General features: G+C 63.1%; 50 protein-coding genes, 1 tRNA gene, 3 pseudogenes and 1 riboswitch (1 of these 55 running past the window's edge). Of the genes and pseudogenes, 34 read left to right on the top strand and 20 right to left on the bottom strand.

All coding sequences use genetic code 11. The features are described from left to right. The 7 genes and pseudogenes from O7A61_RS06350 to O7A61_RS06320 all read left to right on the top strand — a co-directional run. On the top strand, positions 1 to 146 hold the end of the coding sequence (locus tag O7A61_RS06350; RefSeq protein WP_337129025.1) for a DeoR/GlpR family DNA-binding transcription regulator. 658 nt of this gene lie to the left of the window's left edge; only the last 146 of its 804 coding nucleotides appear in the window; the start codon falls outside the window, past its left edge; the stop codon is at positions 144 to 146. Between the two features lie 54 nt (positions 147 to 200). Then, positions 201 to 1,196 carry a rhamnose ABC transporter substrate-binding protein gene (rhaS, locus tag O7A61_RS06345; protein WP_337129024.1) on the top strand — a complete coding sequence of 332 codons (996 nt, stop codon included), beginning with the start codon at positions 201 to 203 and terminating at the stop codon, positions 1,194 to 1,196. 82 nt (positions 1,197 to 1,278) lie between these two features. Beyond that, on the top strand, positions 1,279 to 2,820 hold the full coding sequence (locus O7A61_RS06340; RefSeq protein WP_337129023.1) for a sugar ABC transporter ATP-binding protein: 1,542 nt from the start codon (positions 1,279 to 1,281) through the stop codon (positions 2,818 to 2,820). Continuing rightward, on the top strand, positions 2,817 to 3,794 hold the full coding sequence (locus tag O7A61_RS06335; RefSeq protein ID WP_337129022.1) for an ABC transporter permease: 978 nt from the start codon (positions 2,817 to 2,819) through the stop codon (positions 3,792 to 3,794). The genes O7A61_RS06340 and O7A61_RS06335 overlap by 4 nt, the downstream gene beginning before the upstream one ends. Further along, the gene (locus O7A61_RS06330) at positions 3,791 to 4,792 is read left to right on the top strand and encodes an ABC transporter permease (protein ID WP_337129021.1); all 1,002 of its coding nucleotides are present in this window, start codon (positions 3,791 to 3,793) and stop codon (positions 4,790 to 4,792) included. Before O7A61_RS06335 ends, O7A61_RS06330 begins: the two co-directional genes overlap by 4 nt. Continuing rightward, positions 4,792 to 5,078 (top strand): annotated as a pseudogene (locus O7A61_RS06325) (L-rhamnose mutarotase). The gene O7A61_RS06330 and the pseudogene O7A61_RS06325 overlap by 1 nt, the downstream one beginning before the upstream one ends. Next, entirely contained in the window at positions 5,075 to 6,451 is a 1,377-nt protein-coding gene (locus O7A61_RS06320; protein WP_337129020.1) for an FGGY-family carbohydrate kinase, read from the top strand. The pseudogene O7A61_RS06325 and the gene O7A61_RS06320 overlap by 4 nt, the downstream one beginning before the upstream one ends. On the opposite strand, the gene O7A61_RS06315 is transcribed toward O7A61_RS06320, so the two are convergent. Continuing rightward, positions 6,452 to 8,278 carry an alanine racemase gene (locus O7A61_RS06315; protein ID WP_337129019.1) on the bottom strand — a complete coding sequence of 609 codons (1,827 nt, stop codon included), beginning with the start codon at positions 8,276 to 8,278 and terminating at the stop codon, positions 6,452 to 6,454. A 115-nt stretch (positions 8,279 to 8,393) separates the two neighbouring features. Between O7A61_RS06315 and O7A61_RS06310 the strand changes: the two genes are divergently transcribed. Continuing rightward, entirely contained in the window at positions 8,394 to 8,603 is a 210-nt protein-coding gene (locus O7A61_RS06310) for a hypothetical protein (protein WP_337129018.1), read from the top strand. A gap of 8 nt (positions 8,604 to 8,611) precedes the next feature. Here O7A61_RS06310 and O7A61_RS06305 read toward each other — a convergent pair whose 3' ends face one another. Together O7A61_RS06305 and galE are read right to left on the bottom strand one after the other, a co-directional pair. Further along, the gene (locus O7A61_RS06305; protein WP_337129017.1) at positions 8,612 to 9,862 is read right to left on the bottom strand and encodes a D-amino acid dehydrogenase; all 1,251 of its coding nucleotides are present in this window, start codon (positions 9,860 to 9,862) and stop codon (positions 8,612 to 8,614) included. A gap of 118 nt (positions 9,863 to 9,980) precedes the next feature. Further along, complete coding sequence (gene galE, locus O7A61_RS06300; RefSeq protein WP_337129016.1) at positions 9,981 to 10,976, bottom strand: UDP-glucose 4-epimerase GalE; 996 nt, start codon at positions 10,974 to 10,976, stop codon at positions 9,981 to 9,983. A 278-nt stretch (positions 10,977 to 11,254) separates the two neighbouring features. On the opposite strand from galE, the gene hemA reads away from it, so the two are divergent. Next, positions 11,255 to 12,532: a 5-aminolevulinate synthase gene (hemA, locus tag O7A61_RS06295; RefSeq protein ID WP_337129015.1), complete on the top strand. Its 1,278-nt coding sequence runs from the start codon at positions 11,255 to 11,257 to the stop codon at positions 12,530 to 12,532. Between the two features lie 13 nt (positions 12,533 to 12,545). Here hemA and O7A61_RS06290 read toward each other — a convergent pair whose 3' ends face one another. After that, positions 12,546 to 13,712, bottom strand: a complete 1,167-nt coding sequence (locus O7A61_RS06290) for a pyridoxal phosphate-dependent aminotransferase (RefSeq protein WP_337129014.1) — start codon at positions 13,710 to 13,712, stop codon at positions 12,546 to 12,548. A gap of 109 nt (positions 13,713 to 13,821) precedes the next feature. After that, positions 13,822 to 14,244 carry a large conductance mechanosensitive channel protein MscL gene (gene mscL / locus O7A61_RS06285; protein ID WP_337129013.1) on the bottom strand — a complete coding sequence of 141 codons (423 nt, stop codon included), beginning with the start codon at positions 14,242 to 14,244 and terminating at the stop codon, positions 13,822 to 13,824. 247 nt (positions 14,245 to 14,491) lie between these two features. On the opposite strand from mscL, the gene O7A61_RS06280 reads away from it, so the two are divergent. Next, positions 14,492 to 18,001 carry a PAS domain-containing hybrid sensor histidine kinase/response regulator gene (locus O7A61_RS06280; RefSeq protein WP_337129012.1) on the top strand — a complete coding sequence of 1,170 codons (3,510 nt, stop codon included), beginning with the start codon at positions 14,492 to 14,494 and terminating at the stop codon, positions 17,999 to 18,001. Between the two features lie 16 nt (positions 18,002 to 18,017). On the opposite strand, the gene O7A61_RS06275 is transcribed toward O7A61_RS06280, so the two are convergent. Continuing rightward, a complete protein-coding gene (locus O7A61_RS06275) occupies positions 18,018 to 18,653 on the bottom strand; it encodes a TetR family transcriptional regulator (protein WP_337129031.1) in 636 nt (211 codons plus the stop codon). Between the two features lie 94 nt (positions 18,654 to 18,747). On the opposite strand from O7A61_RS06275, the gene O7A61_RS06270 reads away from it, so the two are divergent. Both O7A61_RS06270 and O7A61_RS06265 read left to right on the top strand, forming a co-directional pair. Further along, entirely contained in the window at positions 18,748 to 19,404 is a 657-nt protein-coding gene (locus O7A61_RS06270; RefSeq protein ID WP_337129011.1) for an O-methyltransferase, read from the top strand. 118 nt (positions 19,405 to 19,522) lie between these two features. After that, the gene (locus tag O7A61_RS06265) at positions 19,523 to 20,821 is read left to right on the top strand and encodes an MDR family MFS transporter (RefSeq protein ID WP_337129010.1); all 1,299 of its coding nucleotides are present in this window, start codon (positions 19,523 to 19,525) and stop codon (positions 20,819 to 20,821) included. 23 nt (positions 20,822 to 20,844) lie between these two features. Here O7A61_RS06265 and O7A61_RS06260 read toward each other — a convergent pair whose 3' ends face one another. Further along, positions 20,845 to 21,504 (bottom strand): response regulator transcription factor, encoded by a 660-nt coding sequence (locus O7A61_RS06260; protein ID WP_027145680.1) that lies wholly within the window; start codon positions 21,502 to 21,504, stop codon positions 20,845 to 20,847. 123 nt (positions 21,505 to 21,627) lie between these two features. Then, on the bottom strand, positions 21,628 to 22,062 hold the full coding sequence (locus O7A61_RS06255) for a hypothetical protein (RefSeq protein ID WP_027145679.1): 435 nt from the start codon (positions 22,060 to 22,062) through the stop codon (positions 21,628 to 21,630). A 106-nt stretch (positions 22,063 to 22,168) separates the two neighbouring features. Between O7A61_RS06255 and O7A61_RS06250 the strand changes: the two genes are divergently transcribed. Next, complete coding sequence (locus tag O7A61_RS06250; RefSeq protein ID WP_337129009.1) at positions 22,169 to 22,519, top strand: DUF952 domain-containing protein; 351 nt, start codon at positions 22,169 to 22,171, stop codon at positions 22,517 to 22,519. After that, positions 22,516 to 23,595: a quinone-dependent dihydroorotate dehydrogenase gene (locus O7A61_RS06245; RefSeq protein ID WP_337129008.1), complete on the top strand. Its 1,080-nt coding sequence runs from the start codon at positions 22,516 to 22,518 to the stop codon at positions 23,593 to 23,595. The genes O7A61_RS06250 and O7A61_RS06245 overlap by 4 nt, the downstream gene beginning before the upstream one ends. On the opposite strand, the gene O7A61_RS06240 is transcribed toward O7A61_RS06245, so the two are convergent. Continuing rightward, complete coding sequence (locus O7A61_RS06240; RefSeq protein WP_337129007.1) at positions 23,588 to 24,928, bottom strand: MATE family efflux transporter; 1,341 nt, start codon at positions 24,926 to 24,928, stop codon at positions 23,588 to 23,590. The two genes, O7A61_RS06245 and O7A61_RS06240, sit on opposite strands and share 8 nt — an antisense overlap. Positions 24,929 to 25,060: 132 nt before the next feature. Between O7A61_RS06240 and O7A61_RS06235 the strand changes: the two genes are divergently transcribed. Then, the gene (locus O7A61_RS06235; RefSeq protein ID WP_337129006.1) at positions 25,061 to 25,963 is read left to right on the top strand and encodes a histone deacetylase family protein; all 903 of its coding nucleotides are present in this window, start codon (positions 25,061 to 25,063) and stop codon (positions 25,961 to 25,963) included. A gap of 3 nt (positions 25,964 to 25,966) precedes the next feature. Here O7A61_RS06235 and O7A61_RS06230 read toward each other — a convergent pair whose 3' ends face one another. Continuing rightward, on the bottom strand, positions 25,967 to 26,230 hold the full coding sequence (locus O7A61_RS06230; RefSeq protein WP_337129005.1) for a DUF6460 domain-containing protein: 264 nt from the start codon (positions 26,228 to 26,230) through the stop codon (positions 25,967 to 25,969). 473 nt (positions 26,231 to 26,703) lie between these two features. Here O7A61_RS06230 and O7A61_RS06225 point away from each other — a divergent pair, with 473 nt between their 5' ends. The 9 genes and pseudogenes from O7A61_RS06225 to O7A61_RS06185 all read left to right on the top strand — a co-directional run bounded on the left by O7A61_RS06225 (position 26,704) and on the right by O7A61_RS06185 (position 35,016). Beyond that, positions 26,704 to 27,321, top strand: a complete 618-nt coding sequence (locus O7A61_RS06225) for an outer membrane protein (protein WP_337129004.1) — start codon at positions 26,704 to 26,706, stop codon at positions 27,319 to 27,321. Positions 27,322 to 27,511: 190 nt separating this feature from the next. Further along, positions 27,512 to 27,898 (top strand): hypothetical protein, encoded by a 387-nt coding sequence (locus O7A61_RS06220; RefSeq protein WP_337129003.1) that lies wholly within the window; start codon positions 27,512 to 27,514, stop codon positions 27,896 to 27,898. Positions 27,899 to 27,944: 46 nt separating this feature from the next. Beyond that, entirely contained in the window at positions 27,945 to 28,619 is a 675-nt protein-coding gene (locus O7A61_RS06215; protein ID WP_337129002.1) for a response regulator transcription factor, read from the top strand. A gap of 377 nt (positions 28,620 to 28,996) precedes the next feature. After that, positions 28,997 to 29,515, top strand: a pseudogene (locus tag O7A61_RS06210) (histidine kinase dimerization/phospho-acceptor domain-containing protein); the annotation flags it as partial. Between the two features lie 248 nt (positions 29,516 to 29,763). Continuing rightward, the gene (locus O7A61_RS06205) at positions 29,764 to 30,045 is read left to right on the top strand and encodes a sensor histidine kinase (RefSeq protein ID WP_337129001.1); all 282 of its coding nucleotides are present in this window, start codon (positions 29,764 to 29,766) and stop codon (positions 30,043 to 30,045) included. A 120-nt stretch (positions 30,046 to 30,165) separates the two neighbouring features. Continuing rightward, the gene (locus O7A61_RS06200) at positions 30,166 to 31,194 is read left to right on the top strand and encodes a glycosyltransferase family 2 protein (RefSeq protein WP_027145669.1); all 1,029 of its coding nucleotides are present in this window, start codon (positions 30,166 to 30,168) and stop codon (positions 31,192 to 31,194) included. Positions 31,195 to 31,257: 63 nt separating this feature from the next. After that, positions 31,258 to 32,748, top strand: a complete 1,491-nt coding sequence (locus O7A61_RS06195) for a hypothetical protein (protein ID WP_337129000.1) — start codon at positions 31,258 to 31,260, stop codon at positions 32,746 to 32,748. A gap of 210 nt (positions 32,749 to 32,958) precedes the next feature. Then, positions 32,959 to 34,890 (top strand): acyltransferase family protein, encoded by a 1,932-nt coding sequence (locus O7A61_RS06190; RefSeq protein WP_337128999.1) that lies wholly within the window; start codon positions 32,959 to 32,961, stop codon positions 34,888 to 34,890. A gap of 52 nt (positions 34,891 to 34,942) precedes the next feature. Then, positions 34,943 to 35,016 (top strand) — tRNA-Gly (locus O7A61_RS06185). A gap of 64 nt (positions 35,017 to 35,080) precedes the next feature. Here O7A61_RS06185 and O7A61_RS06180 read toward each other — a convergent pair. Next, on the bottom strand, positions 35,081 to 35,842 hold the full coding sequence (locus O7A61_RS06180; RefSeq protein WP_337128998.1) for a Stf0 family sulfotransferase: 762 nt from the start codon (positions 35,840 to 35,842) through the stop codon (positions 35,081 to 35,083). Positions 35,843 to 36,222: 380 nt separating this feature from the next. On the opposite strand from O7A61_RS06180, the gene O7A61_RS06175 reads away from it, so the two are divergent. Beyond that, positions 36,223 to 36,549 (top strand): hypothetical protein, encoded by a 327-nt coding sequence (locus O7A61_RS06175; RefSeq protein WP_337128997.1) that lies wholly within the window; start codon positions 36,223 to 36,225, stop codon positions 36,547 to 36,549. A 25-nt stretch (positions 36,550 to 36,574) separates the two neighbouring features. Here the strand turns inward: O7A61_RS06175 and O7A61_RS06170 are convergent, their stop codons facing one another. Beyond that, positions 36,575 to 37,564, bottom strand: coding sequence for a LysR family transcriptional regulator (locus O7A61_RS06170; RefSeq protein WP_140507545.1), 990 nt, complete (start codon positions 37,562 to 37,564; stop codon positions 36,575 to 36,577). 291 nt (positions 37,565 to 37,855) lie between these two features. Between O7A61_RS06170 and chvE the strand changes: the two genes are divergently transcribed. The 5 genes from chvE (at position 37,856) to O7A61_RS06145 (ending at position 43,546) form a co-directional block, all read left to right on the top strand. Further along, positions 37,856 to 38,926 (top strand): multiple monosaccharide ABC transporter substrate-binding protein, encoded by a 1,071-nt coding sequence (gene chvE, locus O7A61_RS06165; protein WP_027145663.1) that lies wholly within the window; start codon positions 37,856 to 37,858, stop codon positions 38,924 to 38,926. Positions 38,927 to 39,025: 99 nt separating this feature from the next. Next, complete coding sequence (gene mmsA, locus O7A61_RS06160) at positions 39,026 to 40,558, top strand: multiple monosaccharide ABC transporter ATP-binding protein (protein WP_337128996.1); 1,533 nt, start codon at positions 39,026 to 39,028, stop codon at positions 40,556 to 40,558. Beyond that, complete coding sequence (gene mmsB, locus O7A61_RS06155; protein ID WP_027145661.1) at positions 40,555 to 41,847, top strand: multiple monosaccharide ABC transporter permease; 1,293 nt, start codon at positions 40,555 to 40,557, stop codon at positions 41,845 to 41,847. Before mmsA ends, mmsB begins: the two co-directional genes overlap by 4 nt. Before the next feature lie 203 nt (positions 41,848 to 42,050). Beyond that, positions 42,051 to 43,043, top strand: a complete 993-nt coding sequence (araD1, locus tag O7A61_RS06150; protein ID WP_027145660.1) for an AraD1 family protein — start codon at positions 42,051 to 42,053, stop codon at positions 43,041 to 43,043. Positions 43,044 to 43,222: 179 nt separating this feature from the next. Continuing rightward, on the top strand, positions 43,223 to 43,546 hold the full coding sequence (locus O7A61_RS06145) for a hypothetical protein (RefSeq protein ID WP_337128995.1): 324 nt from the start codon (positions 43,223 to 43,225) through the stop codon (positions 43,544 to 43,546). A gap of 71 nt (positions 43,547 to 43,617) precedes the next feature. On the opposite strand, the gene O7A61_RS06140 is transcribed toward O7A61_RS06145, so the two are convergent. Continuing rightward, a complete protein-coding gene (locus O7A61_RS06140) occupies positions 43,618 to 44,709 on the bottom strand; it encodes a 2'-deoxycytidine 5'-triphosphate deaminase (RefSeq protein WP_337128994.1) in 1,092 nt (363 codons plus the stop codon). A 140-nt stretch (positions 44,710 to 44,849) separates the two neighbouring features. Further along, a riboswitch (SAM riboswitch) is annotated at positions 44,850 to 44,927 on the top strand. Positions 44,928 to 44,983: 56 nt separating this feature from the next. Here O7A61_RS06140 and O7A61_RS06135 point away from each other — a divergent pair. Next, on the top strand, positions 44,984 to 46,174 hold the full coding sequence (locus tag O7A61_RS06135) for an O-succinylhomoserine sulfhydrylase (RefSeq protein ID WP_140507551.1): 1,191 nt from the start codon (positions 44,984 to 44,986) through the stop codon (positions 46,172 to 46,174). 27 nt (positions 46,175 to 46,201) lie between these two features. On the opposite strand, the gene O7A61_RS06130 is transcribed toward O7A61_RS06135, so the two are convergent. Then, complete coding sequence (locus tag O7A61_RS06130; RefSeq protein WP_337128993.1) at positions 46,202 to 47,353, bottom strand: ceramide glucosyltransferase; 1,152 nt, start codon at positions 47,351 to 47,353, stop codon at positions 46,202 to 46,204. A 219-nt stretch (positions 47,354 to 47,572) separates the two neighbouring features. Here O7A61_RS06130 and apaG point away from each other — a divergent pair, with 219 nt between their 5' ends. Then, positions 47,573 to 47,965 (top strand): Co2+/Mg2+ efflux protein ApaG, encoded by a 393-nt coding sequence (gene apaG / locus O7A61_RS06125; protein WP_027146773.1) that lies wholly within the window; start codon positions 47,573 to 47,575, stop codon positions 47,963 to 47,965. A 75-nt stretch (positions 47,966 to 48,040) separates the two neighbouring features. Here apaG and O7A61_RS06120 read toward each other — a convergent pair whose 3' ends face one another. The 3 genes from O7A61_RS06120 to O7A61_RS06110 all read right to left on the bottom strand — a co-directional run bounded on the left by O7A61_RS06120 (position 48,041) and on the right by O7A61_RS06110 (position 51,382). Further along, entirely contained in the window at positions 48,041 to 49,072 is a 1,032-nt protein-coding gene (locus tag O7A61_RS06120) for an Hsp33 family molecular chaperone (protein ID WP_027141963.1), read from the bottom strand. A gap of 182 nt (positions 49,073 to 49,254) precedes the next feature. Continuing rightward, entirely contained in the window at positions 49,255 to 50,166 is a 912-nt protein-coding gene (gene argF / locus O7A61_RS06115; protein ID WP_140507557.1) for an ornithine carbamoyltransferase, read from the bottom strand. Positions 50,167 to 50,182: 16 nt separating this feature from the next. Further along, on the bottom strand, positions 50,183 to 51,382 hold the full coding sequence (locus O7A61_RS06110) for an aspartate aminotransferase family protein (RefSeq protein WP_337128992.1): 1,200 nt from the start codon (positions 51,380 to 51,382) through the stop codon (positions 50,183 to 50,185). A gap of 356 nt (positions 51,383 to 51,738) precedes the next feature. Here O7A61_RS06110 and O7A61_RS06105 point away from each other — a divergent pair, with 356 nt between their 5' ends. Beyond that, entirely contained in the window at positions 51,739 to 52,257 is a 519-nt protein-coding gene (locus tag O7A61_RS06105; protein WP_027141966.1) for a GcrA family cell cycle regulator, read from the top strand. A 73-nt stretch (positions 52,258 to 52,330) separates the two neighbouring features. On the opposite strand, the pseudogene O7A61_RS06100 reads toward O7A61_RS06105, so the two are convergent. The 3 genes and pseudogenes from O7A61_RS06100 to O7A61_RS06090 form a co-directional block, all read right to left on the bottom strand. Next, positions 52,331 to 53,331 (bottom strand): annotated as a pseudogene (locus O7A61_RS06100) (magnesium and cobalt transport protein CorA). A 97-nt stretch (positions 53,332 to 53,428) separates the two neighbouring features. Then, on the bottom strand, positions 53,429 to 54,154 hold the full coding sequence (gene phoU / locus O7A61_RS06095) for a phosphate signaling complex protein PhoU (RefSeq protein ID WP_140507564.1): 726 nt from the start codon (positions 54,152 to 54,154) through the stop codon (positions 53,429 to 53,431). A gap of 116 nt (positions 54,155 to 54,270) precedes the next feature. Then, positions 54,271 to 55,536 (bottom strand): ATP-binding protein, encoded by a 1,266-nt coding sequence (locus tag O7A61_RS06090; RefSeq protein ID WP_337128991.1) that lies wholly within the window; start codon positions 55,534 to 55,536, stop codon positions 54,271 to 54,273. A gap of 156 nt (positions 55,537 to 55,692) precedes the next feature. Between O7A61_RS06090 and ppk2 the strand changes: the two genes are divergently transcribed. Continuing rightward, the gene (ppk2, locus tag O7A61_RS06085; RefSeq protein WP_337128990.1) at positions 55,693 to 56,601 is read left to right on the top strand and encodes a polyphosphate kinase 2; all 909 of its coding nucleotides are present in this window, start codon (positions 55,693 to 55,695) and stop codon (positions 56,599 to 56,601) included. Positions 56,602 to 56,900 lie beyond the last annotated feature (299 nt).

Here is a 56,900-nt window from a genome sequence, read left to right as displayed (position 1 = left end):
TGATCCTGTGTGGCCTTTCGCGCATCGCAATCGTCATCACCGATGACGGCATCGAGGATCGTGAGGCAAAGATGCTGGAAACCGCGGGGGTGACGCTGATCGTCGCCCGCAAGTCGACAAAGGAAGAATCTTCACTGCAGGCCTGAGACACCCTCACGCCGCAGCGGCGATGGAATGCAACGCTCAAGGGAGGAAAAACGATGAGCTTTCTGAAGAAATTGATGGTGACGGCGGCCTTGTCGGCCGCCATGTTCGTGAATGCCGCCTACGCCGAGAACGTCAAGATCGCGCTGGTGGTGAAGTCGCTCGGCAACGGCTTCTTCGATGCCGCCAACAAGGGCGCGCAAGAGGCGGCCAAGGAACTCGGCGACGTCGACATCATCTACACCGGCCCGACCAAGGCGACCGCCGAGGCGCAGATCGAAGTGGTCAATTCGCTGATCGCGCAGAAGGTCAACGCCATCGCGATTTCCGCCAATGATGCCGACGCGCTGGTGCCGGTGCTGAAGAAGGCCATGGAGCGCGGCATCACCGTCATCTCCTGGGATTCGGGCGTCGCCAAGGAAGGCCGCCAGCTTCACCTCAACCCGTCCGACACCGGGCTGATCGGCGAGACCATCATCAAGCTTGCCGCCGACTATCTGCCGGAAGGCGGCGATGTCGCCATCCTGTCGGCCTCCTCGACCGCGACCAACCAGAACTCCTGGATCGAAGCGGCCAAGAAGGTGCTGCCGGAGAAGTTCCCCAAGATCAAGCTGGTCGCCACCGTCTATGGCGATGACGACTCGGCCAAGAGCACCGATGAGGCCAAGGGCCTCTTGAAGTCCTATCCGAACCTGAAGGCGATCATCGCGCCGACCACCGTCGGCGTCGTCGCCGCCGCCCAGGTCGTCACCGACGAGAACCTGATCGGCAAGGTCAACGTCACCGGCCTGGCGCTGCCGTCGGAGTTCAAGAAGTTCATCGACAACGGCGCCAGCCAGGCCGTTGCGCTGTGGAACCCGATCGACCTCGGCTACTCCGCCGTCTACCTCGCCCATGACCTGGCGGTGAAGAAGGAAGAGGCCAAGCCGGGCGCGACGCTGTCGATCGGCCGCGTCGGCAAGGTCACGCTCGACGACACCAATTCGGCCGCGATGGCTCCGCCCTTCCAGTTCGACAAGAGCAACATCGAGAAGTTCTCCAAGATCTATTGATCCTGGCGCCCTTCAATGGCGCGGCGGGGCCTTGGTCCCGCCGCGACTTCAAACGGACCTGGTTTCAGGGCTTGATACGGATATGGACACGACAGCCCAACGCAGCGAGACAAAGGAGCGGCCTGCAGCCTCGGCTCCACGCCTGACGCTGTCCGGCATCTCCAAGAGTTTTCCCGGTGTGCGGGCGCTGCACAATGTCAGCCTTTCGCTTTATCCAGGCCAGGTGACCGCGCTGATCGGTGAAAACGGCGCCGGCAAGTCGACGCTGGTCAAGATCATGACCGGCATCTACCAGCCCGACGCGGGGACCATCAGCATTGACGGCCAGCCCGTCACCTTGCCCAGCGCGCATGCGGCCTTCGGCCACGGCGTCACCGCCATCCATCAGGAGACGGTTCTGTTCGACGATCTCAGCGTCGCCGAAAACATTTTCCTCGGCCATGCGCCGCGCAGCCGCTTCGGCAACATCGACTGGCGCACGATGCGCAAGAATGCGCGAGAAGTGCTCGACACGATGCATGCCGGCCATATCGACGCCGATGCGCGGCTCAGGGATCTCGGCATCGCCAACAAGCATCTGGTCGCTGTCGCGCGCGCCATGTCGATCGATTCTCAGATCGTCATCATGGACGAGCCGACCGCCGCCCTTTCGATGAAGGAGATCGAGGAGCTTTTCCTGCTCATCGAGTTCCTCAAGGAACAGGGCAAGGCGATCCTGTTCATCAGCCACAAGTTCGACGAGATCTATCGCATTGCCGACCGCTACACGGTATTCCGCGACGGCGAGATGGTCGGCGAAGGCCTGATCAGGGATGCCGGCCAGAGCCAGATCGTGCGCATGATGGTGGGCCGCGCGGTCGATCACATCTTTCCGCAGCGCAAGGCCGAGATCGGCGCGCCGGTGCTCTCCGTTTCCGGCCTGTCGCATCCGACCGAATTCAACGATATCGGCTTCGAACTGCGCAAGGGTGAGATCCTCGGCTTCTACGGCCTGGTCGGTGCCGGGCGCAGCGAGGTCATGCAGGCGATTTCAGGCATCACGCGCACCAGCAGCGGCACGATCACGCTGGAAGGCAGGGCGATCGCGCCGAAATCGGCGGCGGATTCGATCGAGGCCGGCATCGTCTACGTGCCGGAGGAACGCGGCAAGCAGGGCGTGGTGATCGGCCTGCCGATCTTCCAGAATGTTTCTCTCCCTTCGCTCGCCCGCACCTCCAAATCCGGCATGCTTCGGCTGGCGGAGGAATTTTCGCTGGCCCGTTCCTTTACAGAGAGACTTGACCTCAGGGCCTCCTCGCTCAGCCAGGATGTCGGAACGCTTTCGGGGGGAAACCAGCAGAAGGTGGTCATCGCCAAATGGCTGGCGACGACACCCAAAGTGATCATCCTGGACGAACCGACCAAGGGCATCGACATCGGCTCCAAGGCGGCCGTGCACGGCTTCATGGCGGAGCTTGTGGCGCAGGGCCTGTCGGTGATCATGGTGTCGTCGGAGCTGCCCGAAATCCTCGGCATGTCCGACCGCGTCGTCGTCATGCGCGAGGGTCTCGTCGCGGCGGTCTACGACAACAAGGGACTGGACGCCGAGACGCTGGTCAGGACGGCAGCAGGGATCGCGGCATGAAAGCTTTCCTCAAATACCGCGAAATCTGGCTGCTCGCGGCCATCATCGTGCTGATCGGGCTGATCTCGACGCGCTTTCCGGCCTTTGCCGATGCAGGCAATCTGCGCCAGGTGTTCAACGACACCTCGATCCTGATGATCCTGGCGCTCGGCCAGATGGTCGTCATCCTGACGCGCTCCATCGACCTGTCGATGGCCTCCAATCTGTGCTTCACGGGCATGGTGGTGGCGATGCTGAACGCCGCCTATCCGGCGATCCCGATCCCGCTGCTGATCGTCATCGCGCTCGCCGTCGGGCTGATGCTCGGCGCCATCAACGGCCTGCTGGTGTGGCGGTTGAACATCCCCTCGATCGTGGTGACGCTGGGCACGCTGACCATCTATCGCGGCGCTACTTTCGTCCTGTCCGGGGGCGCCTGGGTCAATGCCGACAAGATGAGCCCCGACTTCATCGGCTTCCAGCGCGCTGCTTTCCTCGGCATTCCCGTGCTGTCCTTGATCGCCATACTGGTCATCGGGCTGTTCTTCGTGCTGATGACACGCACCGCGCTCGGCCGCTCGATCTATGCCATCGGCGTCAATCCGACGGCGTCGGTCTATACCGGCATCGATGTCGGCCGCACGAAATTCATCGTCTTCTGCATCTCCGGCATGATCGGTGGCCTCTGCGGTTATCTCTGGATTTCGCGCTACGTCATTGCCTCGGTCGAGGTCGCCAACGGCTATGAACTCAACATCATCGCCGCTTGCGTCATCGGCGGCATCTCGATCGCCGGCGGCATCGGTTCGGTCGGCGGTGCCGTGCTCGGTGCGCTGTTCCTCGGCATCATCTCCAACGCGTTGCCGGTCATCAACATCTCGCCCTTCTGGCAGATGGCGATTTCGGGCAGCGCCATCATCCTGGCCGTCGTGCTCAACGCGCGCGGCGAACGCCAGCAGGGCCGCATCATCCTGAGAAAGGTGGAAGCGGCATGACCGACGTCCCCGCCCCTCGCCACATTCCCGACCGGCTCGACAAGCCGCTCTCTTCGGCGATCTTTTCCTGGGAAGCGCTGCTGGTCGTGGTGGCCATCGCCATCTTTGCCATCAACAGCTTCGCCTCACCCTATTTCCTCGACCCCTATTCGCTCTCCGATCTCACCTTCAACTTCACCGAAAAGGGTCTGATCGCCTTTGCAATGGCATTGCTGATCATCTCCGGCGAGATCGATCTGTCGGTGGCCGCCATCATCGCGCTGGCATCGACCATGATGGGCATGGCGGTGCAGGCCGGCGCCGGCACGCCAGTGCTTGTCTTGATCGGCATCGTCGTCGGGCTCGGCTGCGGCGCCTTCAACGGGCTGCTGGTCACGCGCCTCGGCCTGCCTTCCATCGTCGTCACCATCGGCACGATGAGCCTGTTTCGCGGCATCGCCTTCATCATCCTCGGCGACCAGGCCTACAAGGGCTATCCTGAAAGCTTCGCCTTCTTCGGCCAGGGTTACGTCTGGTGGGTGGTGTCGTTCGAACTGGTGCTCTTCCTCATCGCGGCTGTCGTCTACTGGTTCATGCTCCACCGCACGAGTTTCGGCCGTCGTGTCTTCGCCATCGGCAACAATCCGGTCGCGGCACAGTTTTCCGGCGTGCGTGTCGGCCGCATAAAATTCATCCTGTTTTGCCTGACCGGCCTGATGTCGGGCATCGCCTCGGTGCTGATCACCTCGCGGCTCGGCTCGACACGGCCGTCTATCGCCCAAGGTTATGAGCTCGAAGTCATAACCATGGTGGTGCTGGGCGGCGTCAGCATCCTTGGCGGCGCCGGCAGCATTCCGGGCGTCGTGCTCGCCGCCTTCATCATGGGGCTGGTGACCTTCGGCCTCGGCCTGCTCAACGTGCCCGGCATCGTCATGTCGATCTTCATAGGCCTGCTCCTGATCATCGTCATTGCGCTGCCGATCGTCTGGCGGCGGCTGCGCGGGGGACGGCTGGCCTGATGCCCGAGAAATACGCATTCAAGATGATGCTCAAGCCCGGCATGAAGGCCGAGTACAAGAAGCGCCACGATGAAATCTGGCCGGCGCTGGTCGCGTTGCTCAAGCAGGCGAAGAGACCAATATCCTGTTTGGCGTGCTGTGGCGGCGCGATGGTCACGGCATGGACGATCTGCCGAAGCATCCGGTGATGCAGCGCTGGTGGGCCGAAATGGCCGATATCATGGAGAGCAGGCCGGACAATGAACCGGTGGCGGTGCCCCTGGAAATAATGTTCCATATGGAATGAGCGCGATCCGCCACATCGCCGTCATCGATATCGGCAAGACCAACGCCAAGGTGGCGCTGGTCGATCTCGCCACATTGGGCGAGGTAGCGCTGCGCCGCATGGCGAACGCGCCGGTGCGACAGGCGCCCTACCCGCATCACGATGTCGAAGCGCTGTGGGTTTTCATCCTCGACAGCCTTGCGGCGCTCAACCGCGAACAGCGCATCGACGCCATTTCGATCACCACCCATGGCGCGACCGGCGTGCTGGTCGATGCCTCCGGCGAACTCGTGCTGCCTGTTCTCGACTATGAATTCGACGGGCCCGACGAGCTTGCGGAAGGCTATGATGCGATCCGCCCGCCCTTCTCCGAGACCGGCACGCCGCGCCTGCCGCTCGGCCTCAATCTCGGCGCGCAATTCTTTTGGCAGCAGCAAAGCTTCCCGACGGAGTTCGCCAGGGCCGCCGCGATGCTGATGTACCCGCAATACTGGGCGCTGCGCCTGGCCGGTATCGTCGCCAACGAGGTCACCTCGCTCGGCTGCCACACCGATCTGTGGAACCCCTGGACGGGGGATTTTTCGGCGCTGGTCGACCGCCTGGGCTGGCGCGACCTGATGGCACCCGTGCGGCCGGCCAGGGACCGTCTTGGCTCGATCCTGCCCGCGCTTGCCGAGCGGACCGGGCTCGACCCACAAACGCCGGTCTTTTGCGGCCTGCACGATTCCAACGCCTCCCTGCTGCCGCATCTCCTGTCCGATGCGCCGCCCTTCTCGGTGGTCTCGACCGGCACCTGGGTGGTGTCGATGGCGGTCGCCGGCAGGACCGTCGCGCTCAATCCAGCAAGGGATACGCTGGTCAATGTCAATGCACTCGGCAACCCCGTGCCCTCGGCGCGGTTCATGGGCGGCCGCGAATTCTCGCTGCTGACCAAAGGTTCGGCGCAGAACTGGAACGACAGCGATGTCGCCGCGGTGCTGGCGCGCAAGACACTGCTTTTGCCTTCGATCCAGCAAGGCTCGGGGCCGTTTCCGCATCACACCGCCGCGTGGCGCAAGGGCGAGGCGATCCCTCCCGGCCAGCGCTTTGCCGCCATCTCGTTCTACCTGGCGCTGATGACCGCCACCTGCCTCGACCTGATCGGCGGCGCTGGCCCGACCACCGTCGAGGGACCTTTCTCGCGCAACCAATTGTTCACGCGGATGCTCGCCGCCAGTACCGGCCGCGCGGTCGTCGCATCGGAAGCCGCTACCGGCACCAGCATCGGGGCCGCCCTGCTGGCATCGGATCAGGGTGCCGCGCATGGCAAGGGCCAGACACAAGAGCCGCCGGCCGATCCGGCCTGGGCGGAGTATGCGCGCGCGTGGCGGGCGGCCGTCGAGGCCATTGGCTGATCAGAGGATCCGCTTGCCGAAGGCCGACATGACGAAGTTCACCGTGTCGGTGCCGATCCTGGGCTCCAGATCGGCACTCAGGCCCGAGATATTCATCGACAGCAGTCCGCCGGAAAGCGCGATCGCCTCCATCGCCTGATGCGTCTCGCGCACGGTGAGGCCGCCGGAACCAGCCGCCCAGCCGGCGAATTCGGTCACATCAGGCGAGTAGCTGACGTGAAACCCTTGCGTGCCCGAGGTGGCGATGCGGATCGCCTCGTGCATCAGGTCGCGCATGCCCATGGCGTCGATGTCGGTCATGGTGAAGGCCGAGACGCGCGAATCCTTCAGCACCCGCACTTCGGCCGGGTCGGCATGGCGCAGTCCGATGATGACAACGTTTTCCGGCGACAGCTGCGGCTGCAGCGCGCCGGCCTTGTGATCGAGGCCAAGCGAGCGCGCCAGTACCGACACTTCCGGCAGGTCGATGCCGTCCTCGTCCTCGGGCATCAGCGCGGCGATGGAATCGATCCAGATCAGGCCGAAGGAGTGCGTCGCGCCCGCCGTCGCCGTCAGCGCCTTGTGGGCGATACGACGATCGGCGCCCGCGGCTAACCGGATCAGGCCCGAGGGCGGCCGGTCGATATCGGCCAGCTCGACGACATCGAAATTCATCGCTTCCAGCCGGGCGCCGGTTCCCTCCCGGGCGAGGATGCGGGCCGCTTCCGCTTCGGCCGAAATCGACACCATCTTGCGGCCGGAGAAATCCGCGACATCGTGCATCGGTGCTTTTTCGACATATTCCGAAGTCATTGCCAAAAGCATGGCGCCATAGCTCATGCGGAACGCGACGCGATCGCCAACGGCGAGCGGCGGATCGGCGTCCTGGACATCGAGCAGCAGATGGTCACTGGAGGCGCCGAGCACCCTTATGCCCTTGGCGATCGGGCTCAGTCCTTCGACCAGCACATCCTCGCGGCCGATATTGGCGATGGCGCGCAACCTGTCGCCTTCGTCGAGGAAGACAGGCTGGTTGCCGAAGGCGTCGTAACCGGAGGTGCCGATCGGCCGTGACGGCTTAAGCTTGACCTCGATGACGTCGCTGGTCAGCCGGCAGGCATCGGGTTCGAGTTCGGCCCATGGCACGTCACGGAAGGTTTCCACACCACCCTGCAGGATCGCCTCGCCGACGCGCAGATTGTTGATGCCGGCCGGCAATTTGCCTTCGAGCAGCAACGGCAGGGACGACGAGGCGCCGCCGGAGATGAAGTCCAGGCTTTTGCCGGACAGGCGCTCGGTTTTGTAGGCATGGGCGACGAGCTGGCCGAGATTTTCTTCCGTCGGCGTGATGGCGCCGAAGCAGCCGAGATTGGTGCCGATGCCGGCGATGCGCACGCCCTTCATGTCGAGAATCTGCTCGACCGTGGGGATGAGGTCGTTCGGCCAGATGCCCTCCCGGAGGTCGCCGAGATCGATCATCAGCATGATGTCGTGGACGCGGCCCATGCGCTCGGCGATGCGCGAGATTTCACGGATGATCGTCAGCTCCGACTGCAGGCTGACGTCGACGGTGCGCACCACTTCCTCCACACGCGCCATCGGCGGGCTGCGCAACAGCATGATCGGCGCGCTGATACCGCTGTCGCGTAGACGGCGGATGTTCTCGAAGCGGGATTCGGCAATGCCGGCGACGCCGCCGCGCAGCATGGCGCGCGCCACCTGCGGCATGCCGCAAGTACCCTTGGTGACGCCGAACACCTTGATGCCCGAAAGCGCGCAACGATCGACAATGGTGCGGGCGTTGCGCTCGATGCGGCCAAGGTCGATGGCGACTTGCGGTCCCGACATTTTTTACTCAGATTTTGTGAAAGCTATCATGCAGTCAAACATAGCGTAGTTGGTGGTCCTAATGCCGGAAACCAGAGCAATTGTATGTGGCCACGTTTTTCGATCGGAGAGGCCTGTGACATTGGTTGTTCGTCATTCCGATGGCGAGTGGCAACTGGCGTGCGGCGAGCATGATCATCCTGCGGACTGTGGAGATTTTGAAGTCGTCGGTCTTAACCATCTGACCGACCGGCAACAAAATCTGGCACAGATTGGCGACCTTGAGCCCGGCTGGCTTGCCGAATGGGAACAAGGTGAATGGACCCGGTGCCGACACGACGACTAATTTCTCCGTCAATTGGCGTAGACCAGCCCTTGCGGATCGATCTCCGGCTTGCGGCCGGCGACGAGGTCGGTGAGGAATTTTCCCGAGCCGCAGGCCATGGTCCAGCCGACATGGCCGTGGCCGGTGTCGAGGTAAAGGTTGCGGTATTTCGCCTGGCCGATGACCGGCACCGAGTTCGGCATCATTGGCCGCAAACCTGCCCACAGCTCCGCCTTCCTCTCGTCGAAGGCACCGGGGAACAGGTCCTTGCCGGTCCTGAACATGGTGGCAAAGTCGCTGGGCTTGTGGGTGCGGTCGAAGCCGGTGAATTCGGCGGTCGAAGCCAACCGCAATCGATTGCCGAGGCGCGAATAGGCCATCAGCTGATCCTCGTCGGCGCCGCCCATGGTCGGGCCCTTGCTCTCGTCCTCCAGCGGAATCGTCGCCGTATAGCCCTTCACCGGATAGACTGGCAGGTCGATGCCGTAGCGCCGGCCGAGCAGACCGCTTTCGGGACCCATCGATATGACCACGGCGTCGCCGGTGACCGGTCCGGCCGAGGTCATCACCGCGCGGATCCGGTCCCCCTCGATATCGAGGGCCTCGACCGTGGTGTCGTAAAGAAACCGGACGCCGAGCTTTTCGGCGGCGTAGGCGGCCAGATTTTCCACGAACTGGCGGGAATCGCCGGTCTGGTCGATCGGCGAGTAGACGCCTCCGGCGATCTTTTCCTTCACGCCGGCAAGACCTGGTTCAAGCTCGACCAGCCGGTCGCGACCGACGATCTCGATCGGCAGGCCATGCTCGGCCAGATAGCGATAGTTGTCGGTGCCGGTTTCGAGACTGTGCTGCGAGCGGAAGAAATAGAGGATGCCCTTCTTGCGCTCGTCATAGTGGATGCCGGTATCGGCTGAAATGGCGTTGATGCAGTCGCGCGAATAGAGGGCCAGCCGCAGCTTGACTTTGCTGTTGGCGCGCAGGCGTTCCCTCGTGCATTGCCGCAGGAAGCGCAGGCTCCAGGCGAGAAAATAGGGATCGAAGCGCAGCCGCACCTTGATGCCGAGATCATGATTGTAGAGCCCCCGCAGGAACGTCTTAAGTGCCGCCGGCGAGGCCCAGGCGGTGGCATCACCCGGAGACACCAGCCCGGCATTCGACTGGCTGGTTCCCCGCGCCGGCGCCGGATGGCGCTCGATCACGGTGACCTCGTGACCGTCGGCGGCCAGGTAATAGGCGGCCGCAGTACCGACGACGCCGGCTCCAAGCATCGTTATCTTCATGCCATCCCCCAAAGCTCTCGCGGCACGGCGCCTCCACGCTGTATCGCGAATGCTTGCATAGCGCGTCGCCGCGCACCTTGCGAGCCCTCGGGGCTTGTGGGGCCCTGGGAAAGCGCGCTCAGCTCCGCGCGGAGTTCTTGCCGGTCAGAATGCGCTCCCAGGCCAGCGCGTCGTTGACGATCTGGTCGAGATCGTCGCGCTGCGGGGTCCAGCCGAGTTCGGACCGTGCGAGATCGGAATTCGCAACCACCGCCGCGGCATCGCCGGGACGCCGGTCGCCCATCCTGACCTCGAAGTCATGGCCAAAGGCGCGGCGCACGCTGTCGATGACCTCGAGCACCGAATAGCCATGGCTATAGCCGCAATTGGCGACGAGGCTGGCGCCGCCGGCGCGCAGCCGTTGCAGCGCAAGGCGATGCGCGGCGGCCAGATCGCTGACATGGATATAGTCGCGCATGCAGGTGCCATCCGGCGTCGGATAATCGGTGCCGAAGACCTGCATGAACGGGCGCTTGCCGAGCGCGGTCTCGCAGGCGACCTTGATCAGATGGGTGGCGCCCGGCGTCGACTGGCCGGTGCGGCCCTTCGGGTCGGCGCCGGCGACGTTGAAATAGCGCAGCGCCGTGTAGCGGATGTCGTGCGCAAGGCCTGCATCGCGCAGCATCCACTCGCTCATCAGCTTGGACAGGCCATAGGGCGATTCCGGCGCCAGGCGGGCATCCTCGCGCACCGGTTCCAGTCCGGCGCCGCCATAGACGGCGGCTGTCGAGGAGAAGATGAAATTCGGCACGCCTCCGCGCACCGCGGTTTCGATCAGCGTGCGTGTCTTCGAGGTGTTGTTCTCATAGTAAGCGAGCGGGTCGGCGACCGATTCCGGGACGACGATGGAACCGGCGAAATGGATGATCGCGTCGACCTTGTTCTCCCGGATGATCGAGCCGACCAATTCCTTGTCGGCGACATCGCCGACGACCAGCCTTGCCTCCGGCGCCACCGCCCATTCGAAGCCGGTGGAAAGCCGGTCGAGAACGACCACGCTTTCGCCCGCATCCAGCAATTCCCAGACCATATGGCTGCCGATATAGCCTGCGCCACCTGTCACCAAAACCGTCATCCGCGTCCTCGCTTACCTTAGATTTATCGGAAACTGTCTCAACAACCGCCTTACTGGAAAGTCTGCCCTCTGCCCATTAAACCCGATGTAACCAGCGTTCACTTGATGTGGCATCATGCGGAAACAAAAGTGAACCAAAGAGCGTGCCACGGATTGGGAATAGGCCACGATCCGCCGTCGTTAGGAACAGGTCCGGGGCGTGGCATTTTGACCAAATCGGCCCGGTGGACGACCAAAAGGCCAATGATTATGATCCCGCCCAAAATTGGGAAGTCGACATGAATTACCAGCGTTTCTTCGAGGAGGCGATCGACCAGCTCCATGCCGAGCGTCGCTACCGCGTCTTCGCCGACCTCGAGCGCATCGCGGGCAAGTTCCCGCGCGCCATCTGGCGTTCCAACGGCCGCGCCGAGGAAATCACCGTCTGGTGCTCCAACGACTATCTCGGCATGGGCCAGCACGCGGACGTCATCGCCGCGTTCCAGAACACGGCCGGCAAGATGGGCTCCGGCGCCGGCGGCACCCGAAACATTTCGGGCACCAGCAATCCGCTGGTCGAACTCGAACATGAGCTGGCCGACCTGCACGGCAAGGAAGCGGCTCTCGTCTTCACCTCCGGCTTCGTCTCCAACGAAGCCTCGATCTCGACCATCGCACGGCTTTTGCCCAATTGCCTGATCATCTCGGACGAGCTGAACCATGCCTCGATGATCGAAGGCGTGCGGCGCTCGGGCGCCGAGAAAAAGATCTTCCGCCACAATGACGTCGCGCATCTGGAAAGCCTTTTGCAGACGGCGGGCCGCGAACGCGCCAAGCTGATCGTCTTCGAAAGCGTCTATTCGATGGATGGCGACATCGCGCCGATCAAAGAGATCGTCGAGCTCGCCGAGCGCTACAACGCCATGACCTATATCGACGAGGTCCATGCGGTGGGCATGTACGGGCCGCGCGGCGGCGGCATCACCGAGCGCGAAGGCCTGGCCGACCGCATCGATATCATCGAAGGCACGCTCGCCAAGGCGTTCGGCACGCTGGGCGGCTACATCACCGGCACCAGCGCCGTCATCGACGCGGTGCGCTCCTATGCGCCGGGCTTCATCTTCACCACGGCGCTGCCGCCGGCGATCGCCGCTGCGGCCACTACATCGATCCGTCATCTCAAGCGCTCGCAGGTCGAGCGCGATGCCCAGCAGCAGCAGGCGAGCCGAACCAAGCAGATCCTGTCCGCCGCCGGCCTGCCGGTGATGGAGTCGCCAACCCACATCGTGCCGCTGCTGGTCGGTGATCCGGAGCTCTGCAAGATGGCCAGCGACCGCCTGCTCGGTGTTCACGGCATCTACATCCAGCCGATCAACTACCCGACCGTGCCGCGTGGCACCGAGCGGCTGCGCATCACGCCGACGCCGTTCCATTCCGACGCGCTGATCGCCGAACTGCAGGACGCGCTGGTCGAAACCTGGGATGCACTCGGCATTCCCTATGGCTCGGCCGGACGGCCTTCAGTGGCCAAGAGCGACCGCATCATCCCATTGCTGGTGCCCAAGTCGGGCGGCTGAGGCCGCCACCTGTTCAAACAGTGTTCATCCAGCTTGCCAGCCGGTTTGCCGCTTCCTCGAGCTGGTCGAGGCGGCGATGGAAGCACAGCCGCAGGAACGCTTCGCCACCGGGGCCGAAGGCGGTGCCGGGCGCCAGGCCGACATTGGCCTTGTCGACGATTTCGAAAGCGGCTGCCCGCGAATCCGTGATGCCATCGACGGTGAAGAACAGGTAGAAGGCGCCCTGCGGCACAGTGAAGCGCGCCTTGCCGGTTTCGCCGAGAATGCCGCAGACCAGGTCGCGGGCTTTCCTCGCCCGCTCCACCTGTTCGGCGACGAAGGCATCGCCCTCGTCGAGCGCCGCGACCCCGCCGCGCTGCATGAACTGGGCGACACCCGAGTTCGAATACTGGATCAGGTTTTCGAACACCTGCTGCAGGCTTGGATGGGTCTTGATCCAGCCGACGCGCCAGCCGGTCATGGCCCAGTTCTTGGAAAAACTGTTGACGAACAGGACGCGGTCTTCCGCCTCCGCGATGTCGAGGAAGGATGGCGCGCGGCCATGACCATAGTGGAACAGCGAATAGATCTCGTCGGCGATGATCCACAGACCCCTGGCGCGGGCGAGATCGAGGATCGCCCGCAGGGTCTCATGGTCGGCGGTCCAGCCGGTCGGATTGGACGGCGTGTTGATGAACAGCGCCTTCGTGCGCGGCGTGACCGCCGCCGCGATCTTCTCGACGTCGCAGGACCAGCCATTTCCGCAATGGTCGAGCGTGACCGGCACCGGCACGGCACCCGCGATCGCGGCGGCGGCGTCGAAATTCGGCCAGGCAGGCGACAGGTAGATCACTTCGTCGCCAGCTCCCGCAAGCGCATCGAGCGCCAGCTGGATGGCATGCATGCCTGAGCCGGTGACGATGAATTGCTCCTCGGGGAAGGTCTTGGCGAAATGCCTGGAATAGTAGCGGGCCAGCGCTTGCCTGAGATCGGGGATGCCCCTCTGCCAGGTGTAGAACGTCTCGCCGCCGGCCAGCGCCTTCGACGCGGCATCGGTGATGAAGGCAGGCGTCGGCAGGTCGCCCTCGCCGGCCCAGAGCGGGATCAGGCCCTCGCGCAATCTGCCGTAGTTGACGACGGCGACGATACCGCTTTCAGGCGCAGCCAGGGCCTCGGGGCGCAGGGTCTGGATCAGGGTCATTGGGCAAGTCCGTTGTCTCGGGCGTTGGTAAGCACTGCTTACCAGATACGAAAACAGAAAACCCCGGCCGCGAACGACCGGGGTTTTAGTCCAGAAGAACTCTATCCGTCTACCGCCTGGCCAGCAGATCGCGGATTTCGGTCAAAAGCTGTACATCGGCCGGCGGAGGAGCTGCCGCTGCGGCGGGCTTTTCCTTTTCCAGGCGCCTGCGCATGTTGTTCACGGCCTTGACCATGAGGAAGATGATGAAGGCGAGGATGAGGAAGTTCAGCAACACGGTGATGAAGCTGCCATAGGCAAAAACGGCGCCTTGCTTTTTGGCGTCCGCCAATGAGGTGGCGTTGACGGCCGAGGAAAGCCCAAAGAAGTAATTGTTGAAGTCCAACCCGCCGAAGATGGCTCCGACGATCGGCATGATGATGTCGTTGACCAGCGAATCGACAATCTTGCCGAAGGCAGCGCCGATGATGACGCCGACGGCCAAGTCCATCACGTTGCCCTTGGAAATGAATTCCTGGAATTCTTTCAGCATTCGACCCTCCTTGTCGTGGCGGGCCGCACAGCCGTCCCATCCCCGCGGCACCGACCCGGCGACACCATAACAAAAACCTTGGGTTGCACCATCGGCAAAAAAAGAAAACAACCGCTTTCTCCTACCTTGGGCAGCCGCCGGAAAACATCGCCCGCATGCGCCGAAAGCCGCGATGGACTTGGCGCCCAAGCTGTGATTGCGTCTGACCCGGCCAGGTGAAAATCGGCACAGGGAGGATCTTGCCGGCGTGCAGGGCTTGTTCATCGTCATCATCGCGATCGCCTATGTGACGCTGCTGTTCGCCATCGCCAGCCTGGGCGACCGCCGCTCGGCCTTGTCAGGCCCCGGCCGGGCGCGGCCCTTCATCTATGCGCTCAGCCTTGCCATTTACTGCACGTCCTGGACCTTCTTCGGCTCGGTAGGCCTTTCCTCGGAACGCGGCCTCGAATTCCTCGGCATCTATACCGGCCCGGTGCTGGTGTTCGTGTTCGGCTTTCCCTTGCTCAACCGCATCGTGCGGCTTGCCAAGACCGAGAAGATCACCTCGGTCGCCGACTTCCTCGGCGCGCGTTACGGCAAGAGTTTCACCGTGGCCGCGATCGCCACGCTGATCGCCACGATCGGCGCCGTGCCCTATATCGCGCTGCAATTGAAGGCGATCTCCGGCTCGGTCAGCCTGATGGTCGAGCACTATACGGGCTCGCCGCCCTCGTTCGATCCCTTCGTCAGCGACATCTCGCTGGTCGTCGCCATGCTGCTTGCGCTGTTCGCGGTCCTGTTCGGCACACGCCATGCCGACGCCACCGAACACCAGGACGGGCTGGTGCTGGCTGTGGCGGTCGAGACCGTGGTCAAGCTTGCCGCCTTCCTGGCCATCGGCCTGATGGTCATCTTCCTGATCTTCGGCGGCCCCGGCGACATGTTCGACCGGCTGGCCGAAAATGGTCAGGTGCGGCAGGCAATGGGCTATTCGACGTCGCTCGCCACCTGGCTGGTGCTGACATGTCTCAGCGGTTTCGCCATCATCCTCTTGCCGCGGCAGTTCTACGTCACCATCGTCGAGAACCGCAGCGAGGCCGAACTGCGCACCGCGACATGGGTGTTCCCGCTCTACTTGGTGGCGATCAACCTGTTCGTGCTGCCGATCGCCTTTGCCGGCCTGACGCTGGTCGGCACAAGGACGAGCAGCGATCTTTATGTGCTGTCGCTGCCGCTGTTCAGCGGCCACGATTTCCTGGCCATGGCCGCCTTCATCGGCGGCCTGTCGGCGGCAACCGCCATGGTCATCGTCGAGAGCGTGGCGCTGTCGATCATGATCTCCAACGACCTGATCATTCCGCTGTTCGTGCGCCGGCTGTTGCGCACGACCACCTCCGAGAACGAGGATTGGTCGACGCTCATCCTCAATGTGCGGCGTGGAGCGATCTTCATCCTTCTGTTCATCGCCTTTCTCTACTATCGCGAGAGCACCAACAGCGCCCGGCTGTCGTCGATCGGCCTGATGTCCTTCGCGGCGATCGGGCAATTCGCGCCGGCCCTGATCGGCGGATTGATCTGGCGCGGCGCCAACGGCCGGGGCGCGGCACTCGGCATGGTCGCCGGCATCCTGGTCTGGGGCTACACGCTGTTGGTGCCGTCGCTCGTCGCGCAAGATGCCGGCATCATCGTGCATGGACTGTTCGGCTTCGAGGCGTTGCGGCCGCAGGCACTGTTCGGCACCGTCGCCGAACCGCTGAACCACGGCGTGCTGTGGAGCCTGTCGGTCAACGCGCTGTTCTTCGTCTTCGGGTCGCTGTCGCGCGCGTCGGTGCCGCTGGAGCGCATCCAGGCATCGATCTTCGTGCCGCGCGAAGCCGGCCCGATGCCGAGCCTGCGCCGCTTCCGCACCGCCATCACCGTCAACGACCTCAAGGATACGATCGCACGTTATCTCGGTGTCGAACGCACCGAGCGGTCCTTTCAATCCTTCGAGAAGAGCAACGACACTTCGCTGCACGGCAACGAGCAGGCCAGCATGGACGTCATCCGCTTTTCCGAGCAGCTGTTGGCAAGCGCCGTCGGCTCTTCATCGGCGCGTCTGATCCTGTCGCTGCTGTTTCGCCGCCACGACCGAGAATCCCGCGACGCCTTCCGCCTCCTCGACGACGCCACGGAAGCGCTGCAGCACAACCGCGACCTGCTGCAGATCGCGCTCGACCAGATGGAACAAGGCATCACCGTTTTCGACCGCGATTTCCGGCTGATCTGCTGGAACCGCCAGTACCGGGCGCTGTTCGACCTGCCCGACGAGATGGGCCAGGTCGGCGTTTCGCTCGACCAGATCCTTCGCCATCTGGCCGAGCGCGGCGACATTCCCGCCGACCAGCGCGTGACGATGCTCAACCGGCTGACCAGCTTCGTCAGCCCGTGGCAGATGGAGTTGAAGACCAGCGGCCGCATCGTGGAACTGCGCTCCAACCCGATGCCCGACGGCGGCATCGTCGCCACCTATGCCGACATCTCGGGGCGCGTCGAGCAGGACCTGGCGTTGAAGCGCGCCAATGAATCGCTGGAGCAGCGCGTGAAGACCCGCACCGTCGAACTGACCAGGGTCAACGAGGAATTGACCCGGGTCAACGAGGAACTGGCACAGGCACAGATGCTCGCAGAGGAGGCCAATCTCGGGAAGACACGCTTCCTTGCCGCCGCCGGTCACGACATCCTGCAACCCTTGAATGCCGCCCGGCTCTACTGTTCCTCGCTGATCGAGAAGGCCGGCAAGGGTCCAGCAGGCAAGGCGGCCATCAACATCGAATCCTCGCTGGAATCGGTCGAGACCATTCTCGGCGCCGTGCTCGACATTTCGCGCCTCGATGCCGGCGCCATGAAACCTGACGACACCGCCTTCACCCTTGACGGCTTGCTGCGCCAGATCGGTAATGATTTTCGGCCACTGGCCGCGGAGAAAAAGCTTGGCCTGACGATCATGCCGTCGTCGCTGACGGTAATGACTGACCGTAACCTGTTGCGCCGCCTGATCCAGAATCTTGTCTCCAACGCCATAAAATACACCCGCCAGGGCCGCATCCTTGTCGGTGTGCGGCGCCGTGGCGATCTGGCCGAAATCCAGGTGATCGATACCGGTATCGGCATCGCAGGTGACAAACTCAACACTGTTTTCCACGAGTTCACCCGGCTGGACGAAGGCGCACGCGAAGCCGAAGGTCTTGGTCTCGGCCTCTCCATCGTCGACCGCATCGCCAGGGTGTTGCGGCTCGAGATCCGCATCTTCTCCAACCCCGGCAAGGGCACGCGCTTTTCCGTCATCCTGCCGGTGGCGGCCGCGCAGGAGCCGCCACGCGAGGTCGAGACCAGGGCGCCGGCCCGCGCGGCGGCTTCGCTGTCCGGGCTGCATGTGCTGTGCATCGACAACGACATCCGTATCCTCGAAGGCATGCGGCTGCTGCTCGAAGGCTGGGGCTGCAATGTCGCCACGGTGACCGGCTCGGGGGATCTCGACAGGGTCGCGGTCCAACGTCCGGACATCGTGCTTGCCGACTACCATCTCGACCGCGAAACCGGTCTCGACATTATCATCCGGCTGCGGGCGACCTACGGTGACGACCTGCCGGCCGTGCTGGTCACGGCCGACCGCTCCAACGAGGTGCGAGCAGCCGCGGCAAGCCTCGATATCCCGATAATCAACAAGCCGCTGAAGCCGGCGGTCCTGCGTTCGATGATGGCCAGGTTCAGGCCGATGGTACGGGCGGCGGAGTGACGTCGAAGCGCCTGGATCAGGCCTGGTGCCCCAGGCTTTTGAGATAGGCGCAGAACATGTCGGCGAGTGCGTCGGAATAGGCTTCGATTTCCGCCGACGTTCGCGGCTTTTCCGAAAACTCCGCCCCCACCGAGCTCAGCGCCGTTCGGATCAGGTCGCCGGCCATGACGCACACGGCATCGGGCGCATCAGGCAGCGTCTCGCGCATGAATGACTGGACCGCGCGATTGGCCACGGCCCTCGATTCGTCGGCCTCAGGCGCGTCCCGGTAGAGCGGAGCGGCATCGTTCAGGGCCCCGCGCACCGCCGCCTCCTCGCATTCCGAACGGATGAAGGCGTGCACCAGGGTGCGCGTCCGTTCGAGCGGCGGACTTTCGGCGTTCTCCAGGATGCCGCACAAGAGCTCGGTCGTCTGCCGCCATTCATCGCTCTGCAGCCGGAACAGCAGAGCCGCCTTGTTGGGGAAATACTGGTAGAGCGAGCCGACGCTGACGCCGGCCCTTTCGGCCACGCGCGTGGTGGTGAAACGCCGTGCGCCTTCACTCGCCAGAACCTGAACAGCAGCCTCTAAAATCGCCGCGACGAGTTCCGTGGCGCGCGCCTGCTTGGGTTGTTTTCGGGTGGAAATTGAAGAGGTTGGGCGTTGGATCATGGCGGCACCCGGGAATGCGAATTGGAAACCTGAAGGATTATTCGTATTTTTCGAGACACACAACGACGCATGCATTTCCGACTGGAGAACTGCCATGACCACGCTCACCGGAACCCCGCTGGCTCCCCTGCTCGCGCGCCTGTTCGAGGAAGCCAATGCCGCGACAAGCCCGGCCATGGCGCGATATTCGCATGAAGAACGGGCCCGCCTGCTCAACAGCAAGACCGAATATCGCGAGTTCTATGGCAGCATGAAGGATCTCTGGCTCGCGGTTTCGCCGGAAACCGGCACATTGCTCTACATGCTGGCGCGCAGCACGGGCGCGCTCATCATCGTCGAATTCGGCACCTCGTTCGGCATCTCGACGCTCTACCTCGCCGCCGCGCTGCGGGACAATGGCGGCGGCCGTCTGATCACGACCGAGTTCGAGAGTGCCAAGGTGATGCGGGCCAAGGCCAATCTCAGGGAAGGCGGCCTCATCGACCTGGTCGAAATCCGCGAGGGTGACGCGCTGGAGACGCTGAGCGCCGACTTGCCCGAGACGATCGACCTGCTGCTGCTCGACGGCGCCAAGGCGCTCTATCCGGAGATTCTTGGTTTGGTCGAGAGCCGGTTGAGGCCCGGCGCTTTGGTCATTGCCGACAACGCCGATTTCGCCCCGGACTATCTCGAGCGCATGCGCTCGCCGGCGGGAGGCTACATGTCGACGCCGTTCGGCGACGAGGTGGAGTTGTCGATGCGGCTCGGCTGAACACTCCGGCATAGACGACGATCAGATCAGCATGCTGCTCCTCGAGCGGCCGTAGGCGTTAACGTCAGACAACGCGCAATCCGGCCCCTCGGGCCTCCGACGCGTAGGTGACATCATCATGACCACAATTCCTTCCTGGCGCGGGCTGCCGCGCCCGGCGACGCTTGGACTTTTTCTGTTCTTCTGCGCCGGTTTCGCCGACGGCGCGCTGGTGCCTTTCTTTCCACTCTGGGCAAGCAGCGAAGCCGGCATCCCTGTCGGCGCGATCGGCCTGCTGTTCGGCTGCTATGCCGGCGGCGAGCTGCTGCCGGCGCCGCTCATCGGCGGCGTCGCCGACCGCATCGGCCGGCGGCCGGTGCTGATTGCCTCGTCGCTCGGCGTCGGTGCCGGCTTTCTGGCCCTGTTCTTCGTACACGGCGTCGTCGCCACCGCGCTCGTGCTGCTTTTGACCGGCATCTGCGAATCGGTGCTTCACCCGACAATACTGACCGCGATCGCCGATGTGACAGAGCCGTCCGCGCATCCGCGCTGGTTCAGCATGGCACGGGTGAGTTCGAGCGCGGGACAGATACTCGGGCCGGCCTGTGGTGCCTTGCTTGCGCTTATGTCACTGCGCAGCGTGTTTCTCGCCGGCGGCACGATGCTTGTGCTGGGCGGGATCGTGATGCTGCTCGCCCTGGACGAGACGATCAGCGCCGGCCGCGCCACCGGCGACGGCGATGAAGAGTACGAAGAGGAAGAAGGCTTGTCCGCGCTGCTGCCGGCGTTCCGCGACGGCCGGTTGGCGAAGCTCCTGCTCTGGGTCGTCCTGTTCGAGGTCGCCGGCAACTGGATCGAGACGGTTATCCCGCTCTATGCGCATGACGCCGGCACGCTGACACCATCCGGCGTCGGCGCGCTGTTCGCCTACGCGGCCGCGTTGACGGTCGGCCTGCAGATGCTGGTAAGCCGTATGGTCGAGGCACGGTCCGCCTTGTGGCTGACGGCCGGTGCCGGCCTGGCAACAATACTCGCCTTCGCCCTGCTGGCCGCCTCGCCTGCAATGTTGGCGCTGATCGGCGCGGTCAGCCTGTGCTCGATCGCCCAGATGCTGGTCGGCCCGCTGGTGCCGACCGCCGTCAATGCGCTGGCGCCTCAGGCACGACGGGCTTCCTACATGGCGGCCTCGTCGGTGGCGGTCGACCTCAAGGATTCGCTCGGCCCTTCCATCGGCACGGCGCTTTACGCACTGGCGCCGCGCCTGCCCTGGATCGCCGGCATTCCGCTGGTGGCGATCGCCTCGCTCGGTCTTGGCGCCGCGATCGGCCGCGCACGACGGCCTTCAAACGAATCCAAATCGAACCCGAGCGCCAGACCGGAAGCGGTCAATCCACCGGAGTTGCCGGTGCCATGGTCGCCAAATCCGGCAACCGAATAGTCGCGACCCGCTGCAGCCGGCACTCAGCCCGCCGGTTGCAGCGGGTCGCTGCCGATCTTGGACAGCAGGATCACCGCCTGGGTGCGGCTGTCGACGCCGAGTTTTTGCAATATGGCCGAGACATGCGCCTTGATCGTCGCCTCGGAAACGCCGAGCTCATAAGCGATCTGCTTGTTGAGCAGGCCTTCGGCCAGCATGCCGAGCACGCGGGTCTGCTGCGGGGTCAACGCCTGCAGCCGTTTGATCAGGTCCGATATTTCGGGATCGCGTTCGACACCGAGATCGACGCCAACGGGTGCCGCGATATCGCCGGCAAGCACCGACTGCACGGCGCCGCGGATTTCCTCCATGCTGGCCGACTTGGAGATGAAACCGGAGGCGCCGAGATCGAGGGCGCGCCGGATGGTCGCTGGATCGTCATGCGCCGACACCACGACCAGCGGCACCGCCGGATGGATGCCGCGCAGGGAGATCAGGCCGGAGAGGCCGCTGGCGCCAGGCATCGACAGGTCCAGCAGCACGAGATCGACATCTTCATTGGCAACGACCAGCGCCTTGGCGCTTTCGAAATCGCCCGCCTCATGAATGGCGGTGACATTGCCGATGCCGGCAAGCGCCTCGCGCAGGGCGCCGCGAAACAGCGGGTGATCGTCGGCGATGACGAAAGTATAGCCTGACGGCAAGATGTCCCTCCCCGAATCCCCGATTTACTGCTTTTTGCGGGATCAGTCGGACGATTATGAGGGGCCGCGCGCTGTTTTCAAGCGGCAAAGCCAGCGCGCCGCGTTTTCCCTCGTCACTAGCGCTCAGGTCTTCTGCGAGTTGAGCTGGGCGCCGCCGCCGCTGTCCTTGTCCATATCCTTGACGATGCCCATGAAGCTCTTCAGGAAGCGCTCCATATAGCTCATCGTCGTGTTGAAATCCTCCTCGCTCGGCAGTTTCGATTCGAGGCGGGCGGAGAGCGAATTCTCCAGCCTGGTGACGCGCTCGTCCATCGCCTTCATCGAGGTCTGCAAGCGGTCGACCTCGTCCTGGTAAGCGGCGCGTTCATCGGCCGCCATCTTGCAGACGAGCTGACCCGAATGCTCCTCGCAGATCGACATCGCGCCGGTCTGCGTATCCATGCGGACATAGCCGTTATCAGACTTTTCCAGCCGGTAGCGGTCGGCTTCTTCCGAATAAGCTGAGGCCGCGACCAGTGAAACGAGCGCGGCGGGGATCAAGATGTGCTGCAGACGCATGTTGTCCTCCATGGCCAAGCCTGAAATATCGCATGTTTGCGCCGGAAATGGGGAAGACCCTTGGCGTGGCCTTCCCCGCGCGACTGGTTCGGATTATAGCGCAACCATGTCACAGATTATCTACAAGATAACTCCGCAAGCGCCTTGGCGCGAGGCCGAAGCCAATGGCCGCTTCACCGGAGCGCCAATCGACGTCGCCGACGGCTTCATCCATTTTTCGACGGCAGCGCAGGTTGCGGAAACCGCGGCAAAGCATTTTTCCGGCCAGACCGACCTTCTGCTGGTCGCCATCGACACGATCGGCCTGGGCGATGCGCTGAAATACGAAGTCTCGCGCGGCGGCGCGCTGTTTCCGCATCTCTACGGCGTGCTCGACCTGAAAGCCGTGCTGTGGGTCAAGCCGCTGCCGCTCGGTGCCGAGGGTACTCACCAATTCCCGCCCCTGGAGGGGCAATGAGCGTGCTCGACCGGATCGGCCAGAAGCTGCTGTTCACCTTTGATCCGGAAACCGCGCACGGCCTGTCGATCGCGGCGTTGCGCTGCGGCCTGCCGGTTGGCGCGCGGACGGTACGCGATACAAGGCTGAAGGTCAGCCTTTGCGGTCTCGATTTCCCGAACCCACTTGGCATGGCGGCTGGCTACGATAAGAACGCCGAAGTACCCGATGCGCTGCTTGGCCTCGGTTTCGGCTTCGCCGAGGTCGGTACCATCACGCCCCTGCCGCAATCCGGCAACCCGAAGCCACGCATCTTCCGGCTGACATCGGATGAAGCCGTCATCAACCGGCTGGGCTTCAACAATGAAGGCCACGCGGCGGCCGAAAAAAGCCTTGCCGCGCGCAAGGGGCGCGGCGGCATCGTCGGCGTCAACATCGGCGCGAACAAGGACAGCGCCGACCGCGCCGGCGATTATGAACGCGGCGTCGCCCGCTTCGCGCCCCACGCCAGCTATCTCACCGTCAACATTTCCTCACCCAACACGCCTGGCCTGCGCACCATGCAGGCGCGCGAGCAACTCGGCGAGCTCCTGTCGCGCGTCATGGCCGCGCGTGCTGCGGCAATCGCGCAGCCGCCGATCTTTCTCAAGATCGCCCCAGACCTGGTCGAGGCCGAGTTGGAGGATATCGCCGCCGAAGTCATGGAAAAGCGGATCGACGGCGTCATCGTCTCCAACACCACCATTTCACGACCGGGTCTGCGAAGCGGTGACGTCGCGCGGGAGACAGGCGGGCTTTCGGGAAAACCACTGTTCGAGCGCTCGACCATCGTGCTGGCCAAGATGCGCAAGCTGCTCGGGCCCGAAATGGCCATCATCGGTGTCGGCGGTGTCGATTCAGCGGAGACGACGCTGGAAAAGATCCGCGCCGGCGCGGATCTGGTGCAGCTCTACACCGGCATGATCTATGCCGGGCCGGCGCTGCCGGGACGGATCGTCGCGGGGATGGCCCGTTTTGCCGAGACAGAGAAACTCAGCTCGATGCGCGAGCTGCGCGACAGCCATCTCGACCGATGGGCGTCGGAGCCGCTCAGTTGAATGCGGTTTGCACCCTGACCCGCAAGATCGTCAGCAGGCTCAATCCCCGCACCAGCAAGAAGACGTGCAAGGCCGCCCACAGGCCGTGATTGCCGAAGGCGGGCGCCAGCGTGATCAGCGCAGCGGCAAAGACGAGGAATGACAGGAGCATCATGTTGCGCATGTCGCGCGACCATGTCGCGCCGATGAAGACCCCGTCCATCTGGAAGGCAAGGACGCCGCTCAGCGCGGTGAACGCCGCCCAGGGCAGGTAGGTATCGGCTACGGCGCGGACATCCTGCGACGTCGTCACGACGGCGACCAGGTTGGTGCCGGCCATGAGCAGCACCAGCGTCGCGGCACCGGCCAGACCAAGGCCCCAGAGCAGGGTCAGCCGCACCGCCTGCCTGAAGGGCTGCTCGGCACGCGCGCCGACGGCGCGGCCGGCGAGTTGCTCGGCGGCGGTGGCGAAACCGTCGAGGAAATAGCCGGCGACGAGGAAGAAATTCATCAGCACCGCATTGGCGGCGAGCGTCACCGTTCCGAACTGCGCGCCTTGGCGGGTGAACAGCGCGAAAGCGGCAAGCAGCGAGAACGAACGGATCATGATGTCGCGGTTGAGCGACAGCATGCGCAGGAAGGCGCTCATGTCGAGCAGGCGGTGGCGAGGCAAGGGCGGGCTGGATCGGAACCGGCGCACCACGATCGCGAGGCCAAGCAGCATGGCGAGGAACTCGCCGGTGACGGTTGCCCAGGCGACGCCGGAAACGCCCCAGCCAAGTTCAAGGCCGAGCAGGAAGCAGAGCGCGATGTTGATGCCATTGAGCACCAGTTGCAGGACAAGCCCGAGCCCGCCCTCGCCACGCCCCAGAACATAGCCAAGGATGGCGTAGTTGATCAGCGAGAACGGGGCGGCGAGCAGCCTGATCCTGATATAAACGGCCATCGCCTCGCTGACGCGTGGTCCGGCATCCATGAACCACTGGCCGCCGATGGCGATGAGCGGCGAAAGCGCCGCCAGCACGACGCCGGCAACGACGGCGATCAGCACGGCGCGCCAGAACACCGCCTGTTCCTCGAGGGCGTCTCCACGCCCGAAAGCCTGGGCGACGAGGCCGGTCGTGCCCGAACGCAGAAAATTGAAGGTGGTGAAAACGACGTCGAAAGCCAGTGCACCGGCCGCCAGACCGCCAAGCAAGGCGGCATCGCCGAACTGGCCGACAACAGCCGTGTCGACCAGGCCGAGCAGCGGCGTCGTCAGATAGGCGAGCGTCATCGGCACGGCGATGGCAAGCACCGAGCGGTTGGTGACGGAAAAGGCTCTGGCGTCGGTTGGGATTACACCCTTGTCCAAAGGATTCCTGCCTTGCTGATTGCGGCTTGATCCGAGAGCCGATGTGCCCCATTTTCCGTCCACCGCGCAATCATTCTTCCTGCGACGGCCAACCGAAATCCCGGTCTGGCGCGAAGCCGCTGGACCACTCTCATGCCCCTGCAGATCGTCCATCACCCCGACTACGACGCCGGCTTCGCGACCAACCATCGCTTTCCGATGAGCAAGTATCCGCTGCTGATGGAGGCCTTGCGCTCACGCGGCCTGGCCGGACCCGGCGCGCTCAACACAGCCGAACCCGCGCCGGCGCCGTGGCTGAAGCTTGCCCATGCGGCCACCTATGTCGACCAGGTCGTCTCCTGCTCCGTGCCGGAAAAAATCGAACGCGAGATCGGCTTTCCGGTCGGCCCCCGCGTCTCGCTGCGCGCGCAGCTTGCCACCGGCGGCACGGTGGCGGCAGCCCGGCTCGCCTTGCGTTACGGCATTGCCTGCAACACCGCCGGCGGCAGCCATCATGCGCGACGCGCGCAAGGCGCCGGCTTCTGCACCTTCAACGACGTCGCCGTCGCCTCGCTGGTTCTGCTGGAAGAGGGTGCGGTGCAGAAGGTCCTGGTCGTCGATCTCGACGTGCATCAGGGCGACGGCACGGCGGATATTCTAGGCGATGAGCCACGCGTGTTCACCTTCTCCATGCATGGCGAGCGGAACTACCCCACACGCAAGATTGCCTCGGACCTCGACGTCGCACTGCCCGACGGCACGGGCGACGCCGCTTATGTCGAAAGGCTTGATACCATCCTGCCGGAGCTCTCCACCCGCGCCCATTGGGACATCGTCTTCTACAATGCAGGCGTCGACGTCCATGCCGGGGACCGGCTCGGCAGGCTGGCGCTTTCCGACAATGGGCTGCGCGCCCGCGACGAGATGGTCATCGGCCATTTTCGGGCGCTCGGCATTCCTGTCTGCGGTGTCATCGGCGGCGGCTATTCCACCGATGTGCCGGCACTTGCCGCGCGCCACGCCATCCTGTTCGAGGTCGCTTCGGGCTTCGCCTGAACGTCACTTCCGGTAGTTGGCGATCCTGAGCAGGATGAAGGCCGGCACGACGATCGCGGCGCCAAGCAGGATATAGCCGAGGAAGCGGTCGATGGCGCGGAAGCCGAGATTCCAGAGATCGATGAAGAATTTCCGGATGCCGTAGAACACATCCATCGGCGACCAGCCGAAGGCGTTCATGACCAGGCCGACGAGAAAGGATACCACCAGCAGCTTCAGGACAACCCTGAGCGGCGAGTCGCCGAGAAAGCGCGTCAGTGCGGACAAGGCCGTCTCCCGATTGAGATGCCCGGACTCATGGGCACGGCCCAGAGATACGTGCTTGGCGGCCATCCATCAAGCCAGCGCGGTCTGTACAGAGAAACTGATAAGCCGCAGCCAGATGTTGAGCGCCATCGAAAGCCCGCTCGAGCAACTGACAGAGCGGCTTCAGAAAGCCCGCAAGTCTTAAATATTGGTAAACAATTTCATTTTAATGTATTGAAAATAAAGCACAAAATTCGTCATTTTCCAATTTTGCGCAATGTGCGTGCAATTTTCACTTGCGAGATACCAGGCGTCTTTCAGGTGACGGACCGCGCGGCGCTCTGCCCCTACCACAGCCGGCGAAAGCCGGTCCCCAGAACCGCGCAGCCATCCCTGAAAGACACCGATCGGAGCCTGCCGCCTCAACGGCCAGGGTCCTCAGCAATTAACCAGCGTATCGGGTGCCGGATGCGCGTCTGTGTTGGAGTAATGCAGTGTCCCCTCAAGCAAAGATCATCCTGACGGCGAGTGCCCTCGCCCTGTGCCTTCTCGGGCCGGCGATGGCCGCCGACCTCTCGCCTGCCTACAACGATCCCCCCGCCTTCCAGTGGAGCGGCGCCTATATCGGCGTCCATGGCGGCACGGCGTTCACGGGGATGCCGAACCCGTTCGCCGGTCGAAACGGCTTCAGCGGCGGCGTCCAGGCCGGCTACAACCAGCAGATGGGCCCGGCGGTCCTCGGCGCCGAGATCGAAGGTTCCTATCTGGGCGGCGCCGAACACGATGTCCGGGGCGGCAAGATCAAGGAAAAATGGCGCGGCGCGGCCAAGGCGAAGGCCGGCGTGAGCTTCGACCAGACGTTGCTGTTCGGAACCGGTGGCGTCGCCATGACCAGGTTCGACAGGGGCGACGGCGTGAGGAGCAGCGAGGGATGGAAGGTCGGCTACCTCGTCGGCGCCGGCATCGAGCAGGGCTTCGCCGGCGGCCTGTCGGCCAAGGTCGAGTACGACTATGTCCGCACCCCCGGCGTTGAAACGACATCGGCCCTTGGCAGGTCCAAGGAGACGATCGGCAGTCATGAGCTGAAAGCTGGCCTCAACTACCGGTTCTAGATTCCAGAACAGCAAGTGGCCGAGCTTGATCGCGCGATGGCCGCAACGGCATCGCGCGATCTTGTTGTTGATGCGTCGATGCCGGACATGGACGTCCCCTCGAGGCAAGGAACATTCCATGCTTTCGCAATGTCGATGTAATCTTCGCAATCTAGGTCCCCTGCGTGAATTGTCACCATGGGAATCAGCAATGTCCACGCATCACCCCGGCCGACCGTCGTCCAAGCTACTGCTCATTGCGATCGCAGTCGCATTGGCGGGCTGCGCCTCCGACATCATGAAGAACTATGTCGGACAACCGGTCGAATCGGTCGTTCTGGATTACGGTCCGCCAACGGCGATCGTCGACCTCGGCCAGGGAGAGCGCGCCTATCAGTGGCGCAAGATATCTACGTCAGCGGTTTCCGGGACATCGAGTGGCGAGGTCCGCCAAACAAAACACGGAACTGTCTATGAAGAGACCGAAACGCCCGGCTATATCGAGCGTCAGGAATGCTTCTACACTTTTTATGCCCGAGCTTCCGGCGGCCGCTGGTTCATCACCAATTTCCGCCGGCCAAAGCTGGAATGCGAATGAACCGCCGCGCCGCAAATCCTGCGGCGGCGCGTGAAGGAGAACGCCAATGCGCGTCCTGCTGATCGAGGACGAACCGGAAATGGCCTCCGTGCTGCAGGCCGCCCTGGAGCGGCTGGACATCATCGTCGACCACGCCGCGACCCTGGCCGACGCGGAGGCGGTGGCCCGTCTGGGCCATCACGACGCCGTGGTGCTGGATCGCCGGCTGCCGGATGGCGACGGTCTTAGCCTGATCCCTCGCCTGCGCGCCTTGCATCTGGATGTGCCGGTGATCGCGCTGACGGCGATAAGCGGGTTGGAGGACCGGGTTGCCGGGCTCGATGCCGGCGCCGACGATTACATGGTCAAGCCTTTCGCCACGGTGGAACTCGTCGCGCGGCTCCACGCCCTGCACCGCCGCTCGTTCACCTCGCGCGCCAACCAGACGATGGTCGGTCGCCTCACCTATGATTTCCGCCATCGCGAGGCGCTGGTCGAGGATCAGGCGCTCGATTTGCCGCGGCGTGAAAGGCTGGTGCTTGAAACACTCATCCGCCGGCCGGGCCGGACCATCATGCGCAGCGCTCTCGAGGAGGCCGTCTACGCCCTGGACGACGAGATCGGCTCGAATGCGCTCGACGCGCATGTCTCGCGGCTGCGCCGCAAACTCGACGATGTCGCCGCCGGCATCGAGATACGGGCGATCCGCAATCTTGGCTATCTCCTGCGGGCAGCCTCGTGAAGACGGTGCGCGCGCGCTCGCTGCAATGGATCCTGGTCCGCCGGCTGATCCTGCTGCAGGCGGCGACGCTGCTCCTCTTCATCGTGCTGTGCGCGGCAGCCCTTTGGATCGCCAATCCGAGGCTGCTTATCGACAACGAGGCTGCCATCGCGGCCGTCAAGGACGCCGTCGACCGCGACAAGGACGGCAAGCTGATTGTCCGTGAAACGGAAGACCTCGCCGCGTTTCGCCAGAGCTTCCCCAATGTCTGGTACATCGTGCGCGACGACAGCGGGCAGAGCGTCCGTTCCGGCACGATACCGGATGTCTACACCAAAGAGATCGGCGGCCTGCTCGGCCAAGCAGACCACGCCACGATCGGATTCTCGGACAAGGACATGCGGCCGGAAGCCTATATCGAGAACGCTTCGACCAAAGCCGGCGCGGTGCAGATCATTGCCGCGACGCAGTCGTCGCGCCAGGAGACCGACGGGCTCGATATCAACATTTCGGCCACGGTGGAGGTCGCCCGCTATCCGGACGGCAGCAGGAATTGGGAGCGCGCCCTTCCGGCGCTTGCGCTCGTCATCGCGATCCTGCTGCTGCCCATCGTCCTCGTCATGGGCGCCACCACGCTGGTGACGACGCCGGCCGTGGTCCGCCGCTCCTTTGCCGGCCTTGTCGAAACCGTCCGCCAGGCTGCCCGCATCGATATCGGTACCCGCGCGATGCAGTTGCCGGTCAAACACGTGCCGCAGGAAATCGCGCCGCTGGTGCATGCTTTCAACGAGGCTTTGGCCCGCCTCGCGCAGGGATACGACCGACACAACCGTTTCCTCACCGACGCGGCGCACGAATTACGCACGCCGATCGCCATCCTGCGCACACGCGCCGAGTTGCTGCGGCAGGAGCCGCAAAGCACGCGGCTGCTGCATGATATCGAGCGCCTGTCGCACCTCGCACAACAACTGCTCGACCATCAATTGCTCGACCGCCCATCCGACCAGCGCGAGATCGTCGATCTTGACGATCTCGTCAGCCGGGTGGCGGCCGACTTCGCGCCGCTCGCCATCGAGGCCGGCTACGACCTTGCCTTCGAGCCTTCGCCCGACAAGACACGCGTCGAAGTCAACGTGCTGCAGATCGAGCGGGCGCTCGCCAACTCGTGCGCAACGCCATCGAGCATGGCGGCGGCGGCGGCACCATCACGGTTGCGATCGACAGGACGGGTGGCATCGAAGTGCGCGACGAAGGTCCGGGCATTCCCGTGGAAGAGCGCGAGAATGTCTTCGAGCCCTTCTATCGCCTGCAGCCGCAGTCGCGCGGGGCGGGGTTAGGACTGGACCTCGCCCGACAGATCGCGCTGCTGCACGAGGGAACGATCCGGATCCTGGCGGGCTCATGGGGCGGTACCCGCATCCGCATGGAACTGCCGGTTCGGTCGTGACCCAGGCCGTTGACGCAAAACGCGTGGCGGCCGCCAGCAAGTAGCCGCGCCGATCCCTGACTTATCTGTTTTCTAACCAATTGCCGCTATTGCCATTTCCAAAGCGGGAGCCAGGCTTTGGTGGGAACGGGAAAAATCGGCGCGCACCGCGCACCCATGTTGTCGGTCGTCGTGCCTTGCTACAATGAACGCGACGGCGTGGCGGAGCTTCATCGACGCGTCAGCGCGGTATGCCTCGAGCAAGGCCTCCCCTACGAGGTCGTGCTCGTCATCGACGGGGCGACCGACGGCACCCGCGAGGCCATTTTCGAACTGGCCGAGAGGGACGACCATGTGGTCGCCATCGATCTTGCACGCAATTACGGCCACCAGATCGCCTTGAGCGCGGGGCTGGAATTCTGCCGCGGCCAGCGCATTCTCATTCTCGACGCCGATCTCCAGGATCCACCCGAACTGCTGGGTGCGATGATGGCGAAGATGGATGAAGGCTTCGACGTCGTCTACGGCCAAAGGGTGAAACGGGACGGCGAGAGCTGGTTCAAGCTGGCTTCCGCCTCGATGTTCTACCGTCTGCTCGGCAGGATGGTCGATGTCGAGATCGCGTCGGACTCCGGAGATTTCCGGTTGATGAGCCGCCGTGCACTCGACCATCTGATTGCAATGCCCGAACGCTACAGGTTCATTCGCGGCATGGTGAGCTGGATCGGGCTGAGGCAGGTCGCCTTCCCTTATGAACGGCAACGGCGCTTTGCCGGCACCACCCACTACCCGCTGAAGAAAATGGTTCTTCTGGCGGTCGACGCGATGACCAGCTTTTCGATCGTGCCTTTGCGCTTTGCCTCGCTGCTGGGAATGATGTTCGGGCTACTCGGTCTGGTCGTGCTTGGCTATACGCTGTTGGAATGGTCTGTCGGCAATGTTCTGCCCGGCTGGACGAGCCTTGCCGCGATCATGCTTATCCTGGGCAGCGTCCAGCTTCTGGTGCTGGGCATCTTCGGCGAATATCTCGGCCGCATGTACATGGAAACGAAGCGGCGGCCGCTCTATTTCGTCAACGAGATCGTCTCACGAAGCCGGGCAGCGGCTGAAGGCCAGGATTTGCCTGTCCACCGCCTCCAGGAGATGGCGAAAAGGGCCGCGCGTGGCTGAGGCGAAGGTCGACCGGATGCAACGGAACGGCATGGGCAGGATGTGCTCGCCCGGAGCCTTGACGTGAACCAGGCCGCCGCTATCGCGACCGCCACGCCGTCGCTCGGGGACGCGCAACGCATCAGGCTGATATTCTGCCTTCTCTGCGCTTGCGCCGTGGCCTATCTGCTCACGGCCTTTGCCGGCGCGATCCTGCAGGATCCCGACAATTGGTGGCAAGTGAAGGTCGGGCTGGATTTCCTGGAAAACCGGACATTTCCAACCGTCGACCCCTATTCCTACACTTTCGCCGGCCAGCCCTGGATCGCCAAGGAATGGCTGGGGCAGATCTTGCTGGCCCTTGCCTACCGCGCGGGTGGCTGGAACGGCGTCGTCACACTGATCATCGCCACGATCGGCCTGACGGTCTTCCTGATGGGATGGTTCCTCAGCGCATGGCTGAAGCCGATATTGGCAATAGCGCTTGCCCTCGCCGCGGCCCTCCTAATCGCCCCGATCTATACCGCGCGCCCCCATGTCTTCACCTTGCCGATCATCGTCGTCTGGACGGCAATGCTGTTTCGTGCCGCGCGAGAAGAGAGAGCCCCACCGCCGTGGCTGCTCGTGCTAGTCGTATTGTGGGCGAACCTGCATGCCACGTTTACCCTGAGCTTCATCATTGCGGCCTTTGCCGGGCTCGATCTGCTGGCGCGCGCGGGTCTGTCTAAACCCTCCCTCCTGGTAAAATGGGTGGTTTTCGGCCTGCTCTGTCCGTTGGTCAGCCTGCTGCATCCCTATGGCGTGAAAGCCATCCTGGCCACGCTCACCGTGGCCTATGGCAATGAGGCTGTTCCACTCATCCTGGAATGGAACCCGTCCAATGCCCAGGAGCAACTCTTCCAGGAAGCGGCGATGTTGTTGGCGATTTTCGGGCTGTTGGTGTCAAGGCCGCGGATCGGCTGGGCCAAGGCGTTGTTCATCGTCTTCACCTTGCATGTCTATCTCGCCCATCTGCGATTTGTATATCTGCCCTTCCTGCTGATTCCGTTGATCATCGCGGTCGAGATCGCACAGCAATATCCTTCGCTCTCGACCACGGCCTGGCTGGCGGAGAAGCGCGACGGGCTGGAAAAACTCTTCGCCAGCCGGTTCTATGCTATCTGCGGCGCGATGGCCGTCTTGCTGGTCGGTGCGGTCTCGATCCTCGGCAGTGCCTACCAGGGCGCGCCGAGCCCGGCGACATCAGCCAGCGGCGCCCTTGCTTTCGCGCGGGATCACCACCTGTCCGGCAATGTGCTGAATTCCTACAATTTCGGCGGCACGCTGATTTTCCACGACATCAAGACTTATATCGACGGCAGGACGGACCAGTTGTTCCTTGGCGGATTCACGAAAACGGATGATGCAACGGGGCACAGCGACGGAAAGCCGCAGCTCGAGGCCCAGTTGAAGAAATACGCCATCGGCTGGGCATTGCTTACGGCCGATGACACCCGAATCCCCTTCTTCAATGAACTGGGCTGGAAGCGGGCCTATGCGGACGATTATGCCGTGATCTACCTGCCCGGCACCTGAATCACCGATCCCACAAAACCGGCGTGGCCAGCGTTCGAAGGCCTGCTATTCGCCTTGACACGGATGTTGCACTGCAGCAAAGTTGTGCTGCATAGCACAGTCCGTGAGGCCTACGAGCCAAGGTTTTTCGCACAATGGGGATTGCCTTATGACGGGCATGTCAGGCGGCGCCGCACGGCCACCGCGGATCACCGCGTACGGACCGGTCGAATGAATTACAGGCGCGACATCGATGGTCTGCGGGCCGTTGCAGTGCTGCCCGTGGTGCTTTTCCATTTCGGCGTATCCGCCATTCCCGGGGGCTTCACCGGCGTCGATATTTTCTTTGTGATATCGGGCTACCTGATCAGCGGCAGCCTGCTGGATGATCTCGAGCGCGGCCAGTTCTCGATCGGACGCTTCTACTGGCGTCGTGCGCGGCGCATCCTGCCGGCACTGATCTTCGTCATCCTGCTTGCGAGCATTGCGGCCTGGTTCATCCTGTTGCCGTCGGATCTGCACGAATTCAGCCTCAGCGTGATTGCGGCCTCGACCTTCTGGTCGAACATCTATTTCTGGAAGACGACGAACTATTTTTCGATCGACGCCGAACTGCGGCCGCTGCTGCACACATGGTCGCTTTCGGTCGAGGAGCAGTATTACATCTTCGCGCCGATCCTTGTGTATCTGATCTACCGGTATGCCTCGAAGCGCTGGTTGACGATACTTCTGCCGATTGCCATCGGCAGTTTTGCCCTGGCGGTCATGGCGACCACGATGGCGCCGACCGCCGGCTTCTACCTCTTGCCTACACGCGCCTGGGAGCTGGCGCTGGGTGCCATGCTGATGCTGAAAAAGCCGCCGCCACTTGCCAACCGGACGGCAACGGAACTGGTCGGCCTTGCAGGCTTTGCCCTGCTCGCATTCGGTTTCCTGACGATTTCGGAAAGCGATCCGTTTCCCGGCTACAATGCCCTGTTTCCCTGCATCGGAACGGCCCTGCTCATCTACGCGGGCCAGAATCACGCGGACCGGCCCGTGCCCGTTGCCACGCGTGTGCTTCAATTCGCTCCGATGGTCTGGGTCGGCCTCATCTCCTATTCGCTCTATCTTGTTCACTGGCCGATCAATTCCTTCGTCCATTACCTCTCGCTGAAAGCCATCTCGGTGCCGACGATCGTCGCGATGACGGTGGCCAGCTTCGCCCTGGCGACCTTCTCGTGGAAATATGTCGAGCAGCCTTTCCGGCAGAAGCGAACCTTCACCGCCCCGCTGCCGATCTTCGCCTTTTCGGCGACGGCGATCGCCCTGCTGTGCGTCGGCGGTCTGGCCGGTGTGCTCGGCAAGGGCTTTCCGCAGCGGTTCCCCGATTTCTCGACGCAACGGATCGTGGTGGACGACTGGCGCAATGGCGTCTGCTTCAACGAGGGTACGAGCCGGATCGAGAATTGGAACCTTGCCGACTGCACGCGCACGCATGGCTTTCCCACCAATGTGCTGCTGTGGGGCGATTCCTTCGCGGCTCACTACGTTTCGGGCCTGGAGGCCAACGCGCAGAAAATCCAGGCCAACGTCATCCAATATACCTATGCCGGCTGTCCACCCAACCTCAGTTATTTTTCCTACGCCAGGCCAACCTGCACCCGCTTCAACGAACGGGCGCTGTCGATCATCCGCGATGCCAATATCCAGGCGGTGATCCTGAGCGGCCGATGGACGGACTACCAGGCCAGGGGCTTCGACGGACTGCAGACGACGATCGACCGGCTGCGCGACATGGGTGTCAAGGTCTATGTCATCGGCCAGTCTCCGGAGTTCATCGCCGACGTCCAGAAGGTCGCTTTCTTTGCTAAACACGAAGGCGCCGCGAACACATCCTGGCCGATGGCCGTGGATCCCGACATCAACAAGCAGGTGCAGCTCTTCGCCAAGGGCGCGACCTTCATCGATCCACTTACCTATCTGTGCGACGCCATCGGCTGTTCCTATGAGGATGCCACCAGCAAGCAGTTTCTCTATTTCGACTATGGGCATTTCTCTTCCGCCGGCGCGACGCTGGCCATCTCGAAATACTGGCCGAGCTTCGCCGCCGGCGGCGAAGTCGCAAAGGCCAGGGAGCCGACGCCGACCGTCACCGGTGAGCTGGCGAAGCCCGCATTGTGAGACCGGTTTGCGATTGCCCGAAGCCATGCCGTCATGATAACGAGGCTGCAGCGCGGGTATGATGTAATGGTAGCCTGTCAGCTTCCCAAGCTGAACGCGCGGGTTCGATTCCCGCTACCCGCTCCACCCTGAAGCCAAGAGTCCGTTGGCCTAGGCGGAACCCGTCCATTTGGCAGCACTGTCGGTGAGCCTAAGCTTGGCCGATTCGCATCTGCTTCTTGAGGAGAAACCGGGCGAGGTTGTTGATATTCCGCGGCGCCACCTTCCTGGGCAGATGCGCCAGCAGGTCTTCCGATTTGACGTCGTTGCGGAACCGCTCCGCCCAATCTTCGGTGAGGTCGTCCCGCTGCAGGCGCAAATTCGTCTCGAACTCTCCGTCCGGCATTTCCACCGACAACTGCCGGGCCACCGACGCGACGTAAGGACGAGGATCGTCCAACAGATCCTCATAGAAAAAGTGATCGTAATGCAGATCGGCCAACCGCAGGTAAGCCTCCCAGAAGGCATAGCTCTGCTCGATCAGGAAATAGGCCTGGCAAATACCGGCGAAGTCGTATTGCGGAACCAGATCCGCGCCGCCCATCGTGCTTTTCCAATGGCCCGATGCCTTTGCCCGGCAATAGGAAATCGCTTGGCGAAGACGGTCCCGTCGCTCCAGCAGGACCAGACCCATGTCATGGCGCCGGCCGCATTCCGCCAGGAAGTCCGCTCCGTATTTGGCCTGCGACCAGTGAAGGTGCCGTGGAAACAGCTTCACGGCGAACGTGCCGTTCGCAGTCCCGCCGCGATCGATCACGGCGGACAGCAGATCATCGAAGGATTTCGGCTTGCACCCCAGATTGGTCGTGTCGAGCCACTCGGCCGACTTGCCGAACAATCCCGTGCTGTTTGTGAGGCTGCCAAGCCATTCGGAGCCGCTGCGGGCTTCGGTCAGTATCGCGACGCCCTTCATGCGTGCCGATGATCCGCGGCCCGCGTCATGCCGATTGCAGAATGCCGTTCTTCTTGATGGTCCCCCGCCATGGTCAAAGCTCCGCTTAAACAGCGCCTCAACGGACAAAAGCCTATATGGTTCCGTCGATTCGACCTTAGGCTAAGGCAGAATGCAGGCCCAAACACGTTACAGTTGGGTAATCAACGCCGCGCCTTGGGCTCGAAGAGCCCTGAAGATACGCGCAAAGGCCGGCCACGCTGTGGTGGCCGCCCTTTGACGTCAGCCAGAAGCGATTACAGCCAGACGCGGAGCCAGACGCGCTCGCGCCAGCAGCGGGCGCGGCGGCGTCCGTGGCGCCAGTAGCTGCGGCAAACCCGTCTCCAGCCGCGGCGGCGTCCATGGCGCCGACGCCAATAGCCATCGGGACCATGATGTCTCCAGCGATGCCAACGGCGGTGGGAGACCTGCTCCAGTTCGACCTCGTCATCCCCTTCGAAGACAGCCGGATCCGGCTTGTCCAACTCATCGAGAATTCCATTGCCCTGGGGAACACCGGCAAGCGCGCGGCCGGGTCGGGCCACGCTTGCAAACGCAACCGCCCCCGCAACGCCAAGCATTCCAGTAAGAAACAACCGACGTTCCATAAAACCTCCCGAGTTGTTAACTACCGACACCTCGTTCCCTCGCCCGAAACAGGCTCCAGCGCGCATGCCGATCGGTTTTGAACGCGCGGAGGTGGTTCTCGTTCCATCACCCCACTTCACGCAGGATGAAATCATGCAGCATCTTGGCCGCCGGTGACAGTACGCGATTCCTGACCGTGATCAGGCTGTAGGGCCTGACCTCGATGTCGAACTCGGTCTGGACGACGTCGATGGCGCCGGCAAGTCCGTCCGGGTTCTGGATGAACTTCGCCACCTGCACCGAGACCGGCGCTATGGCATCGGATTGCGCGACCATGACCAGCGTGAGCAGCAGCGAGCTGGTGTTCAAGATCCGGTCCGGCAGCGCGATGTTGCGGTTCAGGAAATTGCTCTCCATCGCCTGGCGCAAGGGCGAACCGCCTGACTGGAAGACCCAGTCATAGGCAGCGGTGTCTTCCAGCCGCACTACATTACCCCTCGCGAGCGGGTGGCCGCGGCGCACGATCAGGCAGGCTTTCTCGACGCCGATCACGCGGGATTCGAACAGCCGCGGATTGAGGTCGTCGGGAATGCGGGCGATGATGAAGTCGTGGCGCGAGGCGATCAGCTCGCGGGCGAGCACATTGGAGGTTTCGACCTGCATGGTGATCTCGATGCGCGGGTAGATGCGGCGGATCTCGCGAATCGCCGGCACGGCCAATTCGATCGCCGGCGCGGTCACGGCGCCGAGGAACACCGAACCGCCCTTGCCGGCCTTGAGCTCGGCAATCTCGCGGTCGGCTTCGCGCATCTCGAGCAGGATCGAGCGGGCCCGCCTGGCGAGCGCCTGGCCATAGGGGGTGAGGGTCACGCCGCGCGGCAGCCGTTCGCACAGCTTCACGTCGAGCACCGCCTCCATCTCGGCGATCATGCGCGAGGCGGCCGGCTGGGAGATGTTCATGACCTGGGCCGCGGCGCTCACCCGTCCGTGATCGTCGAGGGCGGCGATCATGCGCATGTGACGCAAGCTCAAGCCACTGCGCAGGAGTGTCTCCCCATTGCCCGGGAGTTTCTCGTAACTTACGGGAATCGCATCGGGATCGCGCAATGCCGCCATGATCTTCCAGCCCTTCCGCCGGTTCCTTTTCGCATGCTAGATCATACCGGTTTCGGTATAGCAACCACCAAAGATCGCATTTGACAGTTATGGCAAAGCGACCCACCCTTCGCGCGTTCCGGGGTGCAAGGGCGGTAACGACCAAAATCGTATCGATTGAAACTGCATCGCGGAGCCGATTGGGAGGATACCGGAGATCGATAAGGCCGACAGCGGCGCGTTTGCGCTCCTGTCTGGCTGCGCGGCCCGCGAAGCCCCGAGGTGTCGCGTCCATCAACCAGGGAGAGTAAGTTGAAGATCATCAAAACGCTGGCCGCCGTCGCGGCCCTTGGCATCGCTGCCATGAGCTATCAGGCGCACGCGGCCGACAAGGGTCTTGTCGGCGTGCTGATGCCGACCAAGACCTCGCAGCGCTGGATCAATGACGGCGACGCCGTCAAATCCCAGCTCGAGGCTCTCGGCTACACTGTCGACCTGCAGTACGCGCAGGACGACATCCCCAACCAGCTCAGCCAGCTGGAAAATGAAATCACCAAGGGCCCGAAGGCGCTGATCATCGCCTCGATCGACGGCACCACCCTGTCGGATGCGCTGCAGAAGGCCAACGACGCGGGCGTCGTCGTCGTCGCCTATGACCGCCTGATCAAGAAGACCGCCAATGTCGACTATTACACCACTTTCGACAATTTCGGCGTCGGCGTGATCCAGGCGAATTCGCTGGTCAAGGGCCTCAAGGAGCGTTTCCCGAACACCAAGCCGTGGAACGTCGAACTGTTCGGCGGCTCGCCCGACGACAACAACGCCTTCTTCTTCTACAATGGCGCAATCTCCGTCCTGCAGCCGCTGATCGACGACGGCTCGATCAAGATCAAGTCCGGCCAGACCGGCATGGACAAGGTCGGCACGCTGCGCTGGCTCGCCGCCACCGCCCAGGCGCGCATGGACAACCTCCTGTCGGCCAACTACTCGGACGGCAGCCGTGTCGATGGCGTCCTGTCGCCCTATGACGGCCTGTCGCGCGGCATCACCGCCTCGCTGCGCGCTGTCGGGTACGGCACGGAAGCACAGCCCTGGCCGATCGTGACCGGCCAGGACGCCGAGACCGCCTCGGTCAAGCTGATCATCTCGGGCGAGCAGTACTCGACCGTGTTCAAGGACACCCGCGAACTGGCCAAGGCCACGGTGCAGCTGGTCGACAAGGTGCTCTCGGGCGGCAAGCCGGAAGGCCTCGATGAAAAGACCTACAACAACGACGTCAAGGTCGTTCCCTCGATCCTGCTGACGCCGCATGAAGTCGACAAGTCGAACTACCAGGCGCTGGTCGTCGACTCCGGCTACATCAAGGCCGAAGACCTGAAGTAATTTCGGCTATAAAGTCAGGGGTCCTGCGCAACGCAGGGCCCCTTTTCGTTAAAAGCGACCCCGGTATGGGTTCTACCGGCCTCCTAGGAGCTTGCCCTGATGACCTCGACGATTTTGGAGATGCGCGACATCACCAAGACGTTCCCCGGCGTGAAGGCGCTCTCGAACGTCAACCTCAGCGTAGAGGAAGGCGAGATCCACGCCGTGGTCGGCGAAAATGGCGCCGGCAAGTCGACCCTGATGAAGGTGCTGTCGGGCGTCTATCCCTCCGGGACCTATGATGGCCAGATCATTTTTCAGGGCCAGGAATGCCATTTCAAAGGCATCCATGACAGCGAACACAAGGGCATTGTCATCATCCACCAGGAACTTGCGCTGGTGCCGATGCTGTCGATCGCCGAGAACATTTTCCTCGGCAACGAGCACGCTAGCTACGGCGTCATCGACTGGGACGCTAACGAGGCACGCACGTCCGGGCTTTTGAAGAAAGTCGGGCTCAAGGAAGACCCCAAGACGCTGATCACCCATATCGGCGTCGGCAAGCAGCAGCTGGTCGAGATCGCCAAGGCACTCAGCAAGGAAGTGAAGCTCCTGATCCTCGATGAGCCGACGGCATCGCTCAGCGAGAAGGACAGCCAGGCGCTGCTCGATCTTTTGCTTGAGTTCAAGCGGCAGGGCATGACCTCAATCCTGATCTCCCATAAGCTCAATGAGGTGAACCGCGTCGCCGATAAGGTGACGGTCATCCGCGACGGTCGCACGATCGAGACATTGCCGAGGAAGGACATCAGCGAGGACCGGATCATCACCTCCATGGTCGGCCGGTCCCTCGACGATCGCTACCCGCCGCGCGAGCCTCATATCGGCGACGTCATTTTCGAGGTCAAGGACTGGTCCGTCTACCACCCGGTCCATGCCGAACGGCAAGTGATCAAGAGCATCGACCTCAAGGTGCGCAAGGGCGAAGTTGTCGGCATCGCCGGGTTGATGGGCGCCGGCCGCACCGAATTCGCCATGAGCCTGTTCGGTCGCTCCTATGGCCGGCGCATCAGCGGCGAGGTGCTGCTCAACGGCAAGCCTGTGGACCTTTCGACAGTGGGCAAGGCGGTGCAGAACGGCATCGCCTACGTCACCGAAGACCGCAAAACCTATGGGCTGAACCTCATTGACCACATCAAGCACAATGTGACGTTGGCCAATCTCGCCGGCGTTTCCAATGGCGGCGTCATCGACGATATGCGCGAAATGAGCGTCGCCAACGACTATCGCAAAAAGACCAATATCCGCGCATCCAGCGTCTATCAGCTGACCGGCAATCTCTCGGGCGGCAACCAGCAGAAGGTGGTGCTATCGAAATGGCTGTTCGCCGACCCGGAAGTTCTGATCCTCGACGAGCCGACGCGCGGCATTGACGTCGGTGCCAAGTACGAAATCTATACAATCATCGCTCGCCTCGCCGCCGAGGGCAAGGCGATCATCGTCATCTCATCGGAAATGCCGGAACTGCTCGGCATCTCGGACAGAATATATGTCATGAACGAAGGGCGCATCGTCGGCGAGATGGCGGCAAGCGACGCCAGCCAGGAAAAAATCATGCGCGCTATTGTTCGCGGAGAAGGAAAAGCATCATGAGCACAGACAGCGCTCCCGCGCCGCAAAGCGGCACCGCCGAGGACGTCAAGCAGGGTCCTCGCATCGCCGTCTCGGCGCTGACGACGAACCTGCGCGAATACGGCCTGATCATCGCGCTGATCGTCATCATGCTGTTCTTCCAGTACACAACGTCGGGAACGCTGTTCAAACCGGTCAACCTCAGCAACCTGGTGCAGCAGAACTCGTTCATCATCGTGATGGCGCTCGGCATGCTGCTGGTCATCGTCGCCGGCTATATCGATCTCAGCGTGGGATCGGTCGCCGGCTTCATCGGCGCACTTGCCGCCATGATGATGGTGATCTGGCCGCTTGGCATGTTCAGCAACCCGCTCGTGGTCTCGATCGTCTGCCTGATCGTCGGTGGGTTGATCGGTGGGGCGCAAGGCTACTGGATCGCCTATCACCGCATACCAAGTTTCATCGTGACGCTCGCCGGCATGCTGATCTTCCGCGGCATTTGCCAGGCGCTGCTTGGCGGCGGCTCCTCGGTCGGTCCGCTTCCCGACAGTTTCAAGGCATTGAGTTCCGGCTTCATCCCGGACGTGATCGGCCCGCTGACGCTGATCCCACCGACGGTGAATGCCGCCGGCAAGACCATTTTGGGTAGCGGGCTCACGCTGCACATGACGACGATCGTGCTGGGCGTGATCGCGGTGCTAGCCTACGCCTATTTCGGCTTCAGGGCGCGGCGCAAGCGCGAGCGCCACGGTTATGAGGCCGAGCCTTTCACGCTGTTCGTCATCAAGATCCTGGTAGGCAGCGCGCTGGCGCTGTTCCTGGTCTTCCAGTTCGCGACCTATCGGGGCCTGCCGATCGTGCTGCTGGTGATGGGCGTGCTGATCTCATTGTTCGTCTTCGTCACCAAGCGCATGACCATCGGCCGCCGCATCTACGCCATGGGTGGCAACGCCAAGGCGGCGCAACTGTCGGGCATCAACACCGAACGGCTGACGCTCCTGGTGTTCGTCAATATGGGCGTGCTGTCGGCGCTCGGCGGCCTGATCATCGCCGCGCGTCTCGGCCAGGCCGTGCCGGCAGCGGGCCTCGGCAGCGAGCTCGACGTCATCGCGGCCGTCTTCATCGGCGGCGCCTCGGCGATGGGCGGCGTCGGCCAGGTCATCGGCGCTGTGGTCGGCGGCTTCATCATGGGCGTGATGAACAACGGCATGTCGATCATGGGCGTCAATGTCGACTGGCAGCAGGTGGTCAAGGGACTGGTCCTGCTCGGGGCCGTCATCTTCGACGTCTACAACAAGAACAAGGCTTAAGGGCTGGGGCGAGGACTAGGAGGCATACGGGTTCTAGATCGCGAAGCTGCCGGCGGCCCGTCGGCACCAAGAAGTCCGGGGAAGGACCAGGCTCGCGAACGCAATCCGGACGAAAACATTTCAACCGTGGCGCGTTCCCGCGCCGCGCCGGTCAGGGTTTGCCCATTAGCAGCCGGATACAGATAAATGAGAGAGGACTGATCATGCTGATCTCGCAGATTCTCGACGACGCCGAGACAATCCGTGTCGTTGCCCGCAGCGGCGGGAAGACCCGGATTATCAACGGCGCGCGCAGCGTCTATTCGCTGGCGATGGAGGCGGCCCGCACCGGCGTCGGCCTGACGGCCCTGATCGAACGCAAGGGACTGGGGGAGACGGTCGATCTCGACGCCGCCTACAAGAGAGGGCGCCTCCTGTCGCCGATCAATCACCCCGACCCGGCGCATCTGCATCTGACCGGCACGGGGTTGACGCATCTCGGTTCGGCCGCGACGCGCGATTCCATGCACAAGAAGCTCAGCACCGACGGCGAGGAGCAACTCACCGATTCCATGAAGATGTTCCGCATGGGACTGGAAGGCGGCAAGCCCGCGAAAGGCCAGATCGGCGTGCAGCCGGAATGGTTCTACAAGGGCAACGGTACCATGGCGGTCGCGCCTGGTGCCGCGCTCATGTCACCGGCCTTTGCCAAGGATGCCGGCGAAGAACCGGAGATCGCCGGGATCTATGTCATCGGCGATGACGGCGCGCCATTCCGTGTCGGCTTCACGCTGTCGAACGAATTCTCGGACCATGTGACCGAGCGCGTAAACTATCTGTTCCTCGCTCACTCCAAGCTGCGCAATGCCTCGTTCGGGCCCGAAATTCTGATCGGCGACCTGCCTTCGGATATCCGCGGCACGTCGCGCATCGTGCGCGACGGCAGGACAATGTGGGAGAAGCCGTTCCTGTCGGGCGAAGCGAACATGTCGCACACCATCGCCAATCTCGAGCACCACCATTTCAAATATTCGGCGTTCCGCCAGCCGGGCGATGTGCATGTGCATATGTTCGGAACGGCCACGCTTTCCTTCGCCGACGGCGTCACGACCGAAGCCGGCGACGTGTTCGAGATCGAGGCCGGGGATTTCGGCCTGCCGCTGCGCAACCCGCTGGAAATCGAAAAGCCGGTGAAGGTGGCGGTGAAGGCGTTGTGAAGCGCCAGACGCCAGGACGTCATCGATGGTCCTATGACAGGCTTTGACATATGGTCCCAAGTTATTTGCCAGGCGCCGTACGAACCCTTGGCTTCGCGCTCTTGCTCGTGCACGCGTCATCCGTGGCTTATGGAGCCGCGCAGTGCAGTCCCAAATCCTATGGCGAAGCGCTCGGACTGATGAAGAACCGGCTTCTAACGTCCGGCTACTCAAGCCCTCAGGTCGAATTTCTGATGCAAAACGCCGACCGGCGAATGTCCACGCTTGGCGGTGCGAAACTGAACGAGGCGGCCAAACCATGCGGGATAGACTCAGCCCGGGCCCATGTCCTCGGCTGCCTGGACAAAGTCCTGTTCCCCTTGCGAGGATCAAAGGCTTCGCTTGACGCTGCAAGGCAGACACGCATCTGGGGTAAAACGCAACTCGCACGGCGCGAACTGCTGTTCGTCGGCAGCTTCAATGCGTGTCTCGGCATTGCGAAAAAGCGCATGTTTCACGGCTAGTCAAACGTCAAACGGATGCTGAAGTCCTCGAACCTGGAGAGGTCGTTCTGCATGGCCTCATGGCGCCAGGATCAGCGCGGGCGGAAATGTTTGGACAGCTTCAGGCCTTGTGCCTGGTAGTTCGAGCCCAGGTCGGTCCCGTAAAGCGCCTGCGGGCGCTTTAGCATGTGTTCGTAGACCAGCCGGCCGACAATCTGGCCATGATCGAGGATGAACGGCACTTCGTGGCTACGCACTTCGAGCACCGCGCGGCTGCCGGTGCCGCCGGCCGCCGAATGGCCGAACCCCGGATCGAAAAACCCGGCATAGTGAACACGGAATTCGCCGACGAGCGGATCGAAGGGCGTCATCTCGGCGGCGTAGAGCGGCGGCACATGCACCGCCTCCTGGCTGACGAGGATGTAGAACTCGTCGGGATCGAGCACCAGTTCGCCGGCGCCGCTCTTGTGGATCGGCTCCCAGAAGTCGAGGACATCCTGGGCGGCACGCTTGTCGACATCGATGAGGCCAGTGTGGTGCTTGCCGCGATAGCCGACCAGCCCATCCTTGTCGCCATTGAGATCAATCGACAGCGCGATGCCGCCGCCCGAAATGTTCGGCGGCTCGGTGGCGACGAGCATCTCGGCGCGGTGCAATTCATGCAGTTCGGCTTCCGAAAGCAGCGCGTTGCCGGTGCGAAAGCGGATTTGAGACAGGCGCGAACCGGTGCGCGCAACGATCGGGAAGGTGCGCGGGCTGACTTCGAGATAGAGCGGACCGTTGTAGCCGGCGGCGATCTTGTCGAACTCGTGGCCACGGTCGGTCATGACGCGGGTGAAGATGTCGAGGCGACCGGTCGAGCTCTTTGGGTTGGCCGAGGCCGAAATGTCGGCCGGCAGGGCCAGGCTTTCGAGCAGCGGCACAATGTAGACGCAGCCGGTTTCGAGAACCGCGCCTTCGGTCAGATTAATCTCGTGCAGCTGCAGCCGATCGAGCTTTTCCGAGACCTTGTGGTTGGGACCGGGCAAGAACGAGGCCCGCACCCGCCAGGCCTTCTCGCCCAATCTGAGATCAAGACTAGCCGGCTGGATCTGATCGGCATCGAGCGCACGCGGCGACTTCAGCGCGCCGGACTGGAGCAGCGCCGAAATGTCCTGATCGGGAAGAATGCCTGTCTGCCGCAAAGTCTGGCTCCGCCCCAAGACTGGTCTCCTTTGTTGCAGGTTCTTGCCGCAAAACCGCTGGGCACTTTGCGGAACCTGCCTTGGTACAAACCTCTTAATGAAGCCGGCAATTGACGCAAGCGCGGCGCGGGTCTAAAGGGTCGTTATCCCGTGGTGATTTGGCCGGTCGGCTTGCAGCCACGTTAAACAAGTCGCTAAAGGACCGTCGGGCCGCAAGGCCGTATGGACCGGTTGCGACTTTCGCGGCCGGTTTTTTTGTGTCTGGAACAAAGCGATGAGCACCAAGAAGCGCAACTGGAAACCTCAGACGGCACTCGTGCATGGCGGAACCCTGCGTTCCGGCTTCGGCGAAACCTCCGAGGCGATGTATCTGACCCAGGGCTATGTCTACAAGACCGCCCAGGCGGCGGAAGCCCGCTTCAAGGGCGAAGAGCCTGGCTTCATCTATTCGCGTTACGCCAACCCGACCGTCGACATGTTCGAAAAGCGCATGTGCGCGCTGGAAGGCGCCGAGGACGCACGCGCCACGGCGTCGGGCATGGCGGCGGTGACGGCGGCGCTGCTGTGCAGCGTCAAGGCCGGCGACCATATCGTGGCGGCGCGCGCGCTGTTCGGCTCCTGCCGCTGGGTGGTCGAGACGCTGGCGCCGCGCTATGGCATCGAGGCGACTTTGGTCGACGGCACCGACATTGCCAATTGGGAAAAGGCGGTCAGGCCGAACACCAAGCTGTTCTTCCTGGAAAGCCCGACCAATCCGACGCTGGAAGTCGTCGACATCGCGGCCGTTGCCTCGCTTGCCAACTCGATCGGCGCGCGGCTTGTCGTCGACAACGTCTTCGCTACGCCGCTGCAGCAGAAGCCGTTGCAGCTTGGCGCGCACATCGTCGTCTACTCGGCCACCAAGCACATCGACGGCCAGGGCCGCTGTCTGGGCGGTGTCATCCTGTCGGACAAGAAGTGGATCGACGAAAACCTGCACGACTATTTCCGCCACACCGGCCCCAGCCTGTCGCCGTTCAATGCCTGGACCCTGCTGAAGGGCCTCGAGACGCTGCCGCTGCGCGTGCGCCAGCAGACGGAAAGCGCCGGCAGGATCGCCGACTTCCTGGCCGAGCAGCCGCAGATCGCCCGCGTCATCTATCCCGGCCGCGCCGACCACCCGCAGGCTGATATCGTCAAGAAGCAGATGTCGGGCGGTTCGACTCTGATCTGCCTCGACGTCAAGGGTGGCAAGCCGGCGGCCTTCGCCCTGCAGAACGCCCTCGACATCGTGCTGATCTCGAACAATCTCGGCGATGCCAAGAGCCTGATCACCCATCCGGCGACGACGACGCACAAGAATTTGAGCGACGAGGCCCGCGCCGAACTCGGCATCGGGCCTGGCACGCTAAGGCTGTCTGTCGGCCTGGAGGACGCCGACGACCTGCTGGAAGACATCGCGCAGGCGTTGCAGGCAGCCAGATAAGCTGCTTAGGAGCGTCGTCCGCGGCGATCAGGCGCGCGACGGCGTCTCCTCCAATTCGGCCGCCTTGGTGCGGATGGTCATGGCATTGCCACGCCAGTCGACGGCGCCGCCGAGCCAGCCGCGCGCCCAGATGGACGGGAGCATCACGTCGCGCGCGATCATCGCCGCGACCATGCGCGGCGACAGATGCCAGCCCTTGGACAAGGCCAGCGCGCATTCCGGAAGGTAGAAGGCCGCCAACACGGCAATCGCGGTTGCCCAGAGGCTGACGCCCGCGCTCGCCGCCGCAACCAGCGCCAGCGCGAGAGGCACCGCCGCGCCGGTCAGGATTTCCGGCGCGAAGAACAGCGGAAAGGTGACGCGGCGCAGGCGCGCCCAGCGGGCCTGGCGCGACCAGATCTCGCCAACGGTACGCTGGCCGAGCGGCTGCTCGAAGGGCGCCGCGACGAGATTGACGCGCAGGCCGAGGCCGTTGACCAGCTTGGTGGCGGCGGCGTCCTCGGCTATCTCGGCGGCCAGCGCACGAATGCCGCCATTGGCGTCCAGCATCGGCTTGTTCCACAGCATGCTCTTGCCCTGGGCAAAGCCGAGGCCAAGCGCCTCGCCGGCATACTGCCAGCGGGCCTGCAATGTGTTGAGGAAGGCGCATTCGACATCGGCCCAGAAACCCTCGGGTCGCGAGCCGATCGGCGTCGAGCAGACAAGGCCGGTATCGGGCCGCCATGCCGCCATCATGTGCTCGACATAGTCCCTCGGCATCAAGACGTTGGAATCGGCGAGAATGACCCAGCTGTGGCGCGCCGCTTCCCAGCCCTTGACGCAATTGTTGAGCTTTGGATTGGCGCTGACACGGTCATCGCCGATCAGCAGCCGGGCCGGCACCTTGGAAAACCGGGCAATCGCCCTGTTTATCAGTTTGACCACCGGATCGTCGGCATTGGCGACGCAGAAGATCAGCTCATAACGTGGCCAGTCGAGCGCGAAGGCGCGCTCCAGCGTCTCATGCGTGAACGCCTCGACGCCACGCGACGGGACGACGATCGAGACCGGTTGCGACTTGCCGGCCGGCGGGGCGATCGAGCCGCGCCGTTTCAGCCGTGAGGCGGCGAGCGAAATGCTGGCGGCGTTTGAAAGGATGAGAGCGGTCGAAAGCGAGGCGGCTATGAAGGTGAGTTCCATCGAGATCTGGTCACTCCGGAAAGGCGGCCCGCATCATGGCCGTTTTCAACAGTTCGACAGAGCGCCGAGTCGCCCGGTTCGTGCACACCACCATTGTCGTGTGTCACTTAAATGACATTCTTTGCCGGCACCTGCGGTTCAAGGCCGGGCGCGACAAGACGCGCACGTTGACCTGCTCACCGGGAGCGTCGAAAATCGTCGGATTGTTTGGAGCCGCTCATGTACCGCGCCGTGACGCGCAACATCGAAGTGCAGGTCAGGCCGTTCTATCTCGAGGACCGTTCGGATCCCTCGGAGAACCGTTATGTCTGGGGCTATCAGATAACGATCGACAACCAGTCGGACGAGTTCGTGCAGTTGTTGTCGCGCTACTGGCACATCACCGATGGTGCCGGCCGGGTCGAGGAAGTGCGCGGGCCAGGCGTTGTCGGCGACCAGCCGGAGCTCAATCCCGGCGACAGCTATCAATATACGTCCGGCTGCCCGCTCTCGACACCGTCCGGGATCATGGTCGGACGTTACACGATGCGCAACAAGCGCGGCGAGACGTTCGACATCGCAATCCCCGCCTTCTCGCTCGATCTGCCGGGGACAAGGCGCACGGTGAACTGAGCACCGGCGGTCGCGCTGCCCCTCATCCGCCCGTCGGGCACCTTCTCCCCGTGAACGGGGAGAAGGAAAGATAGCTCACTGAGCCGCAAATTCCGCCGGATCGAAGTCGTACTGCGTCGAGCAGAACTCGCAGGCTACGTGGATGCCGCCATCCTCGGTGCTGTCCTTGATCTCCTGCGCGGAGAAGCCCTCGAGGATGCCGCGGATCTTGTCCCTGGAGCATGAGCACTGGTCGGCGACGGGAACGCCGCCGAAGACGCGCACGCCATGCTCGTGGAACAAGCGGTAGAGCAGCCGCTCGGCGCCGATGGTCGGGTCGATCAATTCGGTCGGTTCGATGGTGCCGAGCAAGGCCAGCAACTCCTGCCAGGAATTGTCTGTGGGATCATGGATCTCCTCGCGCGGATCGCCATCCCCACCCGGCAGGTCCGGAATGCGCATGCGCTCGGGCGATTGCGGCAGGAACTGCGCCAGGATACCGCCGGCACGCCACTGCTCGCGCGCACCGCCGACACCGGGCGTCAGCAGCTTGGCGACCGAGAGCCTGAGGTCGGTCGGGATCTGTTCCGACTGGCGGAAATAGGTGCGCGCCGCCTCTTCCAGCGTCTCGCCGTCGAGCTGGACGATGCCCTGATAGCGCTGCGTATGGGCGCCCTGGTCGATGGTCAGTGCCAGCACGCCGCTGCCAAGCAGCGTTTGCTGCGAGGTCTCGCCGGCCGCGATCAGTGCCTCCAGCCGGTCGGCGTCGAAACGCGCATAGGCGCGCAGCGCCGAGGGCGTGGAAAAGTCCGCGACCAGCATGTCGACAGGCCCATCGGTACGGGTCTGCAGGATGAACTTGCCTTCGAACTTGAGCGAGGTGCCGAGCAGCACCGTCAGCACACAGGCTTCCGCCAGCAGGCGGGCGACCGGCTCGGGATAGTCATGGCGGCCAAGGATGGCGTCGAGCATCGGCCCGAGCTGGACCGTGCGGCCACGCACGTCGAGCGGACCGACTTCAAAGGGAACGACGTGATCGTCACCGGCGTAGCCGAACTCGCCGAGTTTGGGGTGATGTTCAGTCACTTGATGGCTTTCCAACATGACAAAGCTCCAGGGCGCGGCCATGCGGCCCTGGTGGGCACATGCGTCCAAACGCGCTTGATTTGCGTGATGCGGCGCAGATAAGCATCGCGCCCCCGCAGATCAAGCGCCCAGACATTTCAGGCGCCCAGGCACTTCAGGCGCCCAGGCACTTCAGGCGCCCAGGCATTTCAGGCGCCCAAGAGATTTCAGGCACCCAAGAGACTTCAAGCACCGAGGCACCAGGCGAGCACTGCCTTCTGGGCGTGGAGCCGGTTCTCGGCCTCGTCGAACACCACCGAATGCGGCCCGTCGATGACCTCGTCGGTCACCTCCTCGCCGCGATGAGCCGGCAGGCAATGCATGAACAGGGCATCGGGCTTTGCCCTGGCCATCAGCGCTGCGTTGACCTGATAGGGCGAGAAGACATTGTGGCCGCGAGCACGGTGTTCCTGGCCCATCGACACCCAGCAGTCGGTGACGATGCAGTCGGCCTGGTCGACGGCTTCCTCGGGCGAGCGGGTGAAATGCAGCTTGCCGCCATGCGCCTTGGACCAGTCGATATGCTTCTGCGCCGGTTCGCTGCCTTCGGGCACGGCGACGTTGAGATTGAAGCGGAACCGTGCCGAGGCCTCGAGCAGCGAGTGCAGCACATTGTTGCCGTCGCCGGTCCAGGCGATCGTCTTGCCAGCCACCGGCCCGCGATGCTCCTCGAAAGTCATGATGTCGGCCATCAGCTGGCAGGGATGGGTGTCGTCGGTCAGGCCGTTGATCACCGGAACGGTCGCGTTCTCGGTCAGCTCCAGCAGCCGCTCATGCGAGGTGGTGCGGATCATGATCGCATCGACGTAGCGCGACAGCACCTTGGCGGTATCGGCGATGGTCTCGGAGCGGCCTAGCTGCATCTCGGTGCCGGTCAACATGATGGTCTCGCCGCCAAGCTGGCGCATGCCGACGTCGAAAGAAACGCGCGTGCGCGTCGATGGTTTGTCGAAGATCATCGCCAGCACCTTGCCTTCGAGCGGCTTGGTCCGCTCACCGGCCTTGAGACGCGCCTTTCGCGTCACCGCGTCATCCAGCATGAAGCGCAAATCGCCTTCGGAAACGGTGGAAAGATCAGTGAAATGGCGGACTGACATCAGGAATGGTTCCGGATTACTTCGCGGCGGCGGAGGCCATGGCCTCCGACAGGCCCTTGGCGCCAGCACGGATGCGGTTGAGCGCTTCGTGAATCTCGGCATCGGTGACGGTGAGCGGTGGCAGCAGGCGAATGACGTTGTCGCCGGCCGGAACGGCCAGCAAATGCTGGTCGCGCAGCGCCATGTTCACCTTGCCGTTGGGCATCGCGCATTTGAGGCCGAGCATCAGCCCGGTGCCCCTGATATCCTCGACAATTTCGGGGAATTCGTCAGCTATTGACGCGAGCCCCTGCTTCATCAGCAGCGCCTTGCGCTGGACATCCTCGAGAAAACCATCTTCCAGCACCACGTCGAGCACGGCGTTGCCGACCGCCATCGCCAGCGGATTGCCGCCGAACGTGGTGCCGTGCACGCCGGCGGTCATGCCGACGGCGGCCTCGTCGGTGGCAAGGCAGGCGCCCATCGGGAAACCGCCGCCAATGCCCTTGGCGATTGCCATGATGTCGGGCGTCACACCCGACCACTCATGCGCGAACAGCTTGCCGGTACGGCCGATGCCGCACTGGACCTCGTCATAGATCAACAACAGGCCGTGCTGTTCGCAGAGCTGCCGCAGCCGCTTCAGCGACTGTGTCGGCACCGGACGGATACCGCCCTCGCCTTGCACCGGCTCGATCAGGATCGCGGCGGTCTCCGGCGTGATCGCCTTTTCAGCGGCGTCGATGTCGTCGAAACCGACCTGGTCGAAGCCTTCGACCTTGGGTCCGAAGCCTTCGAGGTATTTGTACTGGCCGCCGGCCGCGATGGTCGCCAGCGTGCGGCCATGGAAGGCGCCTTCGAAGGTGATGATGCGGAAGCGCTCGGGATGGCCCTTGACGAAGTGGTAGCGCCGCGCCGTCTTGATCGCGCATTCCAGCGCCTCGGCGCCGGAATTGGTGAAGAACACCTTGTCGGCGAAGGTGGCATCAGCCAGCCGCTCGCCAAGCCTGCTCTGCCCCGGAATCTCATAGAGATTGGAGACGTGCCAGAGTTTCGCCGCCTGTTCGGTGAGGGCCGCGACCAGATGCGGATGGCCGTGGCCAAGCGAATTGACCGCGATACCGCCGGCGAAATCGAGATATCGCTCGCCCTTGTCGGTAACCAGCCAGGTGCCTTCCCCATGGTCGAAGGCCAGGGGTGCGCGAGCAAAGGTCTCGTAAAGCGCCGAACCGCTCATTATATGCGTCTCCGGTACCGGAAAATCAAAAAAGCCGCCAAAGCGGCGGCCTTCTGCGGCTTATCGTGTTTTTCGGCCATGAAGTCAACGAAAACGTCGCGTAGTGGCGCGCGGCAAGCCCCCTGACGCAACGCCGGCTCATGAGCGACCGGGCAAGTTGGGGAAAACCGAAAAAACCGATTCGTGTTGCACTTGGGACTCTTGTCACCGAGTCAGCGCATAGAGTAGTTGTAGTCGAGAAATAACTAGATTTCGTGCGGCGGACCTAATCACCAGATATATGTGGTGTCTGCCCCAGCAGGTGTGCTGGGTCGGGAATGGATTCTGATTGCCGCACGCTTATAAGGAGCGCGGTCATGAACTGGACTGACGAGCGGGTAGAACTCTTGAGAAAACTGTGGTCGGAGGGTCTGAGCGCAAGCCAGATTGCTGCGCAGCTTGGAGGGGTCAGCCGCAACGCGGTCATCGGCAAGGTGCACCGGCTGAAGCTGTCGGGCCGTGGCCGCGCAACGGCCACGCCGGCACGCCAGAAAAAGGCATCGCAAGGCTCCTCCGTCCAGAAGTCGGTGGCGCGCGCCGCGAGCACGGCACGCCATGTCACGACTTCGATCGGCGCAACGGCCCTTCAGACGCAATTCGACGCCGAACCCGTGGCAAGGCACTACATCCGCCCGGTCGAGAACGTCGTGGTCCCGATCTCACGGCATCTGCAGCTTGTCGAACTGACCGAGCGCACCTGCAAATGGCCGAACGGCGATCCGCTTTCGGAGGACTTCAATTTCTGCGGCAACGAAGCCGCCGAAACCGGTCCCTACTGCAAATACCATGCCCGCGTGGCGTTCCAGCCAGCGGCGGAGCGGCGGCGGAACCGCTGAGCGGAGTGAGTAGTGAGTAGTGAGTAGTGAGTAGTGAGCGATCCCGACCAATCGCTACTGACTACTGACCACTTCACAACCATCCATTTTTGCGAAACCGCCAGTACAAAAAACAGCAGATCAGCGCGATCATGGCCAGCACCATCGGGTAGCCATATTCCATCTTCAGCTCCGGCATGTCGGTAAAGTTCATGCCGTAGATGCCCGCGAAGGCGGTTGGCACCGCCAGGATGGCCGCCCAGGAGGCGAGTTTCTTGGAGATCGCCGTTTCCTGGCTTTGACCGACCAGAAGACTGGCCTCGAAGGCGAAGGCCAGCACCTCGCGCAGGCTGTCGATCTTCTCCTGGACGGTACGGATATGATCCGTCACGTCGCGGAACAGCGGGTGCATGGCCGAATGGATCTGTGGCAGCTCGGCGCTGGTCAGCCGGCGACAGACTTCCACCAGGGGCAACGCCGCGTTGCGCAGGCGCAGGAGGTCACGGCGCAGCATGTAGAGGCGTTCAATATCGGGGCCGGTCATCGGCTTCAGCAGGACCTTGTCCTCGATCGCCTCGACCTCATCCTCGATCTGCTCGAGCACGGGCATGTAGTTGTCGACGATGAAGTCCAGAATGGCGTAGAGGACGAAATCCTCGCCCTTGGCCAGTGAATGCGGGCAGCTTTCCCAGTGCTGGCGCACGGCGGCATAGGATGTGGAAGGGCCGTGCCTGACGCTGACGATGTAGCCTGAGCCGACAAACAGATGCGTCTCGCCGAAGGTGACGCGCCCTTCGATCAATTGCGCCGTGCGAGCGACGATGAACAGCGCATCGCCATATTGCTCGATCTTTGGCCGCTGGTGCGGGTGCTCGGCATCCTCGATCGCCAGCTCATGCAGATGAAACTGCGCCTTGACGCGCAACAGAAGTTCGCGGTCGGGTTCAAGCAGCCCGATCCATGTCCCGATTTCTTGGCCCAATCGCCGGCTTCCTCGATGGGAATATCGGCGATACGGTGCCCAGCGGTGTAGACACCGCAGGCGATGATGCCCGATGTCGGCGGCGAGGGCTTGAATTCCCGGACATATTCCATCGCGGCCTCCCGAAAGCGTTGCCTTTCCTAGGGAACCGGCAAGCTTATCTCGGGATAGTTTAGCGCAATATGATCAAGCGTTCGAGAGGACGTGCGTTCACTTCACCGGCAGCGCCGCGGGGAGGCCGATCTTGTCCGTCTTGTCGCTCTTCGGCCGCTCGGCCGGCATCTGGTCGCCGGTGACGATGTAGTAGATGGTCTCGGCGATGTTGGTGGCGTGATCGCCGATACGCTCGATGTTCTTGGCGCAGAACAGCAGATGCGTACAGGGCGTGATGTTGCGCGGATCTTCCATCATGTAGGTCAGCAATTCGCGAAACAGCGACGTGTACATGGCATCGATCTGGTCGTCACGGTCGCGCACGAAGCCGATCTTGTCGACCGAACGCGACGCATAGACGTCGAGGACTTCCTTCAGCTGGGTCAGCGCCAGGTTGGCCAACGCCTCCAGGCCGCGGAAAAGGCTGGTCGGCTGACGGCCGTCGGTGACGGCGACCACCCGTTTGGCAACGTTCTTTCCGAGATCGCCGACCCGCTCGAGGTCGGCCGAAATGCGGATGGCGCCGACGATCTCGCGCAGGTCCGTCGCCATCGGCTGGCGCTTGGCGATGATGATGATCGCCTTGTCGTCGATCTCACGCTGCCCCTCATCCAGCACGATGTCGTCGCGAATGACCTTCTGGGCCAATCCCGGATCGGCATTGACCAAGGCGGCGACCGCCTGCTCGACCATGCGCTCGGCATGGCCGCCCATCGCGGCGATGCGCTTGGCGAGATATTTCAGTTCCTCGTCAAAGGCGCTCATTGTGTGAACGGACTGCATGGACGAAATGCCTTCCCACGGGGTGTCTTGATCTTGAGTCGTTTCCTCGAATCCCCGCTGATACGCTAACCGGATGACAGAAAAAAGAAACGGTCCAGTGGGAAACTAGGGCAGTATCAGTGCGCCGGCAAATGGACCGAGAAGGCGGCGCCCTTGCCGACCTCGGACTTGATCGTCAGCCTGGCATTGTGACGCGTCAGGATGTGCTTGACGATCGACAAGCCAAGTCCCGTGCCTTTCTGGGTCCGGCTGGTCTCGACATCGATGCGATAGAAGCGCTCGGTGATGCGCGGGATATGCTCCTCGGGAATGCCGGGGCCAAAATCCCTGATCGTCACGTCGATGCCTGGTTCGGAACCGTCATCGCCGCGCGCGATCGACACCACGACGCGGCCGCCCGACCGGCCGTATTTGCAGGCATTTTCCAAAAGGTTCTCGAAGACCTGGAACAACTCGTCGCGATCACCCGGCACATCGAGCGGCCCCTCGGCGAAATCGCGTTCGATGGCGACATTGTTTTCTCGGGCGAGCGGTCCGAGCGAATCGATGACGCTGTCGACGGTCTGGCGCAGATCGACTTCGGTTCCCGGCTTCAGATAGGGCTTCATCTCCAGCCGCGACAGCGACAGGAGATCATCGATCAGTCGCGCCATGCGGCCGGTCTGGTTCTGCATGATCTGGAGGAACTGCTCGCGCGCCGCCGGATCGTTGCGGGCCGGTCCGCGCAGCGTTTCGATGAAGCCAGCGATCGAGGCCAGCGGGGTGCGCAACTCGTGACTGGCATTGGCGATGAAGTCGGCGCGCATGCGGTCTATGCGCCGTGCCTCGCTCTGGTCCTTGAAGACCAGCACGTAGAGGTCGGTGCCATGCCCGACCGAGGACGCGCTGACCCGATAGGCCCGTTCGACGGGAAGTCTCTCGGTATAGTCGACTACATCCGAGGCGACGGTGCCCGACAGAACACTGTCCAGCAGCGCCTGCATTTCCGGCGCCCGGAATTTCAGCGGCAGCGATATGCCGGGCGCGATGCCGCCAAAGGCGGCAAAAGCGGCGGCGTTGGCGTGGACGATGGTGGCGGCCTGGTCGAAGATGATGAGCGGATCGGCGACGGCGGCCGCGAGATATTCGCCGGACAGGCGCTGCAAGCCCATCGCTTCGATTGCCCCGGCGCTCTCGGCGGAATGGCGCGCAGCTGTAACCGGCAATAGTGCCGCCGCCAGCAGCAGGAGCAGCGCCGGTACCAGCACGTAGGCGGAAATACCCGCGAAGCCATAGGCGATCAGGACCGCCACGACACCGGCCGCGAGCAGCCAGCGGCTGGTCCACAGCCGGGCGGCGATCGCTTGCCCCATGCCTTTCTGCTCCGCGCCCAGGTCAGTCATTCGCGCGCCCAGCCTCCACCGGTCACACGGCGGCGAAAACTTCCGCTGGACCGCAAATCAAAAGTGCTACAGCGTCCTTTGCGCGCCCAAATGGACGCGCGGCGCTGTAGTGGCTCCCAATAGCATGAGTCCAGACACTTAAAAGGGTTCGTCTGCATGAATAAGGCCAAGGAAAATTCCGCCACGCCAACTTCAGGTCCGCTGAAAATCCGGATCGGCGGCAAGGAACGGGAGTTCGATATCGAGAATCCCGAGCTTCCGGATTGGGTCGAGGAGAACAAGCTGACCGCGGGCGGGTATCCCTACGACAAGAAGATGAAAGCCGAGGAGTACGACGAGACACTCGAGCAATTGCAGATCGAGCTGGTCAAAGCGCAAGCATGGCTGCAGGCGACCGGCAAGCGGGCGATGGCGCTGTTCGAGGGGCGTGACGCCGCCGGCAAGGGCGGCACGATCTTCGTGCTGCGCCAGTACCTCAACCCGCGCACGGCGCGCAACGTCGCGCTGACCAAGCCAACCCCGACGGAGCTGGGGCAATGGTATTATCAGCGCTATGCCGACCATTTCCCGACGTCGGGCGAATTCGTCACCTTCGACCGCTCATGGTACAACCGCGCCGGCGTCGAGCCGGTGATGGGTTTTTGCACCCCAGAACAGCACGAGAAGTTTCTCGACGAGACGCCGCATTTCGAACGAATGATCGTCAATGACGGCATCCATTTCTTCAAATTCTGGCTGAACATCGGCCAGGAGACGCAGCTCGAGCGCTTTCACGATCGCCGCTACAGCCCCCTCAAGAGCTGGAAGTTCTCGCCGATCGACATTGCCGGCATCACCAAGTGGGACGACTACACCAAGGCGCGCGACAGCATGTTCGAGCGCACCCACAAGGAGTTCGCGCCATGGATCATCGTGCGGGCCAACGACAAGCGCCGCGCGCGGCTGGCAGTGATGCGTCGCATCCTCCTGTCGCTGCCCTATGAGGGACGCGATCTCGATATCGTCGGTAAGGAAGACAAGAAGATCATCGGCGAAGGGCCGTCATTCCTGGGCAAGCAGGACTGACGCTTTTTTGGCGCCGCGCAGCCAAAGGCGGCGCGGCGCAATTATGAGCGCCCTTGATCCGGCTCTACAGCATGTCGCGGCGAATGGGATTCGCCCGACCTGCTGTAAGCTTCTGATTTTATGCATGTCGTTATCCCGGAACCGAGGACACTTCCGGGCGACATGCATTAGGTGTGAGCTTTCGGGAGGTTGTCCATTCGGACCGGACCGAGGAGACTGGAGTTACCAGGCTTCAGTACAGATCGGAGGGTCCGAATGAACATCCACAAGAATGCCCGTCTGACGCCGCTGCGTCGAGA

This window comes from Mesorhizobium sp. Cs1321R2N1 (assembly GCF_037179725.1).
GTDB lineage: Bacteria > Pseudomonadota > Alphaproteobacteria > Rhizobiales > Rhizobiaceae > Mesorhizobium > Mesorhizobium salmacidum.
The sequence above is the reverse complement of the archived record's forward strand: the minus strand, read 5'-3'. Positions and strand labels throughout refer to the sequence as shown.

Excerpts from the sequence above, each read along its gene's own strand:
- rhaS (WP_337129024.1), top strand. The coding sequence starts at position 201 with ATGAGCTTTCTGAAGAAATTGATGGTGACGGCGGCCTTGTCGGCCGCC.
- O7A61_RS06340 (WP_337129023.1), top strand. The coding sequence starts at position 1,279 with ATGGACACGACAGCCCAACGCAGCGAGACAAAGGAGCGGCCTGCAGCC.
- O7A61_RS06335 (WP_337129022.1), top strand. The coding sequence starts at position 2,817 with ATGAAAGCTTTCCTCAAATACCGCGAAATCTGGCTGCTCGCGGCCATC.
- O7A61_RS06330 (WP_337129021.1), top strand. The coding sequence starts at position 3,791 with ATGACCGACGTCCCCGCCCCTCGCCACATTCCCGACCGGCTCGACAAG.
- O7A61_RS06320 (WP_337129020.1), top strand. The coding sequence starts at position 5,075 with ATGAGCGCGATCCGCCACATCGCCGTCATCGATATCGGCAAGACCAAC.
- O7A61_RS06315 (WP_337129019.1), bottom strand. The coding sequence starts at position 8,278 with ATGTCGGGACCGCAAGTCGCCATCGACCTTGGCCGCATCGAGCGCAAC.
- O7A61_RS06305 (WP_337129017.1), bottom strand. The coding sequence starts at position 9,862 with ATGAAGATAACGATGCTTGGAGCCGGCGTCGTCGGTACTGCGGCCGCC.
- galE (WP_337129016.1), bottom strand. The coding sequence starts at position 10,976 with ATGACGGTTTTGGTGACAGGTGGCGCAGGCTATATCGGCAGCCATATG.
- hemA (WP_337129015.1), top strand. The coding sequence starts at position 11,255 with ATGAATTACCAGCGTTTCTTCGAGGAGGCGATCGACCAGCTCCATGCC.
- O7A61_RS06290 (WP_337129014.1), bottom strand. The coding sequence starts at position 13,712 with ATGACCCTGATCCAGACCCTGCGCCCCGAGGCCCTGGCTGCGCCTGAA.
- mscL (WP_337129013.1), bottom strand. The coding sequence starts at position 14,244 with ATGCTGAAAGAATTCCAGGAATTCATTTCCAAGGGCAACGTGATGGAC.
- O7A61_RS06275 (WP_337129031.1), bottom strand. The coding sequence starts at position 18,653 with ATGATCCAACGCCCAACCTCTTCAATTTCCACCCGAAAACAACCCAAG.
- O7A61_RS06270 (WP_337129011.1), top strand. The coding sequence starts at position 18,748 with ATGACCACGCTCACCGGAACCCCGCTGGCTCCCCTGCTCGCGCGCCTG.
- O7A61_RS06265 (WP_337129010.1), top strand. The coding sequence starts at position 19,523 with ATGACCACAATTCCTTCCTGGCGCGGGCTGCCGCGCCCGGCGACGCTT.
- O7A61_RS06255 (WP_027145679.1), bottom strand. The coding sequence starts at position 22,062 with ATGCGTCTGCAGCACATCTTGATCCCCGCCGCGCTCGTTTCACTGGTC.
- O7A61_RS06250 (WP_337129009.1), top strand. The coding sequence starts at position 22,169 with ATGTCACAGATTATCTACAAGATAACTCCGCAAGCGCCTTGGCGCGAG.
- O7A61_RS06245 (WP_337129008.1), top strand. The coding sequence starts at position 22,516 with ATGAGCGTGCTCGACCGGATCGGCCAGAAGCTGCTGTTCACCTTTGAT.
- O7A61_RS06235 (WP_337129006.1), top strand. The coding sequence starts at position 25,061 with ATGCCCCTGCAGATCGTCCATCACCCCGACTACGACGCCGGCTTCGCG.
- O7A61_RS06220 (WP_337129003.1), top strand. The coding sequence starts at position 27,512 with ATGTCCACGCATCACCCCGGCCGACCGTCGTCCAAGCTACTGCTCATT.
- O7A61_RS06215 (WP_337129002.1), top strand. The coding sequence starts at position 27,945 with ATGCGCGTCCTGCTGATCGAGGACGAACCGGAAATGGCCTCCGTGCTG.
- O7A61_RS06190 (WP_337128999.1), top strand. The coding sequence starts at position 32,959 with ATGAATTACAGGCGCGACATCGATGGTCTGCGGGCCGTTGCAGTGCTG.
- O7A61_RS06180 (WP_337128998.1), bottom strand. The coding sequence starts at position 35,842 with ATGAAGGGCGTCGCGATACTGACCGAAGCCCGCAGCGGCTCCGAATGG.
- O7A61_RS06175 (WP_337128997.1), top strand. The coding sequence starts at position 36,223 with ATGGCGCCGACGCCAATAGCCATCGGGACCATGATGTCTCCAGCGATG.
- O7A61_RS06170 (WP_140507545.1), bottom strand. The coding sequence starts at position 37,564 with ATGGCGGCATTGCGCGATCCCGATGCGATTCCCGTAAGTTACGAGAAA.
- mmsA (WP_337128996.1), top strand. The coding sequence starts at position 39,026 with ATGACCTCGACGATTTTGGAGATGCGCGACATCACCAAGACGTTCCCC.
- mmsB (WP_027145661.1), top strand. The coding sequence starts at position 40,555 with ATGAGCACAGACAGCGCTCCCGCGCCGCAAAGCGGCACCGCCGAGGAC.
- araD1 (WP_027145660.1), top strand. The coding sequence starts at position 42,051 with ATGCTGATCTCGCAGATTCTCGACGACGCCGAGACAATCCGTGTCGTT.
- O7A61_RS06145 (WP_337128995.1), top strand. The coding sequence starts at position 43,223 with ATGAAGAACCGGCTTCTAACGTCCGGCTACTCAAGCCCTCAGGTCGAA.
- O7A61_RS06135 (WP_140507551.1), top strand. The coding sequence starts at position 44,984 with ATGAGCACCAAGAAGCGCAACTGGAAACCTCAGACGGCACTCGTGCAT.
- O7A61_RS06130 (WP_337128993.1), bottom strand. The coding sequence starts at position 47,353 with ATGGAACTCACCTTCATAGCCGCCTCGCTTTCGACCGCTCTCATCCTT.
- apaG (WP_027146773.1), top strand. The coding sequence starts at position 47,573 with ATGTACCGCGCCGTGACGCGCAACATCGAAGTGCAGGTCAGGCCGTTC.
- O7A61_RS06120 (WP_027141963.1), bottom strand. The coding sequence starts at position 49,072 with ATGGCCGCGCCCTGGAGCTTTGTCATGTTGGAAAGCCATCAAGTGACT.
- argF (WP_140507557.1), bottom strand. The coding sequence starts at position 50,166 with ATGTCAGTCCGCCATTTCACTGATCTTTCCACCGTTTCCGAAGGCGAT.
- O7A61_RS06110 (WP_337128992.1), bottom strand. The coding sequence starts at position 51,382 with ATGAGCGGTTCGGCGCTTTACGAGACCTTTGCTCGCGCACCCCTGGCC.
- O7A61_RS06105 (WP_027141966.1), top strand. The coding sequence starts at position 51,739 with ATGAACTGGACTGACGAGCGGGTAGAACTCTTGAGAAAACTGTGGTCG.
- phoU (WP_140507564.1), bottom strand. The coding sequence starts at position 54,154 with ATGCAGTCCGTTCACACAATGAGCGCCTTTGACGAGGAACTGAAATAT.
- O7A61_RS06090 (WP_337128991.1), bottom strand. The coding sequence starts at position 55,536 with ATGACTGACCTGGGCGCGGAGCAGAAAGGCATGGGGCAAGCGATCGCC.
- ppk2 (WP_337128990.1), top strand. The coding sequence starts at position 55,693 with ATGAATAAGGCCAAGGAAAATTCCGCCACGCCAACTTCAGGTCCGCTG.